Consider the following 54164-nt stretch of genomic DNA (forward strand, 5'->3'; position numbering starts at 1 on the left):
ATTCCCAACCCTTCCAGATCCGACCCAGCGCCCTCCGGGGCGCTTTTTCGTTGGTGGGCCATCGCTCGGCGGCGCGGCGTCAAGGTCGCGGGCGCGCGGCAGCCCGGTAGGCCGCGGGCGTCACCGTGTAGCGCCGGCGGAACTGCTGGCGCAGGGTCGCTGCGGTGGCGAAGCCCGCCGCCTCGGCGACGGCCTGGAGCGGTTGGTCCGCCTGCTCCAGCAGGTCACGGGCCCGGGCGAGGCGCAGATCGAGGAGCCAACGGGCCGGCGTCGTGCCGGTGGCGGCGGAGAAGCGACGCAGGAGCGTTCGGGGACTCATGCCCGCACGGTCTGCCAGATGGGCGACCGGCCAGTCCCGGGCCGGCGCCGCCCGCATGGCATCGAGCAGCGGCCCGATCCGCGCCGCCTCGTGGAGCGTCGGCACCGCACCCGCGACCACCTGGGCCTGGCCGCCGTCCCGGTGGGGCGGCACGACGAGGCGCCGGGCGACGGCATTGGCGGCGGCCGGCCCGAAATCGCGGCGCACGAGGTGCAGGCAGAGGTCGATCCCGGCGGCCGAGCCGGCGGAGGTCAGGATCGCGCCCTCGTCCACGTAGAGCACGTCGGGGGTGAAGCGGATGCCGGGATGGCGTGCGGCCAGGGCCTCGGCATGGCGCCAATGGGTGGTGGCGCGGCGCCCCTCGAGCAGGCCCGCCGCCGCGAGCACGAAGACCCCGGAGCAGATCGACAGGATGCGCACCCCGCGGGCCGCGGCCGCCCGCAGGGCGGTGGAGAGGGCTTCGGGGACCGGCTCGTCCGCACCCCGCCAGCCCGGCACCACGATGGTGCCGGCACGCTCCAGGAGATCGAGCCCGCCATCGGCGAGGAGGCGCACGCCGCCCTCGGCCCGCATGGGCCCCGGATCGAGCCCGGCCACGGCGAAGCGGTACCAGTCCGGCCCCATCTCGGGACGGGGCAGGCCGAAGATCTCCACGGCGACGCCGAACTCGAAGGTGCAGAGGCCGTCATAGGCCAGCACCACCACGAGACGGTCGGCGGGGGACAGGCGCGCCTGCGATTTTGGCATGATCGCGACGCTAATCGGCAATCCGGGCCGCCGCCAAGGGCCGCGCCTCCTGCTAGCTCTGTCGTCCCCTACGCCGGAGACCGACGATGAGCCCCGTGACCGCCATACCCGCCTGTCCGCCCGCCATCGCCCGCGATCACTTCCGGCGTCGCCTGGAGCTGGAGACCGATTGCGCCGATGTGGCGGCGGCCCTGGAGGCCGGCCCGCCCGACTTCGTGCTGCTGCACGCCGTCGGCTCGGCGGCGGCGTTCCAGCGCCGTCACCTCCCCGGCGCCGTGCACCTGCCGCACCGGCTGATCACGGCCGAGCGCCTCGCCGCCTGGCCCGCCGACACGCTGTTCGTGGTCTACTGCGCCGGGCCCCACTGCAACGGAGCCGACCGGGCGGCCCTGCGGCTCGCCGAGCTCGGGCGTCTGGTCAAGCTCATGCTCGGCGGCCTGACCGGCTGGGCGGACGAGGACTTGGCCTTCGCGGGTGAAGACCAGTCCGGCGGGGGCCAATCCTGAAATCGGGCATCGTGCGCGAGCCGGCTCTTCAATCTTCCTTTACCATAGGGAGAACAAAGTTGCCGTTGGGGCGGCGCCTGGGTCCGCCCCCAGCCGGACGGCCATGTTCCTCTTCACCACGCCCCCCGCCACTGCCCGCGATCCCGGCGTCAGCCGGGACCTCGGCACGCGCGACGGCGCCGCCGGGCGCACGGGGGCGTCGAGCGGGGTCATCGAGGCGATCCGCGACGGGGCGCAGACCTCCGGCGCGGGCTTCGACTATCTCCTGGCCACGGCCCAGCGCGAATCCGCCCTCGACCCCTCCGCCAAGGCGGGCACCTCCTCGGCCACCGGCCTGTTCCAGTTCATCGAGCAGACCTGGCTCGGCACCCTGAAGACCGCCGGTCCCCGCCTGGGCCTCGGGACCTACGCGGACGCGATCACCAAGAGCGCCGACGGCAGCTACGCGGTTAGTGATCCGGCGGCCAAGCAGACCATCCTCGACCTGCGCCGCGATCCGCGGATCGCCGCCACCCTGGCGGGGGCCCTGACCGAGCAGAACCGGGAAGCCCTGACCGGCGCCCTCGGACGCGAGCCCACCGGCGGCGACCTCTACGCCGCCCACGTCCTCGGCGCGCGCGGCGCCGCCGCCCTCATCGCCACCGCCCAGGCAAGCCCGGCCCGGGCCGCCGCCCTCGACATGCCGGAGGCGGCGGCCGCCAATCGCGGCCTGTTCTACGACAGAGGCGGCCGCCCCCGCGGCGCGGCCGAGCTCTACGCCCACCTCGCCGCGGCCCGCACGGGCGCGGCGCCGGCCACACCCGCCGCCACGATCAGCCTGCCCGAGGGCACCACCGCCTACGCCTCCCTCAACGAGGGGGGCCTGCGCTCGATGTTCCAGACGGATCCGCGCCAGCAGGGCGGCGTCTCGGCCGGGGTCGCCCGCCTCTGGCAGGGGCGCAGCGGCGGGACCGATGCGGTTCGGCCAGAGCCGGCTCGCGCGGCGCCGACCTATTTCCCGCGCTCGGACGGCACCGAGAGCGTGACCGGGGGCGCGCCCCCCGTCGCCGCGCCGGCGATTGCCGCCAATCCCGTGCCGGCCGCCTCCGCGGCCCTGGTGGGAGCCCCCCTGCCGCCGCGCCGTCCGGCGGAGTTCGGCGCCTCCGGCCAGTCGCCCCGCCCCGGCGCCCCCCTCGACCTGTCCCTCTTCACGATCCGGAGTGGCTCATGATCATCCGCCAGTTCCTCGCCTGGACGCAGCACACCTCCGCGGCGCGACGGGCGGAGGCCGCGGGTGCGCTGGCCCGGGCCTACCTCTACGACGGTCTCGGCGAGGACGTGGCCTGGGAGGCGGAGGCCGCGCTCCTCGCCCTCCTGGACGACCCCTCCAGCCTGGTGCGCCGAGCCCTGGCGGAGGCCTGCGCCGCCTGCGCGAACGCCCCGCGTCCCCTGATCGTGGCGCTGGCGGGCGACCAGGCCGAGATCGCCACCCTGGTGCTGGCCCGCTCGCCCGTGCTGAGCGACGCCGACCTCGTCGACGGCGTCGCCATCGGGTGCCTCGCCGCCCGCCGCGCCATCGCGGGCCGGCTCGACCTGTCGCCGGCCGTCGCCGGGGCGCTCGCCGAGATCGCCGAGCCCGAGGCCCTGGTCGTGCTCGCCCGCAACCGCAGTGCCCACATCACCACCGGCAGCCTGATGCGGATGGTGGAGCGCCACGGCGACGTGGCCGCCCTGCGCGAGGCGGTCCTGGCCCGGCCCTACCTGCCCCTCGAAGTGCGCCAGAGCGTGACCACGCGCCTCGCCGAATCCCTCTCCGCCTTCGCGGTGTCCTCCGGCTGGCTCACCCCGGCCCGCAGCGCGCGCGCCAGCCGCGAGGCGCAGGAGCGCACGACCCTGGCCTTCTGCACCGAGGCCCATCCCGTCGACCTCGCCCGGCTCGTCGCCCACCTGAAGGCCTGCGGCCAGCTCAATGCCGGCCTGCTGCTGCGGGCGATCCTGTCCAGCAACATGGCCTTCGCCGAGATGGCCCTGGCCGACCTCGCCGGCCTCCCCGTCCGCCGGGTGGCCGGGCTGATGCACGATGCCTCCACCGCCGCCTTCGCGGCCCTGCACCGCAAAGCCGGCCTTCCGCCGGTGCTGCTGCCGGCCTTCAGCGCCGCGCTGTCGGCCTGGCGCGAGGCGGGGCAGGGCGCCATCGCCAGCGCCGGGGCGGGCCTGTCGCGCCTGATGATCGAGCGGGCGCTGACCGCCTGCGAGACGATGCCCTTCGCGGAGGCGCAGAGCGTCATGGCGCTCCTGTCCCGCTTCGAGGCGGAGGCCGCCCGCGACGAGGCCCGGGTGCTCGCCCGCGAACTCGCCGCCGAGGCCGAGCGCAGCGAGATCCTGCGGATCGAGCGCGAGATCCTCGACGCCGAATGGCGCGAGGCCCAGCGCCAGGTCCTGGCCGACTGGGACGCCCCGCAGGTCCTCGAGGCCGCGCCGGCCGCCGCAGCCCCCGAACCGGTCGCCGAGACCGTCGCGGCGATCGCGCGCGCGGCTTTGGACGGAACCTCGGAAGCGATCCAGGAAGAGACCGCGCCGGTGGCCGTCGACTCCGCTGCGGAGGCGCCGCCCGTCGTCGCGGACCTGCCGACCCCGGATGCGCCGGTGGAATCGGACGTCGCCCCTGTCGTGGCGATCCGGGCCGTCGTGCCGGCCGAGGCGCCAGCCGACGTCGAGACGGGGCGCACCGACCCGGTGGGCCTGATCCTCGACGGACTCTCCGACGCGCTGCTCGCCGAGTTCGAGGGCAGCCGCGCCCGGCGCCGTGCCCTCGCCACCGAGGTCGTGCTCGACGCGATCCCCGAGGCGCTGATCGCCAGCTACCGCGAGGACCGGGCGCGCCTCGCCGCCTGAGGGGCGATCAGCCGAACTGCTCGCGCAGGATGCGCTCGTCGAGGCTGTGGCCGGGATCGTGCAGCAGGGTCAGGTTGGTGGCGTGGTCGAGCCAGGTCTCCACCGTGCAGACCCGCCGAAACTCGGTGTGGTCGGCCACCGCCGCCACCGGGCGGTGCGCGGCGTCGAGCACCTCGATGAGAATGCGGGCGTAGTCCGGCAGCAGGGCCCCGTGCCAGCGCCGGGGCCGGAAGGCCGAGATCGGCGTCAGGGCCAGGAGCCGGGCGTTGAGGGGCAGGATCGGGCCGCCCACCGACAGGTTGTAGGCGGTGGACCCCGCCGGGGTCGCCGCGAGCACGCCGTCGGCGATGAGCTCCGGCAGGCGGACATGACCGTCGATTGAGATCCGCAGCTTGGCGGTCTGGTGCGTCTGGCGCAGCATGTAGACCTCGTTCAGGGCGCGGGCCTGGTGCCGGCGCCCCTCCGTGTCCACGGCCTCCATCATCAGCGGGTGGATGATGCTGCGCTTGGTGTTCTCCAGGCGCTCGATCAGCCCGTCCTCGCGGAACTCGTTCATGAGGAAGCCGACGGTGCCGCGGTTCATGCCGTAGATCGGCGTGCCGGCATGCATGAAGCGGTGCAGGGTCTGGAGCATCAGCCCGTCGCCGCCGAGCGCCACCACCACGTCGGCCTCGTCGGGCGGCACGTAGTCGTAGCGCCGCATCAGGGTCGCGGCCGCCTGGCGGGCGTCCTCCGTGGGACTTGCGACGAAGGCAAGCCGTTCGAAACGCCGGGCCATGGGCTCACATCCGCCTTGCCGACCACCTTGCCGACGCGGAGCCTTCGCTCCAGCGTCCCGTTCCCAGTCCTGCCGGCAGTCCCGCCGGCCCGCTCCCGCCGGTGGAGCGGCGGAACCCTGGTCGGAGACCCATAGCATGGAGCGGCCGCTTCTCGTCTACACCACCTTCCCGGATGCCGGCACCGCCCTGACCGTCGGAGAGGCGCTGGTGCGGCTGCGCCTCGCGGCCTGCGTCAACGTCCTGCCGGGGATGCTCTCCGTCTACGCCTGGAAGGGCGCGGTGGAGCAGGGCTCGGAGGTCGTCGCGATCCTGAAGAGCCGCGAGGGCCTCGCCGAGGCCCTCGGCGCCGCCCTGAAGGCCCGCCACCCCTACGAGACGCCGATCATCCTGCACCTGCCGGTGGCGGGGGCCGATCCCGAGACCGCGGCCTGGATCGCGGCGGAGACTCAAGGGCCGCCGATCGGGTAGCTCCGGCCCTTCCACAGAGGCGTGCCGCTGCCCTTGCGCCGCAGGAGGGCGGTCCACTGGATCGCCAGGGCGACGAGGACCGTCGCCGGGTGGAGCAGAACCGTCCCCAGGGGCTCGCGGGTGACCAGGGTGATCGCCGCCCGGGTCGCCAGGGAGACGAGGGCGGCGGCGAAGGCCAGGAACGCGGCGTGGCCGGATTCAAGGCCGGCCAGGGCCGCCAAGAGGAGGAGCCAGGGCAGGACGTGCCCGCCGACCAGGAGCAGGGTCCAGATCGGCAGGGCCCGCGGGGTCGCCATGCCCTCGTGGGCGTTCTTCGAGAAGCCGGCCCAGCTCTGGGCGAAGCCGCGGTACATCCGGCAGGTCGCCAGGGCGTGCCCGGCGACGAGGTCGGTCCGGTAGCCGGCCTGCCGGAAGCGGCGCGGCAGTACGACCCCGTCGTGCAGGCTGGTGCGCACGGCGCCGTGCCCGCCGGTGGCCGCGTAGGCCTCGCGACCGACGAGGATGAGCTGGCCGCAGGCGGCCCCGAGGCTGGGGCGCGGGGAGGCCCGCATCATCGCCATCGGCAGGTAGCCGAGGAGCAGGAAGTTGATCATCGGCACCGTCAGGCGCTCGCCCAGCGAGCCCATCAATTGGCGCGGCACGCCGCTCACCAGGGCGCTCTCGGTCCGGCGCGCATGGGCGGCGAGGGCCGCCGCAGCCGCGGGCGCCAGGCTCACGTCGGCATCGACGAAGAGGAGATGCGTCCCGGTCGCGGCCTCCGCCAGCCGCGCGCAGGCGTGGTTCTTCCCCGTCCAGCCCTCGGGCAGGGGCGGGATTGCGACGAGGCGCAAGCGCGGGTCCTCGGCGGCGATGGCGGCCACGATGGCGGCGGTGTCGTCGGTGGAATGGTCGTCGCCGACGAGCACCTCCAGGGCGACACCGGCGCTCGACAGGGCGGCCCGCACGGTGGCGGCGATCACCGCGGCCTCGTTGCGGGCCGGGATCAGCACCGAGACCCGGGCCCGGACGTCGAGATCCGGCTCGGGGGTGCGCAGAATCGAGAGGTTCACCCAGGCGACCAGGGCGGGCAGCAGCGCACAGGCCAGGGCCAGGATCGCGAAACCGAGCATCACGGAACCGGATCTCCCTTCTGGCGGTGGGCCGGCTCGAAGCGCCGGCCCGTGACGACGGCCCCGAGGCGCCGCCAGAGATCGTAGATCCCGCCGATCCCCTTGGCACCGGACGCGAGCGGCGTGAAGCGTCCGGCCTCGCGCGCGACCACGTCGGCGCTGAGCCGGTCGAGGGTAGCGGTCAGGTCCGCCTCCATCCGGGCGAGGCGCTCGGCCCGGGACAGGGCGAGCAGCTCGGCTCCGGGGATCGGCGCCCCGAAAGCCGCGAAGGCCTCGCCACCGCGCTCCTCCCAGAAGGCGTATTCGAGGGCCAGCGGTACGAACAGGGCGTCGGGTGCGATCTCGGGCAGGCGGCCGACGCCGGCGCGCAGGCCCAGAGGCCGGGCGCGGACGTCCTGGAAGCGCCCCTGGGCGGTGATCCAGATCATCCGGTTCGGCGCCCCCAGGATGCGCCGCGTCGCCCTCAGGAACTGGGCGGCGCCGCGGGCCGAGTCGAGGTCCACCGCGAAGGCCCCCATGCGGGCGAAGACCGCGTACTTCTCCAGCATCCGCGCGTCGAAGGGCGCATAGCTCTCGCGGCGGGGAAACAGCCGTCCGGCCAGGAGGATGACCACGGCGGCGTCCCACCAGGCCGGATGGTTGCAGTAGACCACCACCGGCCCGGGATGGTCGGCGCAGGCCGGCACGCCCCAGCGGGCGAGCCGCAGGGCGTTGAGGTGGCGTCGGACGTAGCGGTCGAAATACCCGACCATGAACCGCCACAGGGCGGGCGATCGGGCGGGGCCATCCTCGCGGGACATGCGCGGGGCCTTCAGGCGCTGGCGCGCTCCTCTCCCCGGGCATCGGTGTCGAGGGCATCCGCCGCGATCCAGCCCGACATCATCACCATCGGCATGCCCGGACCCGGATGGGCCGCACCGCCGGCGAGGTAGAGGCCGCGGACCTGCCGGGAGCGGTTGCCCGGCTTGAAGGCGCCCATGAACTTGCCGTGCGAGGCCAGGCCGTAGATCGCGCCGTTGAGCACCTTGTAGCGCTCGTGGATGTCCTGCGGCGTCAGGTGGCGCTCGACGACGATGCGCTCCTCGAGGTCGGGCATGTTGCCGGTACGCTTGAGCTTGTCGAGGATGACTTGCCGATAGGCCGGGAACATTTTCGACCAGTCGTGGTGCGGGCGCAGATACGGCGTGTGCACGAGGACGTAGAGCGCCTCGCCGCCCTCGGGCGCCACCGACGGGTCGGTGGAGGAGGGGGCAGCGAGGTAGGCGGTCGGGTCCGGGGCCGGCTCGCCCTTGCGGTAGATGTAGTCGAACTCCTCCTCGGGGTCGCGGGAGAAGACGAAGTCGTGGTGATTCAGGTGCTCGTAGCGCTTGTTCAGCCCGAGATAGAGGACGACACCGGAGCAGGCCGGCTCGAAGCTCTTCTTCTCGTAGGACTTGCCGACGTCGCCGCCGACGAGTTCCCGGTAGGTGCGTACCGAATCCATGTTCGAGATCACGGCGTCGAATGGGGTGACGCCGGAGGCGGTCCGCACGCCCTTGACCGCGCCCTGCTCGATGGCGAGGCCGGTGACCTCGTCGCCGGGCCGCAGGGTAGCGCCGAGTTCGGAGGCGAGCTTGGTCAGGGCCTCGGCCACGGCGCGGGTGCCGCCCATCGGGTACCAGACGCCCTCGGCGGTCTGCATGTGGGCGATGGCGCAGAGCACGGCGGGCGCGCCGTAGGGCGAGGAGCCGACATACTGGACGAAGTGGTCGAGCATCTGCGCGAGGCGCGCATCCTTCACCTTCGAGCGGATGGTGCCGGCGACCGACGAGCCCATGCGCAGGGACAGCACGTCGCGCAGGGTGCCGGGATTCATGTTGGCGCGGATGTTGATCGTGTCGAACAAATCCTCGACCGGCTTCCAGAAGAAGAACTTGTTCGAGACGTCGTGCAGGTGCTCGGAGATCTCAAGGAACTTCTTGTAGCCCTCGCCCGCGCCGGTGTTGGGCGCGAAGCGCTCCATGTCGGCGGCCATGGTGGGCACGTCGGCCATGAGATCGAGCTGGGTGTCGTCGTCGAAGAAGCAGCGCCACTGCGGATCGAGGCGGCGCAGGTCCAGGTAGTCGTGGATGTTGCGCCCGGCCTCCTGGAAGATGCGCTCCAGCACTTTGGGCACCGTGAGGATGGTCGGCCCCATGTCGAAGCGGAAACCGCCCTCGTGCAGGACCGCGGCCTTGCCCCCGAGCCAGTCGTTCTTGTCGTAGAGCGTGACGGTGTGGCCGCGCGCGGCGCTCACGCAGGCAGCCGCCAAGCCGCCCAACCCTGCGCCGACGACGGCGACCGAAGACCCAGCCCGCATGTTCGTGTCACTCCCCGGGCCCGTCCGAAAGCCCATACCCCGCATGAAGCTAGACCGGATGGCCGCGCGGTCAACGCGCTAACCGGTCGCGGCGTGGACCGACGCCGTCTTCGCCCGTACTTTCCTAGCTCGTTCGCCGCGACACGAGCCCCAGCGCGACCCCCAACCCCGCCGCCGCCACGGCGGCCATCACGCCCCAGGCGGGCAGCGCCGCGGCCCAGCCCTCGCTCAAGGCGTTCTGGTAGGCCTCGATCGCCCAGGCGTTGGGAGTGAGCCAGCCGGCCTCCTGCAGCCAGGGCGGCATCAGGAAGCGGGGCACCATGCTGCCGCCCACCGCCGAGAGCAGGAGGACGCCGAAGGTCGCGGCCAGGTGCGCCTGCTGGCGGGTGGCGGAGGCCGCGCAGGCGGCCAGGGCGAGTCCGGCCGCCATCGCCGAGACGAGGAGGGAGGTCACCAGCCAGGCGCCCGCATGGGGCAGGATGTCGACGCCGTGCAGGAGGGCGGCGGCCGAGAAGATCAGCCCGGCCTGGACGAGGCCCTGGCCCACCAGGAACAGGAACTTGCCCAGCACCACCACACTGAGCCCGCCGGGTCCCGCCATCAGCCGGTCGGCGAGACCGGACTGGCGCTCGTCGACGAGGGAGAGGGCGCCCTGCATGGCGGCGAAGAGCAGGAACACCGCCGTGATCGCCCCCGCGTAGTAGCTGACGCGATCGTTGGTGGCACCCGAGGCGGTGCTGCGCCGCTCCACCAGGGAGGCGAAGGCGAAGGGCTCCTTGCGGGCGCGCTGCTCGGCGAAGGCCTGGTTAAGGAAGGCCCGTTCGTCCGGGCCGATCTTGCCCGAGCGCTCCACGTCGGCGACGATCCGGGCCAAAACCACGTCGGGCAGGGCCTCGTTGAGGACGCGCTGGAGCTGGCCCAGCGCGATCGGGGTGGCGAGGGCCTTGGCGGGATTCTCGATCAGCACCACGGGCTGGTCGGCGCGGGACGAGCCGGCCTCGAGGTCGCCGCGCAGCACCAGGGCGACGTCGACCTCGCCCCGGCGCACCGCCGCGACGGCGCCGTCGAGATCGGAGGCGGCGAGGCGTCCGACCCGGAGGGACGGGTCCGCCTCCAGGGCCTGCATCAGGCGCTGCGTCGTCGGCGTCCGGGCCAAGTCGAGGAGGCCGACATGGATGCGGATGCGGTCGCCCAGGGCGCCGGAGAAGATCGCGGCGAAGATCACGAAGATCACGGTGGGCAGCACGAAGGCCATGACCAGGGCGGCCCGGTCGCGCACCAGGCCAAGCAGCATCACGCGGAAGGCGGCCGAGATCATTCGGGGGTCTCCCGTTCGGCGAGCCCGTCCGCGGCCGGCGGCGCGGATCCCGCCAGCGCATCGCGATACACCGCCTCCAGCCCGGGGGCGCGGATGCGGATCTCGGCGATGGGCACGCCCGCGCTCCGGAGGTCGGCGAGCAGGTCGCCGCCGTCGCGGGGCGTGCCGCTCAAGCGGCGCGCCCGCCAGGTCGAGCCGGTGTCGAGGGGCACGAAGCCCGCTTGGCGCAGGACCGCCTCCGCCGCCCCATCGGCGGGGGCGACGAGGGCCGCCTCGTGCTCGGGGGCCTCGGCGCGGATGCGGGCGAGGAGATCGGACAGGCGGCCGTCGGTGACGATCCGCCCCTGCGCCAGGATGGCGACCCGGTCGGCCAGGCGCTCGGCCTCGGCGAAGTCGTGGGTGGCGACGAGGAGGGCCGTGCCGGCCTCGCGCAGGCGCGCGAGCACCGCATGGATGGCCGCCCGGGCGTGCAGGTCGACGCCCTGCGTCGGTTCGTCGAGGAGGACGAGGCGGGGTCGCGCCATCAGGCTGGCGGCGATGTTGACCCGGCGCTGGTAGCCGCCCGAGAGCAGCCCCACCGGGCGCCGGGCGACCTCGCCGAGGGCGCAGAGGGCGAGGCCCGTCGCCACCGCCTCGGCCCGCCCGCGCCGGGGGATGCCGGCGAGCTGGGCGAAGACCGACAGGTTCTCGGCCACCGAGAGGCGGGGATAGAGGGCGATTTCCTGGGGCACCCAGCCGATCGCCCGGCGCGCCGCCGGCGTCCGATGGGGATCGTCGCCGGCCACGCGGACGCTGCCGGCATGGGGGGCGAGCCGACCCGCGACGAGGCGCATCAGCGAGGTCTTGCCGGCGCCGTTGGGGCCGAGGAGCGCGAGGGTCTCGCCGGCGCCGAGGGCGAGGTCGACGCGCTCCAGCACGCGGGTGCCGCGATAGGCGAGGGCGGCGCCGGCCACCCGCAGGAGCGGCTCGGAAGGGAGGCTCACGCGGCGCTCAGCGGGGCGGCAGCGCGCGCGACAGGCGAACCCGCACGCCGACGCCCGGCTCCCGCACGGTGAAACGCGCGCGCGCGAAATCGGGGCGGGCGGACCGGACGGACTCGCCGGAGAAGCCGTAGGGCTCAAGGGGCAGGCCGAGGCCGGTCCGGTCGAGGCGGCAGTTGCGGTTGGTGTCCTGATAGGCCACCGCCGCGTAGATCCCGGGCCTCACGTTCGCGAAGACGAAGCGCTGGGCAGCGGCCTGGGGCTCGGCCTGCTGCCCGGTCCGGCAATCGGCCTCGGACAGGCCGTCCTGGCACAGGGCGACGGAGACAAGGCCGCCGGGCTCGATGCCCTCGACCTCCACCGCCACGGAGGCCGCCCGGGCCGCCCCCGAAACCAGGACGAGGGCGCAGAGACCGGCCAGGGGCCGCGACAGCCCCCTCAAGTGGCGTCGCCCGAGGTGGCCAGGGGCGCGGTGGCCGGGATGCCGGCACTGACGGCCCCGACGCGCCCGGCGGAGAGCTCCTCGATCAGGAGGCGGGCGGTGATGCGCGCGCCCTCGTAGATCACCGGCAGGCCGGAGCCCGGATGGGTTCCGCCGCCGACGAGGTAGAGCCCCGGCCCGAAGCGGTTGTGCGGGCGGAAGTAGAGCATCTGCATCAGGTCGTGGGCGAGGTTGAAGGTGGCCCCCTCGTGCACGAAGAAGTCGTCGCGCCACTCGGTCGGGTCGACGATGCGCTCGTAGCGGATGCGCGATTCGATGTCGCCGAGGCCGAGCAGCTTCAGGCGGTCGAGGACGAGGCGGCGATAAGTCTCCCGCAGCCCCTTCCAGTCGATGCCCGCCTTCAGGTTCGGCACCGGCACCAGCACGTAGAGGCTGGTCTGACCGGGGGGCGCCATGCCGCCGTCGGTGAAGCCCGCATGCTGCACATAGAGCGAGGGCTGCATCGGCAGGATGCCGTCGGTGATCTCCCGGATGTTGCGGGCGTAATCCTCCGACAGCAGGATGGTGTGGTGGCCGAGGGCCTCCGGCATCGGCCCGTCGAGGCCGAGATACAGCATGAAGGTCGAGCAGGAGAGGCGCGCCTTCGCGATCTTGGCGTCGCGCCAGCGCGGCCGATGCTGCTGCGGCACGAGGTCCTGGATGACCTTGGCGAAGTCGCCGTTGATGACGACCGCGTCGGCCTGCAGGGTCTCGCCGTTGCAGACGACGCCGCTGGCGCGCTTGCCCTCGAACAGCACCCGCTCGACGCCCGCCCCGAGGCGGATGTCGACGCCCATCCGGCGGGCGAGGCCCGCCATCGCCTCCGAGACGGCGCCGCACCCGCCGACCGGATGGTAGACGCCGTGCTCGTATTCGAGGAACGACAGGATGGTGAACAGGCTCGGGCACCGGAACGGCGACATGCCGAGGTATTTGGTCTGGAACGCGAAGGCGAGGCGGACCCGCGGGTCCTTGAAGTAGCGCTGCAGGTCCTTGTCGACGCTGCGCCCCGGATGGAGGTGGGGCAGGGCGGCGATCATGGCCGGGGAGGCCATGGCCCGCAAGGTGTGGAAGGCCTGCTCCAGGACGGGCTTGAAGAACTTCAGCTTGACCCGGTTGTCGGCGAAGAACTTGCGCACGTTCTTGGCGTCGTCCGGCGCGATGCGCGCCACCTCGGCCTCGAGGCGGTCCATGTCGTTCGTGGCGCGGATCTCGCCGCCCGCCTCGAACACGAGGTGGTACTGCGGATCGAGGCGCTCGAGCTTGACGTGGTCTTCCAGGCGCTCGCCGCAGGTCTCGAAGATGTCGGCGAGGATCTGCGGATAGAGGAAGAAGGTCGGGCCGATGTCGAACCGGAAGCCCCCGGGCGCCTCCACGGTCTTGGTGCGTCCGCCCACCGCCGGATCCTTCTCCAGCAACGTGACGTGCACGCCGGCGCGGGCGAGGAGGAGTGCGGTGGCGAGGCCGCCGGGACCGGCACCGACGATGATGACGCGGCGTCCGGACAAAGTCCGCAAGCCGTCCCGTGACTGCAACAACGCTCAAAACTCCATCGTCTACAGGCCCACGCGCCTCATCCATGTGGCGCGGGAGCATGGTCCGTCCAGGGCTCGCGGTCTAATCTTGACCGTAGCGGTGCAGGCGGCAATGGGGGCGCAGTGTCGCGCATCCCCGGCCCATCGGGCCGCGGACGCCCGCGATCCGCCGTCAGGCTGCCCGGGACAGGTGATGCAGCGCGATCGCGCCCGCCGTGGCGACGTTGAGCGAATCGAAGTCCGGCGCCATCGCGATGCGGACGGTGCGCAGGCGCGCCATCAGGTCCGGCGGCAGGCCCGGCCCCTCGCTTCCGAGGAGGAGCAGGGTCCGGTCGGGGGGCGCCAGGGCCGCCAGGGTCTCGGCTCCGCCGGGGCTCAGGGCCAGGGGCTCCAGGGCGTGACGCGCCGCGAAGGCCAGGAGCGCGTCCGCATCGGCGAGTTGCAGGAAGGGGACGATCAGGGCGGCGCCCGCCGAGACGCGGATCGCCTTGCGGTAGAGCGGATCGCAGGTGCCGGCATCGAGGAGCACCGCGTCGGCCCCGAAGGCGGCGGCGTTGCGGAACAGGCCGCCGACATTGTCGTGGTTGGTCAGGCCGACGAGACCGACCACGAGGGCCGGTGCCGGGGCGGGCGGCAGGCCGGGGAGGACGGCATCCGTGGCCTCCGCCCCGCGCAGGCCCACGCCGAGGACGCCGCGATGGATCGGAAATCCGGTGATCGCGCTCATCACGGGCTTCGCCGCGGTGTAGACGGGCACGGGCTCGGGCAGACGGGCCAGGGCCGCCTCCAGGCCGGCCAGGCGCTCGGGCGCCAGCAGAACCGATTCGAGGCCGAACCGGGCTCGGGCCGAGAGCATGACCCGCAGGGTCACCTCGCCCTCGACGATGAAGCGGCCGGCACGCCCGACGAGGTCGCGCTCGCGCATCGCCGTATAGGGCGCGAGGCGCGGGTCGGCGGGATCCTCGATGGCGATCGGCGCGGGTCGGCAAGGGGCGGCCAAGGCGGCGTCAGGCGCTCGCCGGACGCCCGCCCATGCGCACCGCCAGGGGATCGGCCTCGGCCTTGGTCGGCACCTTCACCAGGGCCTCGCCGTCGAGGACGACCTCACCGGCCACCGAGCAGGTGCATTTCAGGCGGGCACGGCGGCGCTCCGGGACGAGTTCGGCCACCTCGACCGTGACCTCGACGGTGTCGCCGATGCGCACGGGCGCGCGAAAGTTCAGGGTCTGGCTGATATAGACCGCGCCGGGGCCGGGCAGGCGGGTGCCGAGCACCGCCGAGATCAGGCCGGCGGTGTAGAGGCCGTGGGCGATCCGGGTGCCGAAGGGCGTGCGCGCCGCGAAGTGCTCGGACAGGTGGATCGGATTGCGGTCGCCGGTGATCTCGGCGAAGCCCACCACGTCGGAGGAGGCGATGACCTTGTTCAGCGTCTCGGACAGGCCGACTTCGAGATCCTCGAAGTACAGGACGCGCAGTTCGGGCATCATCGGCAGTTTCCCCTGACTTCGGGTGTGGCACGCGGGTCTCGTGCGGCGTGGCTTTTCGCCTCGCACAGGCGGCGGGCCAAATCCAGTATCCGGCTGCCGAAAAGCATCGCGCCGAGTCGTGAGCCTCGACAGACGGAGGCACTTCGCGCCATGGAGACTCTTGCCGCGAGGCGCCGGGCCCGGGTCCGGGGACCTCCCCTTGAAGACCGCACCGTCACGAGACGAGCCGCCGCCCGTGTCCGCCACGCCCACCCCGTCCGCCACCCTGCGCCCGGTGGTCGCCCGCGTTGCCGGGCTGAACCTCGCGTATTTCGGCATCGAGATCACGGTCGCCCTGGCGATCGGCTCGCTGGCGCTCATCGCCGACAGCCTCGACTTCCTCGAGGACGCGGCGATCAACCTGCTGATCTTCGCCGGGATCGGCTGGAGCGTGCGCAACCGGGCCCGGCTCGGGGCGGTCCTCGCCGTCATCCTGCTCCTGCCGGCGCTCGCCACCGCCTATGCCGCCTGGATCAAGTTCGCCACGATGGCGCCGCCGGCCCCGATCCCCCTGACGCTCACGGGCATGGGGGCGCTGGCGGTCAATCTCACCTGCGCGATGATGCTGGGCCGCCACCGCTCCGGGGGGGGCAGCCTGACCCGGGCGGCCTACCTCTCCGCCCGCAACGACGCCTTCGCCAACCTGGCGATCATCGCCGCCGGCCTCGCCACCGCCCTGACCCTGTCGGCCTGGCCCGACCTCATCGCGGCGGCCGGCATCGCCATCCTCAACGCGGATTCGGCGGGCGACATCCTGAAGGCCGCCCGCGCCGAGTGGCGCGCGGCCAATGCCGTGTCCGAGAGTCCGGTTCCCTGAGAGGCTTCGAGCCCCCGCCATGCGCCTGTTCCCCATCTCTGACCTGCACCTCGAGCGCCGGCGCCTCGACGTCATCCCGCGCCCGACCCGGCCCTTCGACGTGCTGGTCTGCCCCGGCGACCTGCACGAGGGCAGGCCCGAATCGGGGCTCGCGGCCCTGATGACCCTAGCCCAGGGACGCCCGATCGTGCTGGTGCCGGGCAACCACGAGCACTACGCGCCCACCGGCGACCGGCGCACGGCTCCGGAACTCCTCGCCGCCCTGGAGACCGAGGTACTGCGCCTGAACGGGGAGGGGGCGGACATCCACCTGCTCCAGCGCGGGGCGGCGATCGTCCTCGATGGTGTCCGCTTCGTCGGCACGACCCTGTGGAGCGACTGGTCGCTGGCCGGCCTCTGGCTCGACGAGAGCGGCGCCGACGCGCCGTCGGATCCGGTCGCCTACGCGGCCGCGCGGATGACCGATCCGGTCACGGGCTCGCGGGAGTATCGGGGCTCCATCCGCAACGGTGACGGCACGGCCTGGTCGCCCGCCGACGCGATGGCGGCCCATGAGCGGGAGCGTGCCCTGCTGGCCGCCGCCCTGGCGCAGCCCCATGCCGGCCCGACCGTCTGCGTCACCCATCACCCGGCGAGCCCGCGCGCGGCCGAGGCGTTCCGCCACGTGCCCGGCGTGCCCTGGTGGGTCCCGGCCTTCTACGCCACCACCGCCCTGGAAGACCTGCCCGAGGCGGACCGGCCCGACCTCTGGGTCTCGGGCCATTTCCATGCCGGGCACGACCTGTGGATCGGCCGGACCCGCTGGGTGGCGAACCCGGTGGAGGGGCGGGACTTCTCCGCCGATCACATTCTCACGATCGATTGAGACCGGAGGGGCGCCGGTGGCGTACCTGTCCGGCAACGCACCGCCGGAGCTCGCCCATGAACGCCTTCATCGCCGTGGTCCTCGTCTGCGCCAACGGGATCCCGATCGAGGCCTGCACCGACGACAAGGCCAGCGAAGTCCGCAAGGTCCGCGTCGCCAACGAGCTCGGCTGCACCAACGGCTGGCAGGAGATCATCGCCCGCACCGACCTGCGGGACGAGGTCGGCAAGACGAGCTACCTCAAGACCGAGTGCCGCCGGGTGAAGCAGGCCGACTGACCCGGACGCGGCCGGCTACTTGTCGTACTTGATGTAGGCGAAGCGCGGATCGGTGGGGGTGCCCTCGAGCGCGCCGCCCTCGGTGCCGGGCTGCCAGCCGACCACCTCCTCGATCTTGGCGGCCAGGGCGAGGTCTTTCTCGGTGATGCCCTTGGCGGCGTGGTTGGTCAGCCGAACCTCGACCCAGGCGTAGGAGGCGGTGATGTCCGGGTGGTGCCAGGCGGCCTCGGCGAGGTGGCCGACCGTGTTGATCACCATCAGCGTGCCCTTCCAGCCCGCGGTCTTGTAGGTGCGCCGGATCCAGCCCTCTTCCAGGCGCCAGGCCGGAAGCTCCCGCGCGAGGCGCTCCGTGACGGTGGCGTCGTCGATCACGTCGTCCCGTGTACCGGCCATGGTCCAACTCTCCCTCGAACACGCAGCGTTGCCGACTCTCTGCGCCCGGCCCCGGCCGTGCGCAAGGGATCACGCCCGGTTCGCAAGGTGTCGCGCCGGATCCGGAAGGATTGGCCGGTTCGGAAGCGATCATCCGCCCGTCGGACTTGCCAATTCGTCCTGTGGACGCCCTGGGCCCGACCTCCTATGAAGATTGCCAACCAACGCCGGCCTTCACGGGACACCCCGAGCGTTCGACTTGGAAACCAGGGAGAGTCCCTCATGCTGTCACGGCGCGGATTGCTCGCGACGGCGGCACTGTTGCCCCTGCCCTGGAGCCTCGCCCGGCCGGCGCGGGCGGCCGGGCCGTCCTTCCGGGTGGGCAGCCTGCCGTTCGGCACGGTCTCCTGGGAAGCGGCGGTGATCAAGGCGCGCGGCCTCGACAGCGCCAACGGCTTCACCCTCGACGTGGTCAAGCTCGCCGGCAACGACGCGGCACGGATCGCCTTCCTGGGGGGCCAGGTCGACACCATCGTGGGCGACCTGCTCTGGGCCGCACGGCTCGGCAACGAGGGCCGCGCGATCCGCTTCTTCCCCTACTCGACCACCGAGGGCTCGCTGATGGTGCCGGGCGACAGCCCGATCCGGACGCTGGCCGACCTCAAGGGCAAGCGCCTCGGCGTGGCCGGAGGCCCCCTCGACAAGAACTGGCTCCTGCTCAAGGCCCAGGCCCGGGACACCGTCGGCATCGACCTCGAGACCCAGGCCACCATCGCGTTCGGCGCGCCGCCCCTCCTGGCGCTCAAGCTGGAGCAGGGCGAGCTCGATGCCGGGCTGCTGTACTGGACCTACTGCGCCCGCCTGGAGCCCAAGGGTTTCCGTCGCCTGATCGGCTCGGACGACATCATGCGCGCCTTCGGCGCCACCGGCTCGATGGCCCTGATCGGCTACCTCCTCGACGACGCCACCGTGAAGGACAAGGGCGAGGCGGTGACGGGGTTCGCCCGCGCCTCCAAGGCCGCCAAGGATCTCCTCGCCAACGATCCCGCTGCCTGGGACGTGGTGCGCCCCCTGATGTCGGCTGACGACGAGGCTACCTTCCAGGTCCTGAAGCGCGACTTCCTCGCGGGCATCCCGCGCCGGCCCCTCGCCACGGAGCGCAAAGACGGCGAGACGCTGTTCAGCGTGATGGCCCGGCTCGGCGGCGAGCGCCTGGTCGGCGCGGGTACGACGCTCCCCGCGGGCCTGTACTTCGACGGCACCGGCAATGGCTGAGGCCGCCCCGCGCCCGCCCTCCGCGCGTCCGACGCCCTGATCCGATGGGCTTTGCCACCCGTCTCGCCTCCGTGCTGGTCCTCCTCGCGGGGTGGCAGGTCGCGGCCTCGGCCGCGGGCTCGCGGCTGCTGCCGGCGCCCCTGGCGATCCTGGACTTCATTGTTCGCGAATCCGGCACCGGCGACCTGTGGTGGAACGTCGGCATCACCCTCTCGCGGGTCGGCATCTCCTTCTTCCTGGCCATGACACTGGGCGTGCTCCTCGGAATCGCCCTCGGGCGCTCGCGCCGGCTCAACCTCGTCCTCGACACCCCGCTCCTCATTCTCCTCAACACGCCCGCCCTGGTGATCACGGTGCTGGCCTACATCTGGGTCGGCCTGAACGAGGCGGCCGCCATCGTCGCCGTGGTCCTGAACAAGCTGCCGAACGTCGCCGTGATCCTGCGCGAGGGGGCCCGCGGCCTCGATCCGCAACTGGAGGAGATGGCGCGCAGCTACCGCTTCGACCGGCGGACCTGGATCGCGCACGTGCTGGTGCCGCAGCTCCAGCCCTTCGCGGTGGCCGCCGCGCGCTCCGGCCTGTCGCTCGCCTGGAAGATCGTGCTGGTGATCGAGCTTCTCGGCCGGCCCAACGGCGTCGGCTTCGCGATCAACTACTACTTCGTCCAGAGCCTGAACGTGGCGGCAATCGTCGGCTACAGCATCGTGTTCATGAGCGTGATGATCGCCATCGACATCCTCATCCTCCAGCGGCTCGAAGCCTATGTCCGACGCTGGCGCTGAGGGGATGGCCGTTCCCGCCTCCGACGGCGCGGGCGCGGGCGCGGGCGCGGGCGCGGCCCTGCGGGTCGACATCCTCCGCAAGGTCTATGGCAGTGCCGGCCCGGAGCCCGTGGAGGCGGTGCGCGACCTCGCCTTCACGGTGACGGCGGCCGCCATCACCTGCCTGATCGGCCCCTCGGGGGCCGGCAAGACCACGACCCTGCGCATCCTCCTCGGGCTCGACGCCGATTACGAGGGCCGCGTCACGCCGCCGCCGGACGAGGCCGGCATCGCCATGGCGTTCCAGGAGCCACGGCTGCTGCCCTGGCGCACCGTCGAGCAGAACGTCCGCCTCGCCCTGCCGCGGCCGGCCCGCACCCAGAACCTCGATGCCCTGTTCGACTCTCTCGGCCTGACTCCCTGGCGGGGCCGCTACCCGGGCGCTCTGTCGCTGGGCATGGCCCGGCGGGTCTCGCTCGCCCGGGCGCTCGCGCAGAAGCCGCGCATCCTCATTCTCGACGAGCCCTTCGTCTCCCTCGACGACAATGCGGCGGCGGCCCTGCGCGGCCTCGTGGTCGCGGCGGTGGAGGGCTCCGGCATGGGCGTCCTCATGGTCACCCACAACGTGGCCGAGGCCCTCGAGATTGCCGATCGCCTGCTCCTGGTCTCGGGACGACCGGCGAGCCTCCTCGGCACGATCACCCTGGATCGGCCGCGGGGCCAGCGCGAACGCGGCTGGATGGAGGCAAACCGAGCGTCCCTCGCCGCCCGATTCCCAGGCATCATCGCAAGCTGATTCGCCCCGGATCGGACAATGCTTACGCCTCGATCGCGCGCTGTCTTCACTTCTCCCCAGACCGGATGCGGCGAGACCGCGCATCCGATGAGCATCCCCCAGGGTTCCGCGGATGCCGGATATGACCATCACAATCCCCCGCCCCGGCACGTGATTTTAAAATATACCTCCTTTTAGGCATTTTATTTCACGAACGCATCTCCTCGCAGGGGCTCCTTCGACGCGAACGCAGCTTCGATCGCATGACTACAGCGGCCAAGCTCAGGCTACATGCGCCAAACGCATGATGATGAGGCCAAGCTGTTTAAAACACTTTGTCTTACCAATTTGAGATATTGCAACGCACAATCCGATGCTGCGAAGCGTGAGTCTGACAGAATGTCGGCCAAAGGCTCACGAGGACTTGTGCGAAGCCTGGAAGCACAGGGCGCAAGCGAGTTGACGCCGGCCGAATTTTTCTTAGAGTTCGTTCAAGCTTCGGTTTCGAGGGGCGCCGCAAAGGGATAGCGGCCCCTGACTACACAAACCCCGTCCTGGCCATTAGTGGTTTGGAAATAAGGGTTTGGCGTCCGCTACCGAGGCGAACCTATCCCTGTCGCAAACAGTCAGATCACGGCGTGATCCTGCGGGTTTTCCGCATGATGGCGGCTGCAAGATCTGTCGGAGGAATCCATGAGAGCGGTACATCTTCTCGCACTCGGCGCCGGCATGGTCGCTTCGACCACGGCGTTCGCCAACGAAGACGTCCTGAAGCGCACGGCCAACCCGGCCGAGCAGGTCCTTCAGACCGTCGACTATGCCAACACGCGCTATTCGAAGCTCGACCAGATCAACGCCAGCAACGTCAAGCAGCTCCAGGTGGCCTGGACCTTCTCGACCGGCGTGCTGCGCGGCCACGAGGGCTCCCCGCTCGTCGTCGGCAACATGATGTACGTTCACACCCCCTTCCCGAACATCGTCTACGCCCTCGACCTCGACAAGGACGGCGTGATCGTCTGGAAGTACGAGCCCAAGCAGGACCCGTCGGTCATTCCGGTGATGTGCTGTGACACGGTCAACCGTGGTCTCGCCTACGCCGATGGCGCCATCATCCTGCACCAGGCCGACACGACCGTCGTCTCGCTGGACGCGAAGTCCGGCAAGGTGAACTGGTCGGTGGTGAACGGCGACCCCAAGAAGGGTGAGACCAACACCGCCACCGTTCTCCCGGTGAAGGACAAGATCATCGTCGGCATCTCCGGCGGCGAATTCGGCGTGAACTGTCACGTCACCGCCTACGACGCCAAGACGGGCAAGAAGGTGTGGCGCGGCCACTCCCAGGGCCCCGACGCCGACATGATCATGGACCCCGAGAAGACCACCTCGCTCGGCAAGCCGGTCGGCAAGGACTCCTCGCTGAAGACCTGGGAAGGCGATCAGTGGAAGACCGGCGGCGGCTGCACCTGGGGCTGGTTCTCCTACGATCCCAAGCTCGACCTGATGTACTACGGCTCGGGCAACCCCTCGACCTGGAACCCCAAGCAGCGTCCGGGCGACAACAAGTGGTCCATGACCATCTGGGCGCGCAACCCCGACACGGGCGCCGCCAAGTGGGTCTACCAGATGACCCCGCACGACGAGTGGGACTACGACGGCATCAACGAGATGATACTCACGGATCAGAAGGTTGACGGCAAGGAGCGTCCGCTCCTGACCCACTTCGACCGTAACGGCTTCGGCTACACCCTCGATCGCGCCACCGGCGAGCTCCTGGTCGCCGAGAAGTTCGATCCGGTCGTGAACTGGGCCTCGAAGGTCGACATGGACAAGAGCTCCAAGACCTACGGTCGTCCGCTCGTCCAGGCCAAGTACTCCACCGAGCAGAACGGTGAGGATACCAACTCCAAGGGTATCTGCCCCGCCGCTCTCGGCACCAAGGACCAGCAGCCTGCGGCCTACTCGCCGAAGACCAACCTGTTCTACGTGCCCACCAACCACGTCTGCATGGACTACGAGCCGTTCCGGGTTTCCTACACCCCGGGTCAGCCCTACGTCGGCGCGACGCTGGCCATGTACCCGGCCCCTAACAGCCACGGCGGCATGGGTAACTTCATCGCCTGGGACGGCGTCGCTGGTAAGATCAAGTGGTCGAACCAGGAGCAGTTCTCGGTGTGGTCGGGCGCCCTCGCCACCGCTGGTGACGTCGTGTTCTACGGTACCCTCGAGGGTTACCTGAAGGCCGTCGACTCCAAGACCGGCAAGGAGCTCTACAAGTTCAAGACCCCGTCGGGCATCATCGGCAACGTGATGACCTACAGCCACAAGGGCAAGCAGTACGTCGGTATCCTGTCGGGTGTCGGTGGCTGGGCCGGCATCGGCCTCGCGGCCGGCCTGACCGACCCGAACGCCGGTCTCGGTGCGGTGGGTGGTTACGCCGCCCTCTCGAACTACACCAACCTCGGTGGTCAGCTGACCGTCTTCTCGCTGCCGAACTAATCGGTCGCACGCAACGGTAGATCATAGGGTGCCGGCGCGGGTTTCCGCGCCGGCACCTTTATGATTAGAATTGGAAGAACAACACGCGAAACACGCGGCTGGTGAGCCGACGTGGTGTTCCTGGGAGAAACGTCGTTGTACACCTTTAGCAAAGCCGTCATCCGCCCTCTCGCGGCAGCGTTCGCTCTCGCGTCGGTCTCAACGCTCGCCGTGCAGGCCCAGGATGCGAAGAAGGCTGATCCGGCCCTCGCCAATCAGCTTGATCCGAATGCACCCGAGAAGGACCCGAAGCTGATCGACAAGTTCGCGGCCGTGAAGGTCGAGGACGGAAAGTATCAGGACTCGGAAGGTCACCCCACCTACCACATCACCGCTGATGGCAAGAAGTTCGACTGGTACGCCTACTCGGGCTACCGCCGCTATCACGCCGAGTGCCACGTCTGCCACGGACCCGATGCCATGGGTTCGACCTACGCGCCGGCCCTGAAGGACTCGCTCAAGACGATCGGCTACGAGGAGTTCATCGGCATCCTTGCTGGCGGCAAGCGTGACTCGCAGGCCGGCCAGGAGCGCGTGATGCCGGCCTTCGGCGATAACAAGAACGTCATGTGCTACGCCGACGACCTCTACGTCTACCTGAAGGCCCGGGCGTCCGGCGCCATGCCGCGCGTCCGCCCGACCGACAAGGAAGACAAGCCCGAGGCCGCCAAGACGGCTGAGAAGGAGTGCCTGGGCGGCTAATGGCGCATCCAGGCTCCCGGACGGGCCTCGCGCTCGCGCTCCTGCTGCTCGCAGCCGGAGCGCGACCTGCGTTGGCGCAATCGCTGCCGGACCTCGTGACGACGGACACTCTGCGTGTCTGCGGCGATCCCGGCAACATGCCGTTCTCCGAACGCAAGGAGGACGGCTTCGAGAACCGAATCGCCGCGATCATCGCCGACGAGCTCAAGGTCAAGATCCGGTACTACTGGCTGACGCAGGGGCCTGGCTTCGTCCGCAATACCCTCGGCACGGGCCTCTGCGACCTCATCATCGGCTCGGCCGCCGGTGGAGAGCTCGTCCAGCACTCGAATCCCTATTACCGCTCCGCCTATACGCTGGTCACCCGTACGGGCGAGTTGGACGGGGTGACCCGGCTCGACGATCCCAAGCTGAAGGGCAAGTCCATCGGCGTCATCGGCGGCACGCCCCCGGTGAACCGGATGGGCGAGGTCGGCCTCGTCAGCTCCATGAAGGCCTACGCGCCCTATCAGCTCGATCCGGCCCGCAAGCACCAGACGGTCTCGGCCGAGGTCATCGCGGATCTCGCCGAGAAGCGCATCGATGCCGCCATCCTCTGGGGACCCGCCGCCGGCTGGCTCGCCAAGCACAGCGGCGTGCCGATGACGGTGGTGCCGCTGCTGCAGGAGCCCGACCGGCCGCCGCTCACCTTCCGGATCGCCCTCGGGGTGCGTCTGGAGGAGAACGACTGGAAACGCACCCTGAACACGATCCTGCGCAAGCGCCGCGCCGATATCGAGAAGGTGCTGCGCGACTTCGACATTCCGCTGCTGGAGGAAGAGGGCAACAAGCTCCTCAACGCTCCGAGCCCCTGATTTGGCCAAGGTCCGGCCAAGATCCGGATCTCGCCCCTCGAAGGACGGGTGCCGACGGCACCAAACCCGCGAAGGCGGCGGCGGATCGGCTCCGCCGCCGCCTTCGTCGTTCCGGGCCCGATCAGACCCGCTCGATGCCGGCCGCGTCGAGCTTGGCCAAAGCCTCGGTGACCGTCTCCGGGCCGATGCGCAGTGTGGGGGCGATCTCGGCCAGAGGCACCAGCACGAAGGCGCGCTCGCGCACGAAACGGTGTGGCAGCACGAGGCGCGCATCCGAGATCGTCGCGCCCTCGTAGGACAGAACGTCGATATCGATCACCCGCGGACCCCAACGGCGTTCGCGCACCCGGCCCATGGCGGTCTCGATGGCGAGGCCCACCTCCAGGAGTTCGTGCGGGGTGAGGCTGGTCTCGATCCCGATCGCGGCGTTGAGGAACCAGTCCTGGTCGGTGTCGCCCCAGGGCGGCGTGCGATAATTCGACGAGCGCGCGGTGACGCGGATGCCCGGTGTGGCCGCCAGCCGCGCCACCGCATCGGCCAGGGTCGCGGCTTTGTCGCCAAGATTGCTGCCGAGGCCGAGATAGGCGGCGTGCCAGTCCGGTCCACGCCTCATCGGGCGGCCTCGCGGCGGCGCACGATCTCGATGGCGACGCCGTCGATCACGGCCGGGACCGGCGCGCTCGGCTTGTCCACCCGCACGCGGATCTCGGTGATGGGCGGGTGACGGTCGAGGATCTCGCCCGCGATGGCTTCCGCGAGGGCCTCGATCAGGGCGAAGCGCCGCTGCGTGGCGATCCGGGTCACGATCTCGGTGAGGTCGGCGTAGCTCACGGTCCGGGCGACGTCGTCGGAACGCCCGGCCGCCCCGAGGTCGAGGCGCACATCGAGCGAGACGTAGAAGCGCTGCCCGAGGCGGGCCTCCTCGGGCAGGAGGCCGTGGAAGGCAAAGACCGCGATCCGGTCGACGAGGATGCGGTCGCTCATGCGGAGCGTCCCATCACGGCGTCGACCACCCGCAGGGCATCGACGTGCGGGCGGACATCATGAACGCGCACGATCTGCGCCCCGAGGGTGGCGGCGAGGACGTGACTGCCGATCGAGCCGAAGAGCCGGTCCACCGGCTTGGTCTCGGCATCGTGCAGGCGTCCGAGGAGGGATTTGCGCGAGACGCCGACGAGGACGGGAAAGCCGAGGGCCACGATCTCGGGCAGGCGCCGCAGGGCTTCGAGGTGCTGCGCCCAGCTCTTGCCGAAGCCGATACCGGGATCGAGCACGATGTCGCCGTCGCGCAGGCCGGCGGCCCGCGCGATGGCCAGCGAGCGCTCGAAGAAGCGCAGCATGTCGGCGACGATGTCGAGGGCCGGATCGATGGTCTCGCGGTTGTGCATGATCATCACGGGCGCGCCGTGATCGGCGGCGACCCGGGCGATATCGGGCTCGCGCTGCAGGCCCCAGACGTCGTTGACTATGCGGGCGCCGGCCTCCAGCGCCACCCGGGCGGTCGAGGCCTTATAGGTGTCCACCGAGATCGGAACGGGCAGGCGGGCCGCGAGGTCGCGGATCACCGGCAGGATCCGAGCCTGCTCCTCCTCGGCCGGGACGGGCACGTGGCCGGGGCGGGTGGATTCGCCGCCGATATCCACCAGGGCCGCGCCCTCCGCCACCAGGGCCTCGGCCTGGGTGCGGGCGGCCACGACATCCGCGAAGCGGCCGCCATCGGAGAACGAATCGGGCGTGACATTGAGAATGCCCATCACGAGCACGCGCCGACCGAGATCGGGCAGGAGCGTCGTCAGCGGAGCCGGCAGGTCTGGGGGCACGAGATGCTCGGGTTCGAAGGCGGGCGCGACCGGAGCGCGTCCTAGGCCGGGATGCCGCTGTCTTTGAACGCAATGCCCGGTCGGAGCAACGCCCCTGCCGGCGCTGGGGCCGAACGGGGCCAAGTCTTGCGCCGCCGCCGGGCGGCGCCCCTGCGACTTCCGCGTGGCCCGGTCAGGTCCCGCCGCGGTAGCAGCGGATCTCGGCCTCGGCCTGGGCCCGGCGCAGGTCGGCCACCTGATCGTCGAAGACCTTGGTCGACTTGAACTGGGCCGTGCGCTGGCCGATGCCCTGGCGCAGGGACAGCACGGTGCTGGCCTGGACATACTTGTCGTAGGGCAGCAGCGAGGCGAGGGCATCCAGGGAGCAGGAGCAGCGCGACAAGGATTCGCGCGACTGGCCGTTCGCCGCCATGCAGCCGAAGATGTAGTCGGCCCGGGCCTCCGTGGGGTAGTCGTTCTCTGACTCGGCCGCGGTCGCCACACCCGCCAGGAAGGCCGCGGCGCAGGCGCCGGCGGCGAGGTGCGGGAGCCGCTTAACCAGCGTTCGGATCATAGCTCAGGTTCTCCTGCAGGAGTTCGCCGCCCTCGGCGTTCTTGGAGCTCGCCTCGATCGAGACGAGCTCGCCCGGCACGGCCGCGGACGTGACGAAGGTGTATTTCAGGTTCTCGAAGCCGCGCATGCGCTCCTTCATCTTGTCGTCGAGGAAGGGCTGAGTTTCGATGCGCCAGGCGTCGACCTTCTGGCCCTTGTAATCGATCTGCATCGGCGTCACGGTAGCGTTGTCGCGCAGGCCCTTGCGAATGGCGTTCTTGATGTAGCGCGGATTGGCCATCAGCACGCGGGCGAGATCCATGAGATGGTGCTCCAAGAAGAGCGTCATCACCGGGTTGCCGGGCATGTCCTCGAACGGGCCGGCCGGGAAACGGTTGGCCCCGGAGAACATCTCCACCCGGATGTTGCGGTTCTCTGCAGCGTTGCCGGGCTCGATCCCGAGCTTGATCGTGTCGTTCAGCGGCGGTCCGAACGGGCCCTTCGAGATGCCGCTGCGGCGCAGGTAATCGTAGGTCAGCTTCGACCCGGGCGGGACGTTCTTCATCTGCGGCTGCTCGAAGAGCAGGTCCGAGGCGTCGGGCGTCGTCGCGGTGCTGGCCTTTGTCACGGCGGACGCGTCGGGCGTCGCCGGTGGCGCGGGGGTGGTCGGCGGGGTCTGGGCGAGGGCGGGTGCGCCGGCGAGCATCAGCAGCGCGGCGAGTGTGACGGGCTTCAAAGCGGCGCTTCCTCATTCAGCGGCGGACGCACATTGGGCTGCACGTTACTGCCGATGGTCCGGTAGATGTAGTCGGGCGGGATCTCGGCCGCCTCCTCGGCGGCGAGGCCCCGCACCTTGGCGTGGAGCGGCGAGAGCGAGCAGGCCGGATCGGTGGCCGCCGCATCCCCGGCGAGAGCCAGGGCCTGGCAGCGGCAGCCGCCCCAGTCCTTCTCGCGCCGGTCGCAGGAGCGACAGGGCTCCTGCATCCAGTCCGTGCCGCGATAGGCCGTGAAGGCCGGCGCGTTCGCCCAGATGTCGCCGAGCGAATGGTCGGACACGTACCAGAATTCGAGGTTCGGGATCGTCTCGGCCGCGTGGCAGGGAAGCACCTTGCCCTGCGGCGTCACGTTCATGAGCTTGCGCCCCCAGCCGCCGGCGCAGGCCTTGGGGTATTTCGCGTAGTAGTCCGGCACCACGAGGTCGATGACGAGCTGGCCCTTCAGGCGCTCGCGGGCGGCCTCGACGATGCGGATCGAGCGGTCGACCTCCGCTTTATTCGGCATCAGGGCGGCGCGATTCACGTAGGCCCAGCCGTAATACTGGGTGTGGGCCACCTCCAGGCGCTTGGCCCCGAGCTTTACCGCGAGATCGATGAAGCCCTCGACCTCGTGGATGTTGCCCCGGTGGATCACCGAGTTCAGCGTCAGCGGCAGGCCGAGCTGGGTCACCCGCTCGGCGAAGGCGAGTTTCTGCGGCTGGGCGTTCTTGAGGCCGCCGATCTTCTCGGCATTGGCCGCGTCGACGCCCTGCACCGAGAGCTGCACGTGGTCGAGGCCCGCCTCGTAGAGCGCGTCGAGCTTCTGCAGGGCGCCCCCGACGCCGGAGGTGATGAGGTTGGAATACAGGCCGAGTTTCGCGCAGGTCGCGGTGATCTCGACGATGTCGTTGCGCGCCGTCGGCTCACCGCCCGAGAGGTGGACGTGCAGCACGCCGAGGCCCGCCGCCTCCGTCAGCACCCGCTGCCACGTGGCGGTGTCGAGCTCGCCCGAGCGCCGGTCGAGCTCGAGCGGGTTCGAGCAGTAGGGACAGCGCAGGGGGCAGCGATGGGTGAGCTCCGCCAGGAGTCCGACCGGTGCCGGCAGGGTGGGGGCGTTCGGCGTGATCGCGTTCATCGCTCCAGGACCCGTTTCGTGGCGAGATCGTTCAGCATCACGAGGATGTCGGCCTCGATCACGGCGGGGTCCGCCGTGAATTTCTCGCCCAGCAGGGCGGCGATGGCGCGCACGCTGCGCTGCCCGTCGACGAGTTCGAGGACCGCCACCGCGTTGGCGTCGAGGTCGAAGGTGCGCTCGGGCGCCAGGAGGACGTGCTGGTTGCGCACGGCATCGTGGCGCAGGCGCACGCCCCGGGGCAGGCGCGGCACGTCGTGCGCCGCGAGGGTGCCGGTGCCGGCCGCCTGCGCCACGGCGGGCTCGGGGACGAGCCCCGTGCCGGGCGTCCAGGCGTCGGGCGGGGTCAGGCCGGGGGCCACGTAGGCGAAGTAGAGGGCGTCGAGCTGGGTCCAGAGCACATTGCACTTGAAGGTCAGGGCGTCCATCGCCTGGCGCTGCAGGGCCGGCGTGGTGGCGTGCTCCTTGACGTACGCGATGGCGAAGTCGGCGTCGCGCGGGGCCTGGGTCAGGCGCTTGTCGAAATAGGCCAGCGTGTCCTTGGTGATGAAGTCGTAGTTCTTCAGCATCCCGGCCACCCGCTCCGAGATGATGGTCGGCGAGAACATCTCGGTGAGCGAGGAGGCGATGGCCTCCAGCAGCGAGCGCTCCTTCACGAAGTGCACGTAGGCATCCACCGAGAACCGGGTCGCCGACAGGATGCCTTGCGTCGATTCCACGTAGTCGCGGGCAAAGCCCACGCCCTCGGCGAGCTTGAGCCAGCGCTCGATGCCGCCGTCGCCGGGGGCGTCGCCGTCGTGGTCGACGATGCGCTGGCGCCAGACCCGGCGCAGGGACGCGTCGGTCATGCGCGCGAGGACGGCGGCGTCCTTCACCGGGATCATCGCCTGATAATAGTAGCGGTTCAGCGCCCAGGCCCGGACCTGATCCTTGCTGAGCTTGCCGTCGTGCAGGAGCCGGTGGAACGGGTGCAGGTTGTGGTAGCGGCGCGCGCCGATGTCGCGCAGGGCCGCTTCCAGCTCCTCCGGCGAGAGCAGGCGCTGGGCCTCATCGGTCTTCGGGGTCGGGAAGGGCGCGGTCATGTCGTGGCTCGCGGATCAGCGTGGAGCGGTTTTAGGAACTTTTCTTATCAATCGCGCCGCACCCCGTGAAGGCCACGGGCGCGCCGACGCAATTCAATCGGACACAATGTATGTCGTCGGCACTAAACTGCCAGATGGACGCCTCACGAAAGAGTCAGCGTCAAACCGTCATGGGCCACGGTCCAGCCCGCGGCCTCGACCTGGCGCCGCGCCTCGGAGCCCTCGACCAGCACCGGGTTGGTGTTGTTGATGTGGACGAAAACCCGGCGGCCGATCGCGACGTCGGACAGGGCCGCGATGGAGCCGCCCTCGCCGGTCATCGGCACGTGGCCCATGCGCCAGCCGGTCTTGGTGCCGACGCCGGCGCGGATCATGTCGTCGTCGAGGAGCACGGTCCCGTCGAAGAGCAGGCCGTCGACCCCGCCGATGCGGGCCTTCAGGTCCTCGGTGACGCGGGCGCAGCCGGGAATGTAGGCGAGGCGCCGCCCGCCGGCCTCGATCATCGCGCCCACCGTGGTCTCGGTCTCGGCGCCGATCTGCAGGGTCTCGTCCTCCAGCCAGAGGGGCACTTTGCCGGGCACCGCGAACAGGGTGACGTGCAGGCCCGGCACCGGCTCGAAGCGCCGGTCGAGGGCGATCGGCTCGCGGGCGACGACGCCCGTGGCCATCACGTCGAACACCCGGTTGGCGTTGACGGAGTCGAGGATGCCGGCGGTGCCGTAGAGGGTAAAGGGCTGGCCCTCGCGCAGGGTCAGCAGGCCGGCGACGTGGTCGACGTCGCCGTTGGTCAGCAGCACGGCCTGGATCGGCGAGTGCCGCAGCCCCGTGCGCGGGTGCATCGCCGGATTGTCGAACAGCTGCTGGCGGAGATCGGGGGAGGCGTTCACCAGGAGCCAGCGCTCTCCATCGGGGGAGACGGCGATGCTCGACTGGGTCCGCGGCCTGACGCGGGTCTCGTCCTCACGGGCGAGGGAGCAGATCGGGCAGCGGCAATTCCACTGGGGAAGGCCGCCGCCCGCGGCCGAACCGAGGATCAGGACATGCATGGTGGAACCGACGCTGCCTTCGGACCCTCGGGTTCGACGAAACTCAGTTGAAGGTGTCGATCTCAGCCGACTCGTAGCTGGTGACTTCCATGCCGACGCAGATCTCGGAAACGATGGGGGCAGCCCAGGTCATGGTGTTTCTCCTGAAGGTTTCTTCTGAACGTCAGCAGCATCCCGATCGCCTCTAAGAAGATCGTAAGACACTGACGGCGCAGAGATTTCTGTCGCCGCGCTGGTATCGACAATTTGGCCCGGCAGTTCAAGCGCTAAATTGCCGGTTCCTCCCGTCCACCCCCGCGAATCCGGTGTCGGCGTTAACGCGGCATGCCCGTTTCAGTGCCGGAAATCCTGTCCCTTCAGGTCCAGCATGAAGCCCCGGCCCCGCACCGTGACGATGACCGGGCCGCCGAGGCGGACGAAGTCGGACAGCTTGGTCCGCAGGTAACCCACGTAGACATCGACGACATTCAGGGAGAGGCCGCCCTGGCCGGCCCAGAGCTTGTCGAAGATGTCGCCCCGCGAGACCGGGTGGTTGGCGTTGTCCATCAGCAGGGCGAGGAGCTCGGCCTCCCGGGGGGTGAGGCGCGCCGTCGCATCCGCGAATCCGACCTGACGGACGGTCAGGTCGAGCATCAGCTTGCCGGCGGTGACCAGGGTGCGGGGCTCCTCCGAGGCCTTGCGGCGCAGGAGGTGGGTCTGGAGGCGGGCCAGGAGCTCGTCGAAGACGAAGGGCTTCACGATGTAGTCATCGGCCCCGAGCGCCAGCCCCTCGGCGCGGTCGCGGACCTCGTCCCGGGCGGAGAGGAAGAGTATCGGCCCCGGATAGCCGCCCTCGCGCAGGGAGCGGCAGACATCGTGGCCGGAGCCGTCCGGCAGGGTGATGTCGAGAACCACCGCCTCGGGCGCCTCGGCGCGGGCGGCCGCGAGGGCGTCGTCGACCCGTCCGGCGACGCCGACGGAGAAGCCCTCCGCCTCCAGGCCGCGGGCGAGCATGGCGCGAATGTCGCTGTCATCCTCGACGATCAGTACGCGCGTCATGCCACGGTCTCCTGGGCGCCCGTCGGGTGAGGCGAGGGGGGATGCTCGGCGTCGCTGGGGGACAGCGCGGGCAGGTCGAGGGCCACCTGCGCACCGCGCCCGCCCGGACCCGCCCCGAGGCGGATCGTGCCATCATGCCGCTCCACGACCCAGCGCGCCAGGGCCAGGCCGATGCCGAAGCCGGCCTCTCCCGTGGGGCTGTCGCGGCGGAAGCGCTCGAACAGGCCGTCGCCGAGGTCGGGGAAGCCGGGCCCGTCGTCGGTGATCGTCACCACCGCGTGCCCCCCCTCCGCCCGCGCCAGGGCGACCACCACCCGGGTGAGCCCGGTGGCGTGGCGCAGGGCGTTGTCGATCAGGCTCTCGACCACCTGGCGCAGCCATTCCCGGTCGGCGAGCAGCATCGGGTCGGCCTCGACCAGAGCGAGGCTCAGCGCCACGCGGCGGCGGGCGGCCTCGGAGCCCATGCCGTCGACGGCGTCGGCGAGGATCTCCCCCGCGCCCACCGGGCGGCGGTCGAGCTCGATCTGCCCCGATTCGGAGCGGGCGACGCGCAGCAGGTCCTCGACCCGGCGCTTCAGGCGCAGGGCGCGCTTGCGGATGGTGGCGAAGACCGGGGTGACGTCGGTCTGGCGCCCGGCCGAGCGGGCCGCGATGTCACATTCGCCCAGGATGACCGTGAGGGGCGTGCGCAGCTCGTGGCTGACATCGGCGAAGAAGCGCCGGCGCGAGCGGTCCACCGCCTCCAGGCGGGCATTGGCGGCGCGCAGATCGAGGGTGCGGGCCGCCACCGTGTCCTCCAGGGCGGCCCGGTCGGCCGCGAGCCGGCCCTCGCGCCGGGCGAGGCGGGCGGCCATGCGGTTGAAGTTCGCCACGAGCAGGCCGAGCTCGTCGCGGGTCGCCACCGACAGGCGGGTGTCGAGCTCGCCCCGGCCCACCGCGCCGGCGGCGCGGCGCACCGCCTCGATCCGGGCCAGCACGGGACGGGTCACCGCCCGGTAGAGCAGGAGCACGAGGGCGAGCGCCCCCGCCACGGCGGCCAGCGACGCGACCCGCAGGGTGCCGGAGAGCGCGCGCGCCGCGTCCGAGCCGGCGATCATCGAGCGCCGCTCCACCTCGATCAGGAAGGAGAGCGGTTGCCCGGTCATGGCACCGAAGCCGTTCAGGGCGCCCCGGATCGCCGCCCGGCGCGACTCGTCCTCCGACTGGCGCAGCACCTGGGTCACCTGCCGGTCGAGGACGGCGCGGGCCGCGCGCAGCTGGGCGAGGGGCCGGGTGCGGGCGGCGTACTGGGTGCGGTCGAGGGGGTCGTCACTCGACGCGATGGAGCGCCCCAGGGCCTCGTCCACCGCCACCAGGGCGCGGTCGACATGGGCGCGCGCCACCGCGAGTCCCTCCGGCTGCGCATCCGGGTTGCTCACCGCCTCCAGGGCGGCGAGCCCGTACTGGGTCATGCGCCCGGAGAGTTCGACCAGAAGTTCGAGGCGCCCTTGGGCCGCCAGCGTCCGGTCGATGGTGCGCTCGGCGGCGCCGATCGAGGCGAGGACGCCGAGGGCCGCCAGGACCACGAGGAGCGCGGTGCCGCCGAGCAGGAGCGCGAACCGGACCTTCAGCGAGCGCATGGTCGTGCCGACATCGTCTTGCCCGATCGTCCTGCCAAACCGTCTTGCGCAATCGTCCCGACGTGTTTCTCGGGCCTTGACCAGGACGGCCACCCGGACTGCACTGCATTCCGCGTTTGCCTGATCATCCCGTCTGCTCCGACGACCTTGCGATCAACATCGGGCGCGCATGCTCTGTAGGCTCAGGGCCGGTTCGGTTGCAAGCGTTGCCGCGCGGCGGGCGCGGGGCGCGCGCTCCTGATCGCGGGCGCCCCGCTTACAGGTCGCGCGGCTGGCTGCCCCGGACGGCGCAGCGCCACCGCGTCACCTGCCATTCCGGGTGCTCCGCCTGCCACTTGGCGATGGCGCTCTGGGAGTTGCGCAGGCAGATGTTCGGGCTGCGCGCCTCGAACGAGAGGTCGATCTTGTCCTCGCGGCACTGCGAGGGCTGCGACAGGAGGCAGATCGAGAGCAGGATGAGCATGAGGAGGCCGGGTTCGCGCTGGGGACAAACGGGACACCGGCACTATGGTACCGCCCGCGGACGCAGAAAATTGTCCGATCGGGAGGATTGTGCAAGTCCGGAGGGTCATCGGCCCGGCATCGAGGGCCGCCCCTCCGGGGCCGAGACGGTGGGCCCGGCCCTCCGGTTCGCCGTGGGCGCGCCCGAAAGAGCCGGAGACGGCCTCAGGCCGCCACCCAGAGCTCGCCCTTGCCGAGGGTGGCGAGGTCGCCGGAGTAGCGCGTCAGGGCCCCGGCGGCGAGATCCGCGTGGGCCGGGCTGAGGGGGCGCAGCGAGCGGGCCAGGAGGCGCAGGAACACGAGATCGTGCGTGCCGGTCTCGACGAAGCTCGGGGACAGGGCCCCGACGGCGCCGGCCAGGAGGGTGCCCCGGCGCATGCCATAGCCCGGATGGTCGCCCAGACTCGTCGCCGCGATGGTGCCGGCGATCATCCGCGCGCCCGCATGGGCGCCCGCCCGGCCGACCAGGATCAGGCCACGCCGCATGCGGTCGCCGAGATAGTCGCCGGCGCTGCCGCGGATCACCAGGGTGGCGCCGTCGAGGCCGGCCTTGGCGGCGTAGACCGCGCCGCCGGCATGGTCGCCGGCATCGCCCTCGATCGTGATCGTGCCGCCGGTGGCACCCGCGCCCGCGAAGGGACCGGCCGAACCCGTGACCGTCACCGAGCCGCCGGCCATGCCTTCGCCGAGGCGCTGCCCGACATCGCCGGTGACCCGGATGCGGCCGCCGCTCAGCGATGCGCCGACCCGGTCGAGGCGCGACGAGCCCCCCTCGATGACGAGGTCGTCGGAACCGTCGAGGGACAGCGTGAAGCAATCGCCGAGCGTCAGGCCGCGCCGGCTCGTGCCGACGGGGAGCTTGCCTGCCTCGGCCTCGGTCAGGCCGCTGAGCGCGAGCGGGGTGACGTGCCGGAAATCGAGCCGCTCCGGCGGCTCCTGGCGCAGGGTGAGGGTACTCATGCCGCTCCAGCCTCGCTGCCCGGCTCCTTCGAGAGCAGGTTCTTCAGATGATAATGGTGGCGGCCGAGATTGCCGCCGTAATTGCCGGCCGTGACGGCCACCAGCCCGTGCGCCGCCCCCGCTTCGGTCGCCGCATGCAGGGCCGCGCGCATGGATTCGGCCACCGCGTCGGAGGTGAGCGCGTCGATGACGATTTCCAGCACGACGCCGACCTCGGCCGAGAGCTCGGTGCCGGCCCGGCCCTTGAGGGTCGGGCAATAGGCGTCGTTGGTCGAGGCCATCATGCCCTTGGTGCGCGCGCCCACCTTCGAGCCGGAGCGGACGATGCCGCCCGGGAAGGGCAGGATCGCGCCGGAGACCGCGCGGGCGGCCTCCACGGCGATCTCGGCGACCTTCAGGGTGTCGGCGTGCTTGCGCCCGAGGAACAGCAGGTTGCCGCCGCCGACCGCGCCGTCCACCGCGCGGACGAAGTCCTCGCACAGGAACTCGCCGTCCATGACGGGGATGCGCCAGTAGCGCCGGGCCTTGCCGGTGACCGGGTCGGTCAGGCGCTTGGCCACCGCGAAGCCGTCGCCGAAGTAGCGGATCGCGCCGCCGAGCTTGATCTTCGTGGGGCCGTCCACGCCGGCGTAGCAGGCGGTGCCCGGGCAGGTGAGGATGCACTGGCCGACCCGCTTGAGGAGCTGGTCCTTGAGGCCGTTCGGCTCGAAGCCGAACAGCAGCACGCGCACGCCGGGGCGCCCGTCCGGGGTCTCCTCGGGGGAGAGCTCGCAGTCGATCCCGGCCTCGGCGCCGCAGCCGATCACCGAGGTGGCGAAGCCCGTCATCACGGTGGCGGCGATCATCGCCCACTTGGCCGTGTCGTTGGTGATGATGATCGCCGTTCCGGCGACGTCGAACGCCTCCGCGAAGGTGTCGATCACCGGAATGCCGTTGAGGGTGAGGTCCGTCATCTCAGTCACCCGTCCCCACGCGACGCATCTTTCTCACGACCGACATGCGACCTCCGCGAACACGTCCGGCTTCGGGAAGGCCTCGTCCGGCACCGCGAAGCTCTTCAGGCCGGTGCCGAAGCGGTCCTGCAGGTAGGTCTCGGAGCGGGCCACCATCGCCTTGTCGGACTCGACGGCGAGTTCCAGGGTGCGGCCCGAGCGCCAGGCCACCACCTCGCCGTCCTCCACGATGGTCTCGCCGTCCTTGAGCACCAGCTTGGCGCGGGCGAACATGGCCGTGCGGTCGGGGTCGTCGCGGTAGATCGCGACGTCGGCCCGGGCGCCCTCGCGCAGGTGGCCGCGATCGGCGAGCCCGAGGAGCTTGGCGGGACCCGAGCGCGTCAGCTGGGCGATCTCCGAGAAGCTGTACTCGCGCTCGATGGCGCAGAGGCCGGAGCGCTCGGCGATCACCTTGTGCAGGGAGGATATCTCGCGGTCGCGCTCCTCCTTGTCCATCAGGAAGTGGATGATGCGCGGGTAGTCGGTGAAGGGACCGCCGTTCGGATGGTCGGTGGTCAGGATGGTGCGCTCCGGCTCCTTGGACAGGAGCATGAGCTCGAGGCCGATCGCCCATTGCAGGGAGCTCACGGCGCCGCGCGGCTTGTAGAGGAACGGCACCACGCCGCCGCCCTCCGCGTCGCCCGCGGTGACGATCCACTTCTTCGGGTTGGCGCCCTTGCGACCGGCGAACTGGCGCAGGATGTCGAGGGAGATCGTCACGGTCTGGCCGAAGGCGACCTGGCCGACGTCGTAGGTGGCGTTGGGGTGCGCCTCCATGGCCTCGGTGATGCGCTCGGCCGCCGAGCGGAAGCCGCCCGTGAGGGGGTTCTCGGGGTCGGCGACGCCGTAGCCGTAGAACTGGGCGTGGGCGAAGTGGATGCGCCGCCCCTCCGCCGCCTCCAGGGTGTCCACGAAGGACTCGTCGGCGCCCGGGATGCCGAGGTTGTTGCAGTGGACGTGCAGCGGGTGCGGCACGCCGATCTCCTCGACCGCGTCGAGGAGGGCGCCCATGATCTTGCGGGTGGAGAGGCCGTAGACCGGGATCTCGTCGTCGAGGCTGAGCTTCAGCATCCCGTCCTTGAAGGCCGAGGCGCCGCCCGCGTTGATGCACTTGACGCCGAGGCCCCGCGAGGTCGCCACCGAGAGGGCGACGAGGTCGCGCACCGCCGCCTTGCCCTCGCGCGCCCGCAGGAGCTGGAGCAGGTGGTCGTCGTTGCCCATCACCGTCAGGGCGCCGCGGTCGAGCAGCGGGATGTCGGCGAGCTCGAGCTGGGTGGCGAGCGCGTTGGCGGGCGGCATCGCCGGCTCGACCGCCAGGGTGTAGCCCATCCGGGCGTAGTTCGCGCCGATCCAGGCGGCCGAGCCGCCCGCATGCGCGAACGGATGGCCCTCGGGCGCGGCCTCGCTGGCGTAGAGTTCGGGCAGCAGCAGGCGGCTCATCACCACGTTGCCGCCGGCGATGTGCGAATGGACCTCGACGCCGCCCGCCATCACCACGCAGCCGGTGGCGTCGACGGTGCGGTCGGGCGCGCGGTCGGAGGCGGGCACGACGCGCCCGTTCTCGATCCAGACCTCGCCGACCGCGTCGCGGCCGGCCGTCGGGTCGACGACCCGGCCTCCGTGAATCCGGATCAGCATGCGGCGGCCTTCTTCTGCATGAGGCGGTGTTGAAGTCGATCGTGGATGGCGGTGAGGATGCCGGCCGCGCTCAGCTCGGCGGTCGGGCCGGGGGCCGGCGCGTAGGTGATCGCCGCCCGGCGCTCGTCCCACAGGCTGCCGCCGGCGCTCTCGCCGGGAACGCCCACGGCGAAGACCACGTCGGCGACGTCGCCGCCGGCCTCCGGGCTACCGACGCCCACGATGGCAACGCTGGGGAGGGTGCCGAGCCAGTCGGGGCGCGGGGCGGGCAGGGAGGCGAGCCACAGGGCGGCGTCCGCCTCGCCGGCGGCGATCTGGCGGGCGCTGTCGAAGCGCCAGGGATCGTGCTCGGGCACGTGCCGGCCGAAACCGACGCGGGGGGCCTGGCCGGTGGTCCAGGCGGCGAGCTGCAGGAGGGCACGGCCCTGGAACGGATCGGCGAGGGGCAGGCCGAAGAAGCGCGTGACCTCGTTGAGGTCCTTGATCATGCCCTGAAGCATCTCGACGCCCAGTTCGCCGATCTCGGCCGGGTCGTACAGCACGACGCCGTACTGCGCGGCGGCAAGGCGCCGGGCCAGGTCGGCATAGGCCGCCTCGCCGCCGAGGTTGCCCTTCAGGAAGGCGCGCAGATGCGCGACCGAGACGGCGAGGCCGCCGGCCTCTGCCGGATAGGCCACGTGCCGGGTGGCGCCGTTGCGCGGGCCACCCAGGGACAGGATCACCCGCTCGGAACCGGCGGCGCGGCCCCGCGTCGCCTGCGTGCCGGCGATGTCCTGGACGATGGGGCGGTCCCAGGGGGCGTTGCCCACGATGAGGACCGCATCGGCCCGGCCGACGGCCTCGGCGGGCGTCGTCGTCATGGCCCCGCTGCGGCTGAGCGATCCGAGCTCGGCATAGAGGCTCGGGCCGGCCACCGGATCGACGGAGGCACCGAGGGCGTCGGCGAGATGGTAGGCGGCGCGCACCGCGCTCAACTCGGCGCAGAGCCCCGCCAGGACAACATTCTGCGCTGAAGCGAGGAGCGTGGCGGCGGCCTCCACCGCCGCGTCCGCGTCCGTCGCACCACCCTTCACCCAGGCCGCCATGCGTTGCACCTTGGAAAATCGAGGGCCCGGCGCGCGCCGTGTTCGGCGTCGCGCACGGCGGGACTGAGCCAGTCCGTGTCGTTGGGGCGGCACGTTTGCATCGCCGCCGCCCCCCAGGCAACCCCCCTGAACCGCGTCGGGCGAATCAGACGCCCGGCACCGCGGCGGGAGATTTGTCCGATGCGCTTGCGACGGGTCGGCGCTCCGTGGGAGAAGCCGGCGGCGCGGGATCGGCGGCCCGCGGGGGCACGAGGCCGTTCGGAGCGGGGAGGACGGGGCACGATGGAGGGGATCGACGTGATGCGGATCCCAAGCGGGCCGGGCGGACCCGGCGCCGGCCTTCGCGTGCACGCCCCGGCCCGCCTGCATTTCGGTTTCCTCGACCTGCATGGCGGCCTCGGCCGGCGCTTCGGCAGCATCGGCCTCGCCCTCGACGCCCCCGCCGTGACCCTGACCGCCCGTCCGGCCGAGCGCCTCGACGTGACCGGGCCGGAGGCACGCCGGGCCGCCGCCTATGCGCTGGCGGCCGCGGGCCACCTCGGCATTGCCGGTCACGCCGCACTGACCATCGAATCGGCGATCCCCGCCCATGCGGGCTTCGGCTCCGGCACGCAGCTGGCGCTCAGCGTGGCGGCCGCGCTGGCGGGCCTGGCCGGGCGGCCCTTCGCGCCGGAGGATTTCGCCGACGCCCTCGACCGGGGGAACCGCTCGGGGGTCGGCCTCGCGGCCTTCACCCAGGGGGGCCTCATCGTCGATGGCGGCCGCGACCCCGACGGCAACCCGCCGCCGGTGATCGCCCGCCTGGCCTATCCGGAGGCCTGGCGCGTGGTGCTGATCCTCGACACCGAGATGACCGGCGTCCACGGCACCCGCGAGGTCGCGGCTTTCCGCGATCTGCCGCGTTTCCCGGAGGCGCAGGCGGCCGAGATCTGCCGCATCGTGCTGATGCAGGTGCTGCCGGCCGCGGTCACGGCCGAGCCGGAGGGGTTCGGCGCCGGCATCACCCGGATCCAGCAGCTCATCGGCGACCACTTCGCGCCCCACCAGGGCGGGCGCTTCGCCAGCCCCGCCGTGGCCGCGGCGCTCGCCGCCGTCGCCGACCTCGGACTCGCCGGCTACGGCCAGAGCTCCTGGGGCCCCACCGGCTTCGCCCTGGTGCCCTCGGAGGCCGAGGCCCGCGCCCTCGTGGGCATGCTGGAGCGGCCGGGTCCCCTCAGGTTCCTGATCGCCCGGGGACGCAACACCGGCGCGTCGGTCACCGCGCTTTAAGACGAATCCCGCTAGAGCCGAGCTTCCGCCCACCCGAACCCGGCGGGCTTTGACAATTCGACGCCTCCGCGCACGATCGGGCCGCGTCACAGCACGAAGGGAGTCCGACGATGGCCCGCTCGATCCTGCACATGATCACGCCCCTGAAGCACATGAGCCCGTTCGACGTGAACATGGCGGTGGATGCGGGCTTCGAGACGATCGCGACCTACACCAACGCCACGCTCGCGGACGTGACGACCCTGGTCCAGGACTCGATCTTCTCGCGCAGCCCCCAGGACGGCGTCCGCACCGGCATCTTCATCGGCGGCAAGAACGCCGAGGACGCCCTCGACATGGTCGACCGGGCCAAGAAGGCCCTGGTGCCGCCCTTCGCCAACCACATCTTCGCCGACCCCGCCGGCTCCTTCACCACCGGCGCCGCGATGGTGGCCGAGGTGACCCGCGCCCTGAAATCGAAGTTCGACACCGGCCTCGAGGGCAAGCGCATCGTGATCTTCGGCGGGGCCGGCGTCGTCGCCTATGTCGCGGCCGTGATCGGCGCCCTCCACGGCGCCAACGCGGTGATCGTCGGCCATGACGGGGAGGAGCGGGTCAGCAAGATCGCCAACACCATGCGCTGGCGCTTCGGCGTCGAGGTCGAGGCCGTGGACGGCTCCACCGTCGCCGCCCGCCGCGCCGCGATCACGAAAGCCGACGTCATCCTCTCGGCCGGCCCGGCCGGCATCCCGATCCTGACGGCGGAGGATCTCGAATCCGCCCCGAACCTGCTCGTGGCCTCCGACGTCAACGCCGTGCCGCCCGCCGGCATCGCTGGCATCGACGTCAACGCCATCGACGTGCCCCTGCCCACGGGCCGGGGCGTCGGCATCGGCGCGCTGGCGGTCGGCAACGTCAAGTACCAGACCGAATCCCGCCTGTTCCGCCGCATGCTCGAATCCCACGAGCCCCTCTGCCTCGATTTTCGCGATGCCTACACCCTGGCGGTCGAGGTGGCGGGCTGAGAGCGGCCCACCCGGGGCTGGGCCCCGGACAGACCCTCCTCGTCGCCGCCCAGTCCGGCCGCGCCCTGGCTCAGGCGGCCCGGCGGGCGGGCCTGCGGCCCCTCGTACTCGACCTGTTCGGCGATGCCGACACGCAGGCGCTGGCCGAGGGGTACCGCCAGGCCGAGGGCCGCTTCGGGGCCGGGCTCGCGGGTGATGCCCTCGTCGCCCGCTTGGACGAACTCGCGTCCCTGGGATCGGAAAAGCCCCTCGGCATTGTGCTGGGCAGCGGCTTCGAGGCGGCGCCCGCGCTGATGCGGGCCATCGCGGGCCGCTACCGTCTCCTCGGCGCGAGCCCGGATTGCGTCGGTGCGCTGAAGGACCCGGCCACCTTCGCGGCCCTGTGCCGGGCGCACGGCGTGCCGCACCCGGCCCTGACCCGCGCCCCCGTGCCGGATCGGTCCGCCTGGCTCCTCAAGCGGGCCGGGGGCTCGGGCGGCACCCACATCCGCCGGGCGACCGCCGGTGCGGCGCCGCCCGGAGCCTATTTTCAGGCCCGGGTGCCGGGCCGCGCCGTCGCAATCTCGGTCCTGGCTGCCGGCGGCGCCGTCCGAGTCGTGGGCGTGACCGAGCAATGGTGCGCCCCGTCTCCCCTGCACCCCTTCCGCTATGCCGGCGCTCTGGAACGGGGCCGCCACGAACCACCGATCCTCGAGCCACGTCTGCAGGCGGACATCGTCGCGGGCGTGACCCGCCTCGCGGCGGCGACCGGCCTCGCCGGCCTCGCCAGCGCCGACTGCCTCGTCGACGGCGAGGCCTGGTGGCTGACCGAGATCAATCCCCGTCCGGGGGCGACCCTCGACGTGCTCGACCGGCGCGCGACACCCCTGCTCGGCCTGCATATCGCCGCGAGCCTCGGCCGCCTCGGCGATCCCGAACCCGCACCGGTGGATGCGGCGGCGTCCGAAATCTGCTACGCGGCCAGCGGCTACGCGCCGATACCGCCGATCACCTGGCCGGATTTCGTGCGCGACCGCCCAAGACCCGGCACCACGGTGGCGCGCCACGCGCCCCTGTGCACCCTGTTCGCCACAGGGCCGGACTCGGCCGCCACGAGAGCGATGTTGCGAGGCCGGGCCGCCGAATTGCGGATCCAGCTCGCCCTGACGGAGGGACACCCATGACCACGAGCCCGAGCGGCGCGAAATTCCCGTTTCCGAGCGTCAACGCTCTGACCGCTCCCCTGGTGGAGCGGCTGGTCGCCGATGCCGAGGCCCTGCGCCTGTCCGTGACCACCGAGAACGGCGCCCGCATGATCGATGCCGGCGCCACCGTGCGCGGCTCCATCGAGGCCGGCCGCCGCATCGCCGAGATCTGCCTCGGCGGCCTCGGCACCGTCTCGATCGCGCCGTCCGGCCCGATCGCGTCCTGGCCCTACTCGGTGATCGTGCACGCCGCCGATCCGGTCATCGCCTGCCTCGGCAGCCAGTATGCCGGCTGGTCGCTGGCCGACGAGACCGGGGATTCGGGCTTCTTCGCCCTCGGCTCCGGCCCCGGCCGCGCCGTCGCGGCGGTGGAGGACCTCTACGGCGAGCTCGGCTACAAGGACACCGCGCAGCGGACCGCCCTGGTGCTGGAAGCCGCCGGCGGCCCGCCGGCCTCCGTCATCGCCAAGGTGGCCGAGGCCACCGGCCTCAGCCCCGAGCAGCTCACCTTCATCTACGCCCCGACCCAGAGCCTGGCCGGCTCGACCCAGGTCGTCGCCCGCGTCCTCGAGGTGGCCCTGCACAAGGCCCACACGGTCGGCTTCGACCTGCACACGATCGTGGACGGCATCGGTTCCGCGCCGCTCTCGCCGCCGCACCCGGACTTCATCCAGGCCATGGGCCGCACCAACGACGCCATCATCTACGGCGGCCGGGTGCAGCTCTTCGTCGAGGCCGACGAGGCCGACGCCCGGCAGCTCGCCGAGCAGATCCCCTCGTCGAACTCCGCCGACCACGGCGCGCCCTTCGCCGACATCTTCTCCCGGGTGAACGGCGACTTCTACAAGATCGACGGCGCCCTCTTCAGCCCGGCCGAGGTCATCGTCACCTCGGTCACCACCGGCAAGAGTTTTCGCGGTGGCAAGCTGATGCCGGAGCTGGTCGAGGCCTCGTTCCGCTGAGCGGACGTGCAAGAACCCTCCCCCCTCTGCGGGGGAGGGTACCTGCGGAGCAGGCGGGAGAGGGGGCGACGTATCCGGATATGGCGCTCCCCTCATCCGACCTGCTGACGCGGGCCACCTTCTCCCGCAGGGGGGAGAGGGAACCGACGTTGAGGTTGTGAGAAAGCATGCGGATCGGGCTCGCGGCCGATAACGGCAACTGGCACAAGGCACGCCTGAGGGCCGCCCTCGAACAGCTCGGCGCCGCGCCGGTGCTGTTCTCCATGGCCGACGTCGCAGTGGTGACGGGGGGCCCTGAGCCCCTGCGGGTGCCCGGCTTCGAGACCCTGCCGGACGGCGTCCTCCTGCGCACCATCGCGGGGGGCACCTTCGAGGCGACCACCATGCGCCTGGGCGTGCTGCACGCCCTGGTGGCCAGCGGCACGACCGTGTGGAATTCCCCGAGCGCGATCGAGCGCTCGGTCGACAAGGCGATGACGAGCCTGCTCATCGACCGGGCCGGCCTGCCGACCCCGGAGACCTACGTGCTCTCGAAGCGGGACGCCGCCGCCGCGGTCGTGGCCCGGGAGGCCCGCCCCGGCCGTCCCCTGGTGCTGAAGCCGCTCTTCGGCTCGCAAGGCGAGGGCCTCCAGCTGATCGAGCGCCCCGAGGACCTGCCCGACGAGGAGGCGGTGTCCCGGGTCTACTACCTGCAGCGCTACATCGCCCGCACCGACGGGCTGTGGCGCGACTACCGGGTCTTCGTCTGCGAGGGCCGCGCCATCGCGGGCATGATCCGCGAGGGCGACGGCTGGATCACCAACGTCCATCGCGGGGGCCGGCCGCTGCCCTGGACGATGCCGCCCGCCGCGGCCGAACTCGCCGAGCGGGCCGCCGCGGCGGTCGGCGTCGACTATTCCGGCATCGACCTCGTCGAGGACGGGCAGGGGGGCTACCTCGTGCTGGAGGTGAACTCGATGCCGGCCTGGTCCGGGCTGCAGCAGGTCACCGAGGTCGACATCGCCCTCGCCGTCGCCCGCGGCTTCCTCAACGCCGTGCGGGCCGCCCGTCCGCCCCGCCTCGTCTCGGCCCTCGGATGATCGCACCCGGGACCGTCGCCGCCGCCTACCGCGCGAGCTGCCTCGACGAGCTCGACGCCCTGAAGCCCGGCAACGTCCACGCCTTCGCCGACGGCCACCGCATGGCGGTGGCGGATTTCGTGACGAGCGCCGAGGTCTCGGCTCCGGCCCTGGCCGAGGCGGGCGCGCCGGTCGGCCGGCGGGTGCTCCGGGCCGTCGAGGCGACGATGGACCGCGTCGGCCAGAACACCAATCTCGGCATCCTGCTCCTCTGCGCGCCCCTCGCCCGGGCGGCGGAGACCGCCCCTCCGCTGCGGGCCGCCCTCGCCACCGTGCTCGACGGCTTCGACGCCGCCGATGCCCGCGACGTCTTCGCGGCGATCCGCCGGGCCAATCCGGGCGGCCTCGGCCGGGCCGAGCGCTACGACGTCACCGATTCGCAGGGTCCCGATCCACAAGGCCCCGCCTCGCTTCGGGCCGCCATGGCGGAGGCCGCCCCGCGCGACGCCATCGCGCGGGCCTACGTGACGGGCTTCGCCGATCTGTTCGCCATCGGCCTGCCGGCCCTGGCCGCGGCCCGGGCGCGGGGCCTCGCCCCTCCCTGGTGCACCACCGCCCTGTATCTCGCCTATCTCGGCCGGGTGCCCGACAGCCACGTGGCGCGCAAGCACGGCCCCGACCGGGCGGAGGCCCTGCGGGCCGAGGCCGAGGCGCTGCTCGCCCTCGATCTCGCCGCGGCCCCCGTGGACGCCCTCCTCGACCGGGACCGCGCCTGGAAGGCGGCCCGACTCAATCCGGGCACCAGCGCGGACTTCACGGTGGCGACGCTGTTCCTCGATCGCCTCCTCCGGGCCGAAGCCTGAATCCGGCCGATCGACCGGGATTTCACGGCCTCTCGGGAAGGTTCCGTCCACCGATGAATAAATTGCCAAGCCGACCGGGCTGCGCAGGGTTGTTCCCGGCCGGACCCCAGAGTAGGGTCCGCGCCGCGATCCGGGCTAACCGGTCCGGTCCCTCGATGGACTGGACGCCGTGAACAAGGATAGCTGCCGGCCGCCCCCTGAGCTCGGGAGCGGCCACGTCTTTTCAAGACTTTGGGAGAAACCCCACATGGCGAAGATCAACAAGGTTCTGGTCGGCGAAGCCCTCGTCGGCGATGGCAACGAAGTCGCCCACATCGATCTGATCATCGGACCGCGCGGTTCGCCGGCCGAGGCCGCTTTCTGCAACGGCCTCGTGAACAACAAGCACGGCTTCACCAGCCTGCTCGCGGTCATCGCGCCGAACCTGCCCTGCAAGCCCAACACCCTGATGTTCAACAAGGTCACCATCAACGACGCCCGTCAGGCCGTCCAGATGTTCGGCCCTGCCCAGCACGGTGTCGCCAAGGCCGTTCAGGATTGCGTGGCCGAGGGCACGATTCCCGCCGATGAGGCCGACGACCTGTTCATCCTGGTCGGCGTGTTCATTCACTGGGAAGCGGCCGACGACGCCAAGATCCAGAAGTACAACTACGACGCCGTGAAGCTCTCCATCGAGCGCGCCGTCAAGGGCGAGCCCACCGCTGCCGTCGTCACCGAGCAGCGCAACTCCGCGTCGCACCCCTTCGCGTCGAACGCTTAGATCGGGGGCAGTCCTGGGCAGAGCGCGCCTCCGCCCGCACCGCGGGGCCTGCTCCAGCGACTGGCTTCCATCTTCCTCGGACGATGAACATGAGACGGGGCGGCCTTCGGGCCGCCCCTCTTTTTTGGGCGCGCCCTCAGCCGCGCAGCGTCCCGTCATGGATGGCGGAGGCCACGAGGGCGCCGGCCACGCCGCGGCGGCGCAGGACCTCCACATCCGCCGGGCCCCGCACACCGCCCGCCGCGTAGAGGCGCGTCGCCGGGCTCGACGCCGCCACCGCCGCCAGACGGTCGAGGTCCGGCCCCGCCCCGACGCCGATCCGCCCGAGGGTCATCACGATGACGTCGCGCGGCCAGTGGGCCGGCGTGTCGTGCAGGCTGGACGGCCCGAGGCGCTCGCCCTCCCGCGTATCGAGCGAGAACACGGCACGCTCCCCCAGGGCGCGCACGAGCCCTTCGTCGGCCTGGCTCTCGCTGCCGATCACCGGCCGGCCGAGACCGGTCGCCAGGAAGGCCTCGACCCCGGCCGGCCCGGAAAATCCCGCATCGACCCAGAGGGTGATGCCGGGGCAGGCGGCCGCGATCGCGGCGAGGCTCGCCCGGTCGGGGGCCGCGCGGTCGACGATCGCGTCGAGGTCGGCCACGTAGAGGATGCGGGCCGGCACCGCCGCCAGGAGCCCGCGGGCGACGTCCGCCGGCGCCGACCCCTTTGCCAAGGGCGTCACGATCGGGGCATAGGAAGCACGGTCTCCGGCCCGCGCCCGCACCACCGTTCCGTGGCGCAGGTCGAGCACCGGAATGATCTCGAATTCGTCCGCCATCCGGCTTTCTCCCGTGTTCAGGCCCGCCCGTGACCCCACAGACTCCATCCCCTGACACGCCGGTGATCGGCTGGGATCTCGGCGGGGTCCATGTCAAGGCGGCCCTGGTCCGCGACGGCCGCGTCGCGGCCGTGGTGCAGGCGCCCTGCCGCCTCTGGCGGGGGCTTCCCGCCCTCGACGAGACCCTGGCGCAGTTGCCCGACTGGGCGCGGGACACGGCCGATCACGTCGTCACCATGACGGGGGAACTCACCGACTGCTTCGCCGGCCGCACCGACGGCGTGCGGCAGATTTCCGCCTGGGCCGAGGCGACCCTCACCGGCCGGGTGCGGATCTATGCCGGCCGGTCCGGCCTCCTCGCCCCCGAAGCCGCCGCGGCGCACGCCGCCGACATCGCCTCGGCGAACTGGCACGCCACCGCCGCCCTGATCGGCCGCCACGTCGCCGACGGGCTCCTCGTCGATATCGGCTCCACCACGGCCGACTTGATCCCGATCGCCGCCGGGGTGCCGGTGGCGGCCGGCTACAGCGACGCCGAGCGCCTGGAGACGGGGGAACTCGTCTATACCGGGGTCGTGCGCTCGCATCTCGTGGCGCTGGCCGACCACGCCCCGTTCCGGGGCCGGCGCACCGGTCTGATGGCCGAGACCTTCGCCACGGCCGCCGACATCCATCGCATCCTCGGCGACCTGCCGGAGGGCGCCGACCAGCAGCACAGCGTCGACCTCAAGGGCAAGTCGATTCCCGAGAGCGAGACCCGCCTCGCCCGCATCGTCGGCCGCGACCGCGACGAGGGCAGCGCCGCCGAGTGGCGCGCCCTGGCGGCCCATTTCGCAGAACGTCAGCTCCGGCTGCTGCACGATGCGGCGGCCCTGGTGCTCTCGCAGCGGCCCCTGCCGGACGCGGCGCCCGTGGTGGCGTGCGGCGCCGGCCGCTTCCTCGCCGAACGCCTGGCCGCGCGCCTCGGACGGCCGGTCGTCGCCTTCACCGACCTGATCGCCGGCCGCCTCGCCGAGGCCGGGGCCGACTGGGCCTCCACCTGCGGCCCCGCCGTCGCCGTGGCGCTGCTGGCCGCCGATCCGTCCTGATCCCCTGGAGAGACCCCGCGCATGAGCACGCCGCAGAAACTCGCCCGCATCCTCGCCACCCGCTCCAGCGGCGGCATCGAGCTCGCCCTCGCCACCGAAACCGGCCAGACCGTGCGGGTGCTGGCGACGCAGGACCAGATCGACATGCTGGTGGACGAGCTGGAGGACATCCTCAACTCGCCCGTGGAGCCCGACGCCCCGGAGCCGCCCGCGGCGGCCTGAGGGGCAGGGGGTCGCAGGCTCTCGCGGTCGGAGCTTGATGCCCGGTCCCATCCGTTTGCCACCCCGGAAGCTTCGCTTCGCGCCAGCTTGGTGGAGGATGGGCTACGTTTGGGTGGGGTGGATTTCCGCAGGTCCGCTTTCGAGTGGCTGCGGCATCAGAGCCGACGTCGAAATAGCGTTAGTCCAGGCCACGACGCGGAGGCATCTCGGGCTGATGCAGGAAGCGTCTCGGTTCCGAGCCGGGACGCTTCGCCTGCCGGCTTAGTCGCTGAACCCGGCGAGGACGACCTTGCCCCTTGCCTTCCCGCTCTCGATGAGCGCGTGGGCGCGTGCCAGGTTGGAGGCGTTGATCGGACCGAAGGTCTCGCTCAACGTCGTGTGCAGCCGTCCCGCATCGATCAGGCGGGCGATCTCGGTCAGGATCGCGTGCTGTCGTTCCATGTCGGCGGTCTGGAACAGCGAGCGGGTGAACATCAGCTCCCAATGCAGCGACAGGCTCTTGGGCTTGAGCGGCATCACGTCCAGGGTCTCGGGGTCGTCGATCGGGCCGAGGCGTCCTTGCGGCGCGAGGAGCTCGATGATCTGCGGGAGATGCGCACCGGTCTGCGTAGTCGCGAATACGAACCCGGGCTCGCCGGGAAGACCGAGCGCCGCGACCTCGGCGGCGAGGGGCTTCGCATGGTCGATCACGTGGTGGGCCCCGAGGTCCCGGCACCATTGCGCCGTCTCCGGGCGCGACGCCGTGGCGATCACGGTGAGATCCGTAAGCTGCCGGGCGAGCTGAATCGCGATCGAGCCGACACCGCCGGCGCCGCCGACGATTAGGATCGCCGGTGCGGCACCCGGCACGGGCTTGGCGACGTCGAGCCGGTCGAACAGCATCTCCCAGGCGGTCAGGGCCGTGAGCGGCAGCGCCGCGGCGGCGGCAAAATCGAGGGTGGCCGGCTTGGCACCGACGAGGCGCTCGTCCACGCATTGGAACGCGGCGTTGCTACCCGGCCGGTCGAGCGCTCCGGCATAGAACACCGCATCGCCGGGCTTGAACAGGCGCGCCTCCGGTCCGACGGAGACCACGATCCCGGCCGCATCCCAGCCGAGGATCTTCGGTTCGCAGCCTTGCTTGTAGGCGCCCTGACGCACCTTCGTGTCGATCGGGTTCACCGAGACCGCCTCCACGCGCACGAGGAGGTCGCGTCCGGTTGGAACAGGATCGGGGAAAGTCGTGTCCAGGAGGGCGTCCGGCGCATCGATCCGGGCGCCTTCGGTGTAGGTAACGGCACGCATGAGCATCTCGCAGGATGTGGCGACGGGCGGCTCCGCGCCACCGTCTCAGACCGTCTAATCGCGAGCCGCTTCCTTTGGCGCAGCGGCGTGACGCGCACATCACGCCCGTGCTGCTGAAACCGTGAGGCAGTGGCGGGATGTCGACCCGAACGAATTTCGAGATCGGCAATCTAGCGACCTCGAATCTAGACGTCGATATGCACCCTCGCTTCATCTGCAGCAGAGCTGAGCTGACATGACGACAGGGCCTCGTGGACGCCCCCCCGCACGTCCGCGCCGAAGCCGGTGGGAGCGCAGGCGGTGTACCGCGTGCGAGCACTCCGAGTGGCCGACGAATGTCCGCTTCGGGGCGACAGACTCGTACCCTCTCTCCGCCCGGTCCGGCCCCTCACGCGCAGCGCACCCCGCCTCCGACACTCACCGCAAGAAATCCCCGAACGCGCGCGGCCCGTCCGGGACCTTGATCTCGCCCGTCACCTTGAGCGTGGTCGCGTCGATCAGACTCAGGGTGTTCGAGCCCCAGTTCGCCACCGTGAGGGTGCGGCCGTCGCGGGAGGCCGCGATGCCCTCGGGGTGGTCGCCGACCTCGATGGCGGCGACGTTGGTCAGCGTCTTCAGGTTGAACACCGTGACGGTGCCCGAATACTGGTCGGTGACGAAGCCGCGCGGGCCGGCCAGCGCGATCACGTAGGGCCGCTCGCCGGTGGTCACCCGTCCGATCTCGAGCCGGCCGGGCACGTCGATCACCGAGACGTCGTTCGAGGTCACGTTGGCGGTGTAGGCGCGGGCGCCTTCGGCATCGAGGGTGATGCCGAACGGATGCTGGCCGACCGGGATCTTCTGGACTTCCCGGGCCGTGGCGACGTCGACCACCGAGACCGAATCGCCCTCGCGGTTGGCGACCAGCAGCGTGGCGCCGTCGGGAGTCACGGCGAGGCCGGACGGGGAGGCGCCGACCTGGATCTCGGTCACCAGCGTCGTGCCGTCGGGCGAAACCACGAAGATGCGGCTGCCGTACCAGTCGGCCACGTAGACGGCGCCGGATTTCGGATTGACCGCGATGCCCAGCGGCCCGCCGGGCAGGGCGAGGGTGCCCGTCACCGTGCGGGTGGCGAGATCGACCACGGCGAGGCCCGGCCCCTCGGGGCGGGTGACGAAGGCGGTCCGGCGGCCGGGGGAGAGGGCGATGCCGGCGGGCGCGCCGTCGATGGGAATCTGGGCGGCCACGCTGCCGGCTTCGAGATCGACGATCGCCAGGGTGTTGGCGCCCTGCGCGGTGACGAGGGCCTCGTCGGCCCAGGCCGGCGCGCCGAGCAGCAGCAGGCCGAGAAGCGGGAGGCCGAGACGTGTGCGGCCGAGAGACGTGGGGCCAAAGCGTGGTAGGCCGGGGAGGAGAGGGCCGGCGAAGCGCCGGCCCGTCCCCGTTCTCGAACGTGGAGCGATCAAGAACCGCTCTTCTCGAGCTTGGCCTTGAGGGCGTCGAGGCCCGTGCGATAGAGGCCGCGCACGGCCTTCTGGGAGGCCTCGTCGTTGAGCTCGGGCGGCGGATCGTTGTTCATGTAGCCGCGGTAGAAGGCGCCGTCCCAGACGACCTTGGACTTGCCGCCGCCGGCATCCTCGACCTTGAGGGTGGAGGAGTAGTCGTTCACCGGCAGGGTCTTCACGTCGACCTTGGTGATCCGGTACGAGTAGCTCATCTTCTCGGCGGAGTACTTGTACAGCTCTTCGTCGACGGTGGCGCCGCCCTTGAGCGTCAGCGTCCGGGTCGCCTTGACCTCGTTGCCGCCCTTGCCCTCGGTCTTCTCGACCGGCGGCAGCCAGCTCATGTCCTGGAAGTTGCCGATCACGGCCCAGACCTTGTCGGGAGCCGCGTTGATCTCGACGGTCTCCTCGACCTTCTTGCGGGTCGGGCCGTGCGCCTGGGCGCCGAACGACACGACGGCGAAGGCCGCCACGGTCGCCAGAGTGAGTAGCTTCATCGGGTCCTCGTCTCCTCGGGAAAGCACAGTCTAGGGTGCTGGGGGGGAACGCTCGAGGATGCGGTCGTCGCGGCCGAGGGCCGCAGCGACCTTATCCTCGATCCAGTCCCAGGCCTCGCGCTCGGCGGGCCCGGCGGTCTTGGCGATCGCGATGGCGTGGTAGCGCATCTCGGTCAGGATCTTGTCGGGCTCCAGCATGTGCAGGCGGGTGGAGAGGATCGCCGCCTCCAGCACCGCCGCCTGCGCCCGGTTATAGCCGAAGAACGGCATGTGCGCGGCCGAATGGACCATCCGTCCCCGGTAACGCGGCCGCACCGGGTCGTCCTCGATCGCCACCACCTCGAACTCCGCATGGCCGAAGCTCTCGGCGAGGCGGCGCCCGGCGATCCGGTCGCAGGGCAGGGTCGCCCAGTCGCGCCGGCCGGTGACGGCGCCGGCGATCACCCGCACGTCGCTGGGGCTCGAGGCGGCGAAGACCGGGGTGTCGGCGAGGTTGAGGATGGTGGGGGAGGGCCGGAACGGGGCCAGGATCCAGTCCGCCCCGTCCTGGATCAGCCCGAACGGCACCAGGTGCAGCGCGCCGTCGCGGGCGGTGGTGGTCACCACGGTCTCGAGGATCAGCGGCACGGGATCAGGCCTCGCCCGCCGGCACGCGCTCGCCTGCCGGCACGAGCTTGCCGCAGACGATGCGCGCGTCCGCGTCCGGGGGCGTCTCCGACACCGCGTCGGCGGCCGGCGTCCGATCCGGCCCGGTGGTTTCCGGCGAGGCCGCGCCGGCCTCGACCGGGGTCGCGTCGCGGGCGGCCGTCTCGGCGGCGGACGGCCCGGAATGCTTCGTGTGCCCGGCCTTCTTGAAGGCGGTGGTGTCCTCCACCTCGGCATCGGCGGCCGCGCCCCAGGCCAGGGCCTCGTCCTGCACGTAGCGCTTGCCCAGCCGCCAGGCAGTCTCGGCCTTGGTCAGCTCTCCGCCGAGATAGAAGGCGTGGGCGCCGTCGCTCGCCAGGTCGCCGGTTCTCTGGAGGTCGGGGAAGAACGCCATCGCGTCGGTGCCGATCGCGTGGACGTCGCGGTTGAACACGTGGATGCCGTCCTCGGCCACGGCGATGCGGTAGTTCGGGTCCTTCACCTCGGCCGCCTGCATCGCGATCTCGTCCGGGGTCTGCACATAGGGCCGCTTGTCGTGGAGCGCCAGCAGGCTCCGGCCATAGCCCTTGGGCAGGGCCGAATCGGCACGGGCCGCGAACATCACCCGTCGGGCGGCGTCGTGCTCCTCCACCGTGCGGCGGGTGTGGTTCGAGACCTGGACGATGAGCACGTTGCGGATGGCGAGCTCCGAACACATGCCCACCAGCAGGGCGGTGACGCCGAGGCTGTCGGCCTCGGTCAGCTCGGTGAGGTTGCCGGTGCCCATCATCATCTCGATGCCGGGCCAGCGCCGCCGGGTCTCGTGGTAGCGGGTGATCGACTCGACGAAGCCGAAATGGATCGGCTCCAGGATCGGGTCGGCCATGTAGGGCCGCCCGGCCTTCTCCATGCGTTCGATGGCCCGGTCGAGGGAGGGCAGGTCGTCGGGCCGCACCGGCACCAGCACCGGCACGGCGTCGGTCTCGAAGGCCAGATCCAGGGTCTGCTCGTTGAGGCTGAGCAGGTAGTCGGCTCCCGCCCGGGCCCCGCGCGTCAGCTCGTCGAGGGAGAACGAATCGACGCTCACCTTCAGTCCGGCGCCCTTCAGCAACCGAACGCAATCCTCGAGATGCGGGAAGTCGGTGTCGGGCAGGCCGCCGAGGTCGATCACGTCGGCCCCGCGCCGGGCGAGGTCGAGGCCCTTGGCCAGGATCTGCTCGGGCGTCATCTTCGAGGCGTCGACGATCTCGGAGAAGATGCGCAGGTCGTGACGCGACAGGTCCACCTGGCGCCCGGCGAGTCCCAGATAGGCCGGCAGGTCGACGATCTCGTCGGGGCCGCGCTCCACCGGCAAGCCGAAATGCGCGGCCAGCGCCTCCGGATTGGCCCGGCAGCGCCCGGGCAGGACGATGCGGGTGGCGCCCTCGGGAATCGTCACCCGGCGGCGGATGATCTCCTCCGTCATCAGGGCGGCGACCTTCACGCCCGCATCGGCGATGCTCCAGGCGTAGCGCTCCGGCGGCAGCGTGGCGGCGACCTTCTCCAGGCGCGCCTTGGCCATGCGGCCGGTGATGAAGACGAGGTGCTCGGGCGAGCCCTGCGCCGGCGGGACCGGCCCGGATGGCGTCGGGGTGCTCATGCGGCGGCCCTCCGCAAATCCGTGCCGGGGCCGAGGATCTCGATGCGCCCGGGATAGCGTTCGGCGAAGGCCGGGAAGGCCGCATCGACCAGACCCATCCGGGCGAGGTCGGTCCAGCGGGTGCGCAAGGGGCGGTCGACCGACTTCACCAGGAGGCAGAGCGGCGCCTCTACGGCGCCGGCGAGCCAGAGCGCGAGGCTGTCGGAGGTGACCTCCCAGGTTTCCGGAATGTCGGGATGCCCGGCCTTGAGGGCGACGGGGTCCCAGACCGGGACCCGCCCGGCCGCGAGGGCGTCCGCGATGGCCGCGAGGTCGCGGGCGACGACGAGACGCGGCTCCAATTCCGAAACAATCTCGGCCATGTGACCCATGGCGTCGAGGGCGAGGCGATGGGCGAGGGCGTCGGGAAAGCCCAGCGCGCTCTGCGTCGTCCGCACCGCGTCGGCGAAGGGGCCGCCCCCGGGCACGAGGAGGCAGGGGCCGAGTTCGCCGTCGGCGAGGCGCACGAGCTGCGCCCGCAGGCGGCGGGCATCGGCGACGAGGCTGCCGCCGATCTTTACCACGGTCGGGGCGGTGCCCGCGCCCATCAGGCGGCGTCCCGCCGGGACTGGGCGCGCAGGAGGCGCACCGCCTCCGCCACCCGGGCGGGATCGAGACCGCCCCTGCGGTCGCTTGCCGCGCAGAGGCCGCCGCGAAACCCGAGATAGCCCGCCCCGAGGGGGCCCAGGACGGCGATGTCGGCGAGCGCCAGGGAGCCGGCGAGGCCCGAGACCAGGCCGTGCGCCCGGCAGGTCCGGGTGAAGGCCGCCAGGGCCGGCAGGGGCAGGTGGTCGGTGAGGCGGCGGCCGTCCTTGGCGGCGGTGTCGATCATGGCCCCGACGAATCCGGCGCGCGCCAGGCGCGGCACGAGGTCGAGGGCGCCGCCCGCCTCGGCGAACAGCACCGCGATCAGGCGGCCCGGCGCGGCGCCGGCGGCCTCGGCAAGATCGTCGTC

Annotated in this window: 58 protein-coding genes and 1 tRNA gene (2 of these 59 running past the window's edge); 23 read left to right on the top strand and 36 right to left on the bottom strand. The window is 71.6% G+C overall.

Annotated elements, in window-relative coordinates; all coding sequences use genetic code 11:
* Window positions 1–22, top strand: a tRNA-Gly gene (locus tag ASF20_RS24545) (it extends 127 nt beyond the left edge of the window).
* A gap of 57 nt (window positions 23–79) precedes the next feature.
* Here the strand turns inward: ASF20_RS24545 and ftrA are convergent.
* Window positions 80–1066: a transcriptional regulator FtrA gene (gene ftrA, locus ASF20_RS02755; protein WP_056270552.1), complete on the bottom strand. Its 987-nt coding sequence runs from the start codon at window positions 1064–1066 to the stop codon at window positions 80–82.
* An 86-nt stretch (window positions 1067–1152) separates the two neighbouring features.
* Here ftrA and ASF20_RS02760 point away from each other — a divergent pair, with 86 nt between their 5' ends.
* From ASF20_RS02760 to ASF20_RS02770, 3 genes are all read left to right on the top strand, one after another.
* A complete protein-coding gene (locus ASF20_RS02760; RefSeq protein ID WP_056270554.1) occupies window positions 1153–1572 on the top strand; it encodes a rhodanese-like domain-containing protein in 420 nt (139 codons plus the stop codon).
* A 103-nt stretch (window positions 1573–1675) separates the two neighbouring features.
* On the top strand, window positions 1676–2782 hold the full coding sequence (locus ASF20_RS02765; RefSeq protein ID WP_056270557.1) for a hypothetical protein: 1107 nt from the start codon (window positions 1676–1678) through the stop codon (window positions 2780–2782).
* Window positions 2779–4446: a DUF2336 domain-containing protein gene (locus ASF20_RS02770; protein WP_056270559.1), complete on the top strand. Its 1668-nt coding sequence runs from the start codon at window positions 2779–2781 to the stop codon at window positions 4444–4446. Before ASF20_RS02765 ends, ASF20_RS02770 begins: the two co-directional genes overlap by 4 nt.
* A gap of 7 nt (window positions 4447–4453) precedes the next feature.
* Here ASF20_RS02770 and ASF20_RS02775 read toward each other — a convergent pair whose 3' ends face one another.
* Window positions 4454–5224: an NAD kinase gene (locus ASF20_RS02775; protein ID WP_056270564.1), complete on the bottom strand. Its 771-nt coding sequence runs from the start codon at window positions 5222–5224 to the stop codon at window positions 4454–4456.
* 136 nt (window positions 5225–5360) lie between these two features.
* On the opposite strand from ASF20_RS02775, the gene cutA reads away from it, so the two are divergent.
* Complete coding sequence (cutA, locus tag ASF20_RS02780; RefSeq protein WP_056270566.1) at window positions 5361–5693, top strand: divalent-cation tolerance protein CutA; 333 nt, start codon at window positions 5361–5363, stop codon at window positions 5691–5693.
* On the opposite strand, the gene ASF20_RS02785 is transcribed toward cutA, so the two are convergent.
* The 9 genes from ASF20_RS02785 to croR all read right to left on the bottom strand — a co-directional run bounded on the left by ASF20_RS02785 (window position 5672) and on the right by croR (window position 14941).
* Window positions 5672–6802, bottom strand: a complete 1131-nt coding sequence (locus ASF20_RS02785) for a glycosyltransferase (RefSeq protein WP_056270569.1) — start codon at window positions 6800–6802, stop codon at window positions 5672–5674. The genes cutA and ASF20_RS02785 overlap by 22 nt on opposite strands.
* Window positions 6802–7602 carry a lysophospholipid acyltransferase family protein gene (locus ASF20_RS02790; RefSeq protein ID WP_056270571.1) on the bottom strand — a complete coding sequence of 267 codons (801 nt, stop codon included), beginning with the start codon at window positions 7600–7602 and terminating at the stop codon, window positions 6802–6804. The genes ASF20_RS02785 and ASF20_RS02790 overlap by 1 nt, the downstream gene beginning before the upstream one ends.
* 11 nt (window positions 7603–7613) lie before the next feature.
* Window positions 7614–9140 (bottom strand): phytoene desaturase family protein, encoded by a 1527-nt coding sequence (gene crtI, locus ASF20_RS02795; protein WP_056270573.1) that lies wholly within the window; start codon window positions 9138–9140, stop codon window positions 7614–7616.
* Between the two features lie 124 nt (window positions 9141–9264).
* Window positions 9265–10458, bottom strand: a complete 1194-nt coding sequence (locus tag ASF20_RS02800) for an ABC transporter permease (protein WP_056270575.1) — start codon at window positions 10456–10458, stop codon at window positions 9265–9267.
* Window positions 10455–11441: an ABC transporter ATP-binding protein gene (locus tag ASF20_RS02805; RefSeq protein WP_056270578.1), complete on the bottom strand. Its 987-nt coding sequence runs from the start codon at window positions 11439–11441 to the stop codon at window positions 10455–10457. The genes ASF20_RS02800 and ASF20_RS02805 overlap by 4 nt, the downstream gene beginning before the upstream one ends.
* Window positions 11442–11448: 7 nt before the next feature.
* Window positions 11449–11880, bottom strand: a complete 432-nt coding sequence (locus ASF20_RS02810; protein WP_244476308.1) for a DUF2141 domain-containing protein — start codon at window positions 11878–11880, stop codon at window positions 11449–11451.
* Window positions 11877–13457: a phytoene desaturase family protein gene (gene crtI / locus ASF20_RS02815; RefSeq protein WP_056270579.1), complete on the bottom strand. Its 1581-nt coding sequence runs from the start codon at window positions 13455–13457 to the stop codon at window positions 11877–11879. Before crtI (ASF20_RS02815) ends, ASF20_RS02810 begins: the two co-directional genes overlap by 4 nt.
* Before the next feature lie 169 nt (window positions 13458–13626).
* Window positions 13627–14379, bottom strand: a complete 753-nt coding sequence (locus ASF20_RS02820; protein WP_056270699.1) for an RNA methyltransferase — start codon at window positions 14377–14379, stop codon at window positions 13627–13629.
* Between the two features lie 82 nt (window positions 14380–14461).
* Window positions 14462–14941: a 3-hydroxybutyryl-CoA dehydratase gene (gene croR / locus ASF20_RS02825; protein WP_055949554.1), complete on the bottom strand. Its 480-nt coding sequence runs from the start codon at window positions 14939–14941 to the stop codon at window positions 14462–14464.
* Between the two features lie 235 nt (window positions 14942–15176).
* Between croR and ASF20_RS02830 the strand changes: the two genes are divergently transcribed.
* The 3 genes from ASF20_RS02830 to ASF20_RS02840 are packed head-to-tail and all read left to right on the top strand — an operon-like array spanning window position 15177 to window position 16940.
* Window positions 15177–15797, top strand: coding sequence for a cation transporter (locus ASF20_RS02830; RefSeq protein WP_056270582.1), 621 nt, complete (start codon window positions 15177–15179; stop codon window positions 15795–15797).
* A gap of 19 nt (window positions 15798–15816) precedes the next feature.
* Window positions 15817–16662 (top strand): metallophosphoesterase, encoded by an 846-nt coding sequence (locus ASF20_RS02835; protein ID WP_056220241.1) that lies wholly within the window; start codon window positions 15817–15819, stop codon window positions 16660–16662.
* A gap of 56 nt (window positions 16663–16718) precedes the next feature.
* A complete protein-coding gene (locus tag ASF20_RS02840) occupies window positions 16719–16940 on the top strand; it encodes a hypothetical protein (RefSeq protein ID WP_055949561.1) in 222 nt (73 codons plus the stop codon).
* Between the two features lie 15 nt (window positions 16941–16955).
* Here the strand turns inward: ASF20_RS02840 and ASF20_RS02845 are convergent, their stop codons facing one another.
* The gene (locus ASF20_RS02845) at window positions 16956–17333 is read right to left on the bottom strand and encodes a 4a-hydroxytetrahydrobiopterin dehydratase (protein WP_056220245.1); all 378 of its coding nucleotides are present in this window, start codon (window positions 17331–17333) and stop codon (window positions 16956–16958) included.
* Between the two features lie 261 nt (window positions 17334–17594).
* Between ASF20_RS02845 and ASF20_RS02850 the strand changes: the two genes are divergently transcribed.
* From ASF20_RS02850 to xoxJ, 6 genes are all read left to right on the top strand, one after another.
* Window positions 17595–18587, top strand: coding sequence for an ABC transporter substrate-binding protein (locus ASF20_RS02850; RefSeq protein WP_056270584.1), 993 nt, complete (start codon window positions 17595–17597; stop codon window positions 18585–18587).
* 44 nt (window positions 18588–18631) lie between these two features.
* On the top strand, window positions 18632–19369 hold the full coding sequence (locus tag ASF20_RS02855) for an ABC transporter permease subunit (RefSeq protein ID WP_056270587.1): 738 nt from the start codon (window positions 18632–18634) through the stop codon (window positions 19367–19369).
* A 4-nt stretch (window positions 19370–19373) separates the two neighbouring features.
* Window positions 19374–20144: an ATP-binding cassette domain-containing protein gene (locus ASF20_RS02860; protein WP_056270590.1), complete on the top strand. Its 771-nt coding sequence runs from the start codon at window positions 19374–19376 to the stop codon at window positions 20142–20144.
* 672 nt (window positions 20145–20816) lie between these two features.
* Window positions 20817–22619 (top strand): lanthanide-dependent methanol dehydrogenase XoxF1, encoded by a 1803-nt coding sequence (xoxF1, locus tag ASF20_RS02865; protein WP_056220255.1) that lies wholly within the window; start codon window positions 20817–20819, stop codon window positions 22617–22619.
* A 159-nt stretch (window positions 22620–22778) separates the two neighbouring features.
* Window positions 22779–23360 (top strand): c-type cytochrome, methanol metabolism-related, encoded by a 582-nt coding sequence (locus ASF20_RS02870; RefSeq protein WP_056220468.1) that lies wholly within the window; start codon window positions 22779–22781, stop codon window positions 23358–23360.
* Window positions 23360–24214, top strand: a complete 855-nt coding sequence (xoxJ, locus tag ASF20_RS02875) for a rare earth element methanol dehydrogenase accessory protein XoxJ (protein WP_056270592.1) — start codon at window positions 23360–23362, stop codon at window positions 24212–24214. The genes ASF20_RS02870 and xoxJ overlap by 1 nt, the downstream gene beginning before the upstream one ends.
* A 121-nt stretch (window positions 24215–24335) precedes the next feature.
* On the opposite strand, the gene folK is transcribed toward xoxJ, so the two are convergent.
* The 16 genes from folK to ASF20_RS02955 form a co-directional block, all read right to left on the bottom strand.
* Window positions 24336–24827 (bottom strand): 2-amino-4-hydroxy-6-hydroxymethyldihydropteridine diphosphokinase, encoded by a 492-nt coding sequence (gene folK / locus ASF20_RS02880; protein WP_056270595.1) that lies wholly within the window; start codon window positions 24825–24827, stop codon window positions 24336–24338.
* Window positions 24824–25198: a dihydroneopterin aldolase gene (folB, locus tag ASF20_RS02885; RefSeq protein ID WP_056270598.1), complete on the bottom strand. Its 375-nt coding sequence runs from the start codon at window positions 25196–25198 to the stop codon at window positions 24824–24826. The genes folK and folB overlap by 4 nt, the downstream gene beginning before the upstream one ends.
* Window positions 25195–25968, bottom strand: coding sequence for a dihydropteroate synthase (gene folP, locus ASF20_RS02890; RefSeq protein WP_156647934.1), 774 nt, complete (start codon window positions 25966–25968; stop codon window positions 25195–25197). Before folP ends, folB begins: the two co-directional genes overlap by 4 nt.
* Before the next feature lie 238 nt (window positions 25969–26206).
* Entirely contained in the window at window positions 26207–26587 is a 381-nt protein-coding gene (locus tag ASF20_RS02895; RefSeq protein ID WP_056270603.1) for a hypothetical protein, read from the bottom strand.
* A complete protein-coding gene (locus ASF20_RS02900) occupies window positions 26568–27302 on the bottom strand; it encodes a hypothetical protein (RefSeq protein ID WP_244472515.1) in 735 nt (244 codons plus the stop codon). Before ASF20_RS02900 ends, ASF20_RS02895 begins: the two co-directional genes overlap by 20 nt.
* On the bottom strand, window positions 27299–28456 hold the full coding sequence (gene pqqE / locus ASF20_RS02905; RefSeq protein WP_056270606.1) for a pyrroloquinoline quinone biosynthesis protein PqqE: 1158 nt from the start codon (window positions 28454–28456) through the stop codon (window positions 27299–27301). Before pqqE ends, ASF20_RS02900 begins: the two co-directional genes overlap by 4 nt.
* Window positions 28453–29535 carry a pyrroloquinoline-quinone synthase PqqC gene (pqqC, locus tag ASF20_RS02910; RefSeq protein ID WP_056220277.1) on the bottom strand — a complete coding sequence of 361 codons (1083 nt, stop codon included), beginning with the start codon at window positions 29533–29535 and terminating at the stop codon, window positions 28453–28455. The genes pqqE and pqqC overlap by 4 nt, the downstream gene beginning before the upstream one ends.
* Before the next feature lie 143 nt (window positions 29536–29678).
* Window positions 29679–30581 (bottom strand): pyrroloquinoline quinone biosynthesis protein PqqB, encoded by a 903-nt coding sequence (pqqB, locus tag ASF20_RS02915; RefSeq protein ID WP_056220280.1) that lies wholly within the window; start codon window positions 30579–30581, stop codon window positions 29679–29681.
* A 43-nt stretch (window positions 30582–30624) separates the two neighbouring features.
* The gene (gene pqqA / locus ASF20_RS02920) at window positions 30625–30714 is read right to left on the bottom strand and encodes a pyrroloquinoline quinone precursor peptide PqqA (protein WP_055889187.1); all 90 of its coding nucleotides are present in this window, start codon (window positions 30712–30714) and stop codon (window positions 30625–30627) included.
* 200 nt (window positions 30715–30914) lie between these two features.
* Window positions 30915–31619, bottom strand: a complete 705-nt coding sequence (locus ASF20_RS02925; RefSeq protein ID WP_055951546.1) for a response regulator transcription factor — start codon at window positions 31617–31619, stop codon at window positions 30915–30917.
* Entirely contained in the window at window positions 31616–33238 is a 1623-nt protein-coding gene (locus ASF20_RS02930) for a HAMP domain-containing sensor histidine kinase (protein ID WP_056270609.1), read from the bottom strand. The genes ASF20_RS02925 and ASF20_RS02930 overlap by 4 nt, the downstream gene beginning before the upstream one ends.
* A gap of 256 nt (window positions 33239–33494) precedes the next feature.
* A complete protein-coding gene (locus ASF20_RS02935; RefSeq protein ID WP_056270611.1) occupies window positions 33495–33701 on the bottom strand; it encodes a hypothetical protein in 207 nt (68 codons plus the stop codon).
* A 203-nt stretch (window positions 33702–33904) separates the two neighbouring features.
* Window positions 33905–34699 carry a formylmethanofuran dehydrogenase subunit C gene (locus ASF20_RS02940; protein ID WP_056270613.1) on the bottom strand — a complete coding sequence of 265 codons (795 nt, stop codon included), beginning with the start codon at window positions 34697–34699 and terminating at the stop codon, window positions 33905–33907.
* Entirely contained in the window at window positions 34696–35652 is a 957-nt protein-coding gene (fhcD, locus tag ASF20_RS02945; protein ID WP_056220295.1) for a formylmethanofuran--tetrahydromethanopterin N-formyltransferase, read from the bottom strand. Before fhcD ends, ASF20_RS02940 begins: the two co-directional genes overlap by 4 nt.
* Window positions 35653–35685: 33 nt before the next feature.
* Window positions 35686–37329, bottom strand: a complete 1644-nt coding sequence (locus ASF20_RS02950; protein ID WP_056220298.1) for a formylmethanofuran dehydrogenase subunit A — start codon at window positions 37327–37329, stop codon at window positions 35686–35688.
* Window positions 37323–38414 carry a hypothetical protein gene (locus tag ASF20_RS02955; protein ID WP_056270616.1) on the bottom strand — a complete coding sequence of 364 codons (1092 nt, stop codon included), beginning with the start codon at window positions 38412–38414 and terminating at the stop codon, window positions 37323–37325. The genes ASF20_RS02950 and ASF20_RS02955 overlap by 7 nt, the downstream gene beginning before the upstream one ends.
* Window positions 38415–38714: 300 nt before the next feature.
* On the opposite strand from ASF20_RS02955, the gene ASF20_RS02960 reads away from it, so the two are divergent.
* The 7 genes from ASF20_RS02960 to fae all read left to right on the top strand — a co-directional run bounded on the left by ASF20_RS02960 (window position 38715) and on the right by fae (window position 45514).
* Entirely contained in the window at window positions 38715–39683 is a 969-nt protein-coding gene (locus ASF20_RS02960; protein WP_056270703.1) for a beta-ribofuranosylaminobenzene 5'-phosphate synthase family protein, read from the top strand.
* Window positions 39684–39793: 110 nt separating this feature from the next.
* Window positions 39794–40687: an NAD(P)-dependent methylenetetrahydromethanopterin dehydrogenase gene (locus tag ASF20_RS02965; protein ID WP_056270619.1), complete on the top strand. Its 894-nt coding sequence runs from the start codon at window positions 39794–39796 to the stop codon at window positions 40685–40687.
* A 212-nt stretch (window positions 40688–40899) separates the two neighbouring features.
* Window positions 40900–41850 carry an ATP-grasp domain-containing protein gene (locus tag ASF20_RS02970; protein ID WP_348271542.1) on the top strand — a complete coding sequence of 317 codons (951 nt, stop codon included), beginning with the start codon at window positions 40900–40902 and terminating at the stop codon, window positions 41848–41850.
* A complete protein-coding gene (mch, locus tag ASF20_RS02975; RefSeq protein WP_056220310.1) occupies window positions 41847–42833 on the top strand; it encodes a methenyltetrahydromethanopterin cyclohydrolase in 987 nt (328 codons plus the stop codon). Before ASF20_RS02970 ends, mch begins: the two co-directional genes overlap by 4 nt.
* Before the next feature lie 167 nt (window positions 42834–43000).
* On the top strand, window positions 43001–43912 hold the full coding sequence (locus ASF20_RS02980) for a RimK family alpha-L-glutamate ligase (protein WP_056270623.1): 912 nt from the start codon (window positions 43001–43003) through the stop codon (window positions 43910–43912).
* Entirely contained in the window at window positions 43909–44754 is an 846-nt protein-coding gene (locus ASF20_RS02985; RefSeq protein ID WP_056270626.1) for a triphosphoribosyl-dephospho-CoA synthase, read from the top strand. Before ASF20_RS02980 ends, ASF20_RS02985 begins: the two co-directional genes overlap by 4 nt.
* Before the next feature lie 247 nt (window positions 44755–45001).
* The gene (gene fae / locus ASF20_RS02990) at window positions 45002–45514 is read left to right on the top strand and encodes a formaldehyde-activating enzyme (protein ID WP_056220318.1); all 513 of its coding nucleotides are present in this window, start codon (window positions 45002–45004) and stop codon (window positions 45512–45514) included.
* 136 nt (window positions 45515–45650) lie between these two features.
* Here the strand turns inward: fae and ASF20_RS02995 are convergent, their stop codons facing one another.
* Complete coding sequence (locus ASF20_RS02995; protein WP_056220320.1) at window positions 45651–46334, bottom strand: HisA/HisF-related TIM barrel protein; 684 nt, start codon at window positions 46332–46334, stop codon at window positions 45651–45653.
* Window positions 46335–46396: 62 nt separating this feature from the next.
* Here ASF20_RS02995 and ASF20_RS03000 point away from each other — a divergent pair, with 62 nt between their 5' ends.
* Window positions 46397–47422, top strand: a complete 1026-nt coding sequence (locus ASF20_RS03000; protein WP_244476309.1) for a hydantoinase/oxoprolinase family protein — start codon at window positions 46397–46399, stop codon at window positions 47420–47422.
* Between the two features lie 21 nt (window positions 47423–47443).
* Complete coding sequence (locus tag ASF20_RS03005) at window positions 47444–47644, top strand: hypothetical protein (protein WP_056270628.1); 201 nt, start codon at window positions 47444–47446, stop codon at window positions 47642–47644.
* A gap of 261 nt (window positions 47645–47905) precedes the next feature.
* Here ASF20_RS03005 and ASF20_RS03010 read toward each other — a convergent pair whose 3' ends face one another.
* The 7 genes from ASF20_RS03010 to ASF20_RS03040 all read right to left on the bottom strand — a co-directional run.
* Entirely contained in the window at window positions 47906–48928 is a 1023-nt protein-coding gene (locus ASF20_RS03010; RefSeq protein ID WP_056270705.1) for a zinc-binding alcohol dehydrogenase family protein, read from the bottom strand.
* A gap of 417 nt (window positions 48929–49345) precedes the next feature.
* On the bottom strand, window positions 49346–50251 hold the full coding sequence (locus ASF20_RS03015) for a beta-propeller fold lactonase family protein (protein WP_056270707.1): 906 nt from the start codon (window positions 50249–50251) through the stop codon (window positions 49346–49348).
* 119 nt (window positions 50252–50370) lie between these two features.
* On the bottom strand, window positions 50371–50907 hold the full coding sequence (locus ASF20_RS03020) for an SRPBCC family protein (RefSeq protein ID WP_056220328.1): 537 nt from the start codon (window positions 50905–50907) through the stop codon (window positions 50371–50373).
* A 30-nt stretch (window positions 50908–50937) separates the two neighbouring features.
* Window positions 50938–51534 carry a DUF447 domain-containing protein gene (locus tag ASF20_RS03025; protein ID WP_056220330.1) on the bottom strand — a complete coding sequence of 199 codons (597 nt, stop codon included), beginning with the start codon at window positions 51532–51534 and terminating at the stop codon, window positions 50938–50940.
* 4 nt (window positions 51535–51538) lie between these two features.
* A complete protein-coding gene (locus tag ASF20_RS03030) occupies window positions 51539–53170 on the bottom strand; it encodes a DUF6513 domain-containing protein (protein ID WP_056270631.1) in 1632 nt (543 codons plus the stop codon).
* The gene (locus tag ASF20_RS03035; RefSeq protein WP_056270635.1) at window positions 53167–53757 is read right to left on the bottom strand and encodes a uridylate kinase; all 591 of its coding nucleotides are present in this window, start codon (window positions 53755–53757) and stop codon (window positions 53167–53169) included. The genes ASF20_RS03030 and ASF20_RS03035 overlap by 4 nt, the downstream gene beginning before the upstream one ends.
* Window positions 53757–54164: the 3' portion of a (5-formylfuran-3-yl)methyl phosphate synthase gene (locus ASF20_RS03040; RefSeq protein WP_056270638.1), read on the bottom strand. It continues 321 nt past the right edge of the window; the window shows 408 of its 729 coding nt (coding positions 322–729); the start codon falls outside the window, past its right edge; the stop codon is at window positions 53757–53759. The genes ASF20_RS03035 and ASF20_RS03040 overlap by 1 nt, the downstream gene beginning before the upstream one ends.

Source organism: Methylobacterium sp. Leaf88, assembly GCF_001422795.1.
In the GTDB taxonomy this organism is placed as follows: Bacteria; Pseudomonadota; Alphaproteobacteria; order Rhizobiales; family Beijerinckiaceae; genus Methylobacterium.

Bases quoted from the DNA above. Each gene is read 5' to 3' on its own strand.
- ASF20_RS02940 (WP_056270613.1), bottom strand. From the start codon at position 34,699: ATGAGTACCCTCACCCTGCGCCAGGAGCCGCCGGAGCGGCTCGATTTC.
- croR (WP_055949554.1), bottom strand. From the start codon at position 14,941: ATGATGCCCGAACTGCGCGTCCTGTACTTCGAGGATCTCGAAGTCGGC.
- pqqC (WP_056220277.1), bottom strand. From the start codon at position 29,535: ATGACCGCGCCCTTCCCGACCCCGAAGACCGATGAGGCCCAGCGCCTG.
- mch (WP_056220310.1), top strand. From the start codon at position 41,847: ATGACCACGAGCCCGAGCGGCGCGAAATTCCCGTTTCCGAGCGTCAAC.
- xoxJ (WP_056270592.1), top strand. From the start codon at position 23,360: ATGGCGCATCCAGGCTCCCGGACGGGCCTCGCGCTCGCGCTCCTGCTG.
- ASF20_RS02790 (WP_056270571.1), bottom strand. From the start codon at position 7,602: ATGTCCCGCGAGGATGGCCCCGCCCGATCGCCCGCCCTGTGGCGGTTC.
- pqqE (WP_056270606.1), bottom strand. From the start codon at position 28,456: ATGAACGCGATCACGCCGAACGCCCCCACCCTGCCGGCACCGGTCGGA.
- ASF20_RS02820 (WP_056270699.1), bottom strand. From the start codon at position 14,379: ATGCGCGAGCGCGACCTCGTCGGGCGTGCCGGCCGCTTCATCGTCGAG.
- ASF20_RS02845 (WP_056220245.1), bottom strand. From the start codon at position 17,333: ATGGCCGGTACACGGGACGACGTGATCGACGACGCCACCGTCACGGAG.
- ASF20_RS02950 (WP_056220298.1), bottom strand. From the start codon at position 37,329: ATGCTGATCCGGATTCACGGAGGCCGGGTCGTCGACCCGACGGCCGGC.
- ASF20_RS02935 (WP_056270611.1), bottom strand. From the start codon at position 33,701: ATGCTCATCCTGCTCTCGATCTGCCTCCTGTCGCAGCCCTCGCAGTGC.
- ASF20_RS02835 (WP_056220241.1), top strand. From the start codon at position 15,817: ATGCGCCTGTTCCCCATCTCTGACCTGCACCTCGAGCGCCGGCGCCTC.
- ASF20_RS02775 (WP_056270564.1), bottom strand. From the start codon at position 5,224: ATGGCCCGGCGTTTCGAACGGCTTGCCTTCGTCGCAAGTCCCACGGAG.
- fhcD (WP_056220295.1), bottom strand. From the start codon at position 35,652: ATGACGGACCTCACCCTCAACGGCATTCCGGTGATCGACACCTTCGCG.
- ASF20_RS02840 (WP_055949561.1), top strand. From the start codon at position 16,719: ATGAACGCCTTCATCGCCGTGGTCCTCGTCTGCGCCAACGGGATCCCG.
- ASF20_RS02930 (WP_056270609.1), bottom strand. From the start codon at position 33,238: ATGCGCTCGCTGAAGGTCCGGTTCGCGCTCCTGCTCGGCGGCACCGCG.
- ASF20_RS02860 (WP_056270590.1), top strand. From the start codon at position 19,374: ATGGCCGTTCCCGCCTCCGACGGCGCGGGCGCGGGCGCGGGCGCGGGC.
- ASF20_RS03030 (WP_056270631.1), bottom strand. From the start codon at position 53,170: ATGAGCACCCCGACGCCATCCGGGCCGGTCCCGCCGGCGCAGGGCTCG.
- ASF20_RS02985 (WP_056270626.1), top strand. From the start codon at position 43,909: ATGATCGCACCCGGGACCGTCGCCGCCGCCTACCGCGCGAGCTGCCTC.
- folB (WP_056270598.1), bottom strand. From the start codon at position 25,198: ATGAGCGACCGCATCCTCGTCGACCGGATCGCGGTCTTTGCCTTCCAC.
- crtI (WP_056270573.1), bottom strand. From the start codon at position 9,140: ATGCGGGCTGGGTCTTCGGTCGCCGTCGTCGGCGCAGGGTTGGGCGGC.
- ASF20_RS02895 (WP_056270603.1), bottom strand. From the start codon at position 26,587: ATGATCCGAACGCTGGTTAAGCGGCTCCCGCACCTCGCCGCCGGCGCC.
- fae (WP_056220318.1), top strand. From the start codon at position 45,002: ATGGCGAAGATCAACAAGGTTCTGGTCGGCGAAGCCCTCGTCGGCGAT.
- ASF20_RS02800 (WP_056270575.1), bottom strand. From the start codon at position 10,458: ATGATCTCGGCCGCCTTCCGCGTGATGCTGCTTGGCCTGGTGCGCGAC.
- folP (WP_156647934.1), bottom strand. From the start codon at position 25,968: ATGGGCATTCTCAATGTCACGCCCGATTCGTTCTCCGATGGCGGCCGC.
- ASF20_RS02925 (WP_055951546.1), bottom strand. From the start codon at position 31,619: ATGACGCGCGTACTGATCGTCGAGGATGACAGCGACATTCGCGCCATG.
- ASF20_RS02955 (WP_056270616.1), bottom strand. From the start codon at position 38,414: ATGGCGGCCTGGGTGAAGGGTGGTGCGACGGACGCGGACGCGGCGGTG.
- ASF20_RS02995 (WP_056220320.1), bottom strand. From the start codon at position 46,334: ATGGCGGACGAATTCGAGATCATTCCGGTGCTCGACCTGCGCCACGGA.
- ASF20_RS02960 (WP_056270703.1), top strand. From the start codon at position 38,715: ATGCGGATCCCAAGCGGGCCGGGCGGACCCGGCGCCGGCCTTCGCGTG.
- pqqA (WP_055889187.1), bottom strand. From the start codon at position 30,714: ATGACCTGGGCTGCCCCCATCGTTTCCGAGATCTGCGTCGGCATGGAA.
- ftrA (WP_056270552.1), bottom strand. From the start codon at position 1,066: ATGCCAAAATCGCAGGCGCGCCTGTCCCCCGCCGACCGTCTCGTGGTG.
- pqqB (WP_056220280.1), bottom strand. From the start codon at position 30,581: ATGCATGTCCTGATCCTCGGTTCGGCCGCGGGCGGCGGCCTTCCCCAG.
- ASF20_RS02850 (WP_056270584.1), top strand. From the start codon at position 17,595: ATGCTGTCACGGCGCGGATTGCTCGCGACGGCGGCACTGTTGCCCCTG.
- ASF20_RS03035 (WP_056270635.1), bottom strand. From the start codon at position 53,757: ATGGGCGCGGGCACCGCCCCGACCGTGGTAAAGATCGGCGGCAGCCTC.
- ASF20_RS03020 (WP_056220328.1), bottom strand. From the start codon at position 50,907: ATGAAGCTACTCACTCTGGCGACCGTGGCGGCCTTCGCCGTCGTGTCG.
- xoxF1 (WP_056220255.1), top strand. From the start codon at position 20,817: ATGAGAGCGGTACATCTTCTCGCACTCGGCGCCGGCATGGTCGCTTCG.
- ASF20_RS02855 (WP_056270587.1), top strand. From the start codon at position 18,632: ATGGGCTTTGCCACCCGTCTCGCCTCCGTGCTGGTCCTCCTCGCGGGG.
- ASF20_RS02785 (WP_056270569.1), bottom strand. From the start codon at position 6,802: ATGCTCGGTTTCGCGATCCTGGCCCTGGCCTGTGCGCTGCTGCCCGCC.
- ASF20_RS03005 (WP_056270628.1), top strand. From the start codon at position 47,444: ATGAGCACGCCGCAGAAACTCGCCCGCATCCTCGCCACCCGCTCCAGC.
- folK (WP_056270595.1), bottom strand. From the start codon at position 24,827: ATGAGGCGTGGACCGGACTGGCACGCCGCCTATCTCGGCCTCGGCAGC.
- ASF20_RS02765 (WP_056270557.1), top strand. From the start codon at position 1,676: ATGTTCCTCTTCACCACGCCCCCCGCCACTGCCCGCGATCCCGGCGTC.
- ASF20_RS02965 (WP_056270619.1), top strand. From the start codon at position 39,794: ATGGCCCGCTCGATCCTGCACATGATCACGCCCCTGAAGCACATGAGC.
- ASF20_RS03010 (WP_056270705.1), bottom strand. From the start codon at position 48,928: ATGCGTGCCGTTACCTACACCGAAGGCGCCCGGATCGATGCGCCGGAC.
- ASF20_RS02760 (WP_056270554.1), top strand. From the start codon at position 1,153: ATGAGCCCCGTGACCGCCATACCCGCCTGTCCGCCCGCCATCGCCCGC.
- cutA (WP_056270566.1), top strand. From the start codon at position 5,361: ATGGAGCGGCCGCTTCTCGTCTACACCACCTTCCCGGATGCCGGCACC.
- ASF20_RS02980 (WP_056270623.1), top strand. From the start codon at position 43,001: ATGCGGATCGGGCTCGCGGCCGATAACGGCAACTGGCACAAGGCACGC.
- ASF20_RS02770 (WP_056270559.1), top strand. From the start codon at position 2,779: ATGATCATCCGCCAGTTCCTCGCCTGGACGCAGCACACCTCCGCGGCG.